The organism is Streptomyces sp. NPDC006458 (assembly GCF_040612135.1).
In the GTDB taxonomy this organism is placed as follows: domain Bacteria; phylum Actinomycetota; class Actinomycetes; order Streptomycetales; family Streptomycetaceae; genus Streptomyces.
In genome coordinates this window covers 26939-84609 of the sequence record NZ_JBEXPR010000021.1, presented here as the reverse complement: position 1 = coordinate 84609, position 57671 = coordinate 26939, and the positions used below count along the sequence as shown (strand labels likewise).

The following is a 57671-nucleotide window of genomic DNA, read 5'->3' as shown; positions in this document are numbered from 1 at the left end:
CCGAGACTGGGCGGCCTGGCCTTCTCCTTCCAGCGCGGCGACCTCACCGTCGACAACGGCCAGCACGTCTATCTGCGGTGCTGCACCGCCTACCGGTGGTTCCTCGACCGGATCGAGGGCACCGCCCTCGCCCCGCTCCAGAACCGGCTCGACGTGCCCGTCCTCGACGTGGCCCGGCCCGAGGGCCGACGGCTCGGCAGGCTGCGGCGCGACGCGCTGCCCGTCCCCCTCCACCTGGGGCGCAGCCTCGCCACGTATCCGCATCTCTCGCTCACCGAACGCGCCCGGGTCGGCCGTGCCGCGCTCGCGCTCCAGGGCCTGGACCTCACCGATCCGAGCCTGGACGCACAGGACTTCGGCAGCTGGCTGACCTCGCACGGTCAGTCGGCGCGTGCCGTCGAGGCCCTGTGGGACCTGGTCGGGGTCGCCACCCTCAACGCGGTCGCGGGCGACGCCTCCCTGGGGCTCGCCGCGATGGTGTTCAAGACCGGTCTGCTGTCCGACCCCGGCGCAGCCGACATCGGCTGGGCGCATGTCCCGCTGGGCGAACTGCACGACCGGCTCGCCCGCAAGGCGCTCGACTCCGCGGGCGTGCGTACCGAGGTCCGTACACGCGTCACCTCCGTCTCCCGTCACGAGAACGGACGTTGGAGCGTTCAGGTTCCCGGCGAGACCATCGGCGCGGACGCCGTCGTCCTCGCCGTACCGCAGCGCGAGACGCACGACCTGCTGCCCGCCGGCGCCCTCGACGCCCCCGAGCGGCTGCTGGAGATCGGCACCGCGCCGATCCTCAACGTCCATGTCGTCTACGACCGCACGGTGCTCGACGCGCCGTTCGTCGCCGCCCTCGGCACCCCCGTGCAGTGGGTGTTCGACCGCACCGACGCCTCCGGTCTGCGCCGGGGCCAGTACCTCGCGCTGTCCCAGTCGGCCGCGCGGCGCGACATCGACGAGCCGGTGGCGGTGCTGCGCGAGCGCTACCTGCCCGAGCTGGAGCGGCTGCTGCCGCTCGCCCGCGGTGCCGAGGTGCTGGACTTCTTCGTGACCCGCGAGCGCACCGCCACGTTCGCCCCCACCCCCGGCGTCGGACGGCTCAGGCCCGGCGCCCGCACCAAGGCTCCCGGCCTGTACCTGGCCGGATCGTGGACCGCCACTGGGTGGCCCGCGACGATGGAGAGTGCGGTCCGCAGCGGTGTCAGTGCGGCGGACGCCGCCCTGCGCGCCCTGGGCCGGCCCCGCCCCCGCCACCTCTTCGAGTTCGAGGAGGCGGCATGAGACTCGATGAGCGCGCGGCAGGTCCCCGCACCTCCGGCACCGCAACAAGAGGAGAACCTGTGCCCACTGTGCCCCCGGCCTCCACGGCCGAACGCAAGACCGCGGTGGACGTGACCACCCTCCTGGAGCGCGGCCGGACCCTGACCACCCCCGTACTGCGGGCGGCCATCGACCGCCTGGCGTCTCCCATGGACACCGTCGCCGCCTACCACTTCGGCTGGATCGACGCCGAGGGCAGGCCGAGTGCCGGCGACGGCGGCAAGGCCGTGCGACCCGCCCTGGCCGTGCTGTCCGCCGAGGTCACCGGCGCCCGCCCCGAGGTGGGCGTCCCCGGTGCCGTCGCCGTCGAACTGGTCCACAACTTCTCGCTGCTGCACGACGACCTGATGGACGGCGACGAGCGGCGCCGCCACCGCGAGACCGTCTGGAAGGTGCACGGCCCCGCCCAGGCCATCCTGGTCGGCGACGCCCTGTTCGCCCTCGCCAACGAGGTCCTGCTGGAGCTCGGCACCGCCGAGGCCGCCCGCGCCACCCGCCGCCTGACCTCCGCGACCCGGGCCCTGATCGACGGCCAGGCCCAGGACATCTCCTACGAGCACCGCGACCGCGTCAGCGTCGCGGAGTGCCTGGAGATGGAGGGCAACAAGACCGGTGCCCTGCTGGCCTGCGCCTGTTCCGTCGGCGCCGTGCTCGGCGGTGCCGACGACCGCACCGCCGACCACCTGGAGAGGTACGGCCACCACCTCGGCCTCGCCTTCCAGGCCGTCGACGACCTCCTCGGCATCTGGGGCGACCCCGAGGCCACCGGTAAGCAGACCTGGAGCGACCTGCGCCAGCGCAAGAAGTCCCTGCCCGTCGTCGCCGCGCTCGCGGCCGGCGGGTCCGCTTCGGAGCACCTCGGCGAGCTGCTCGCCGCCGACGCCAAGAGCAGCGACTTCGCGAGCTTCTCCGAGGCGGAGTTCGCCGCCCGCGCCGCGCTCATCGAGGAGGCGGGCGGCCGTGACTGGACCGCCTCCGAGGCCCGTCACCAGCACGCCCTCGCCCTCCAGGCGCTGGACGCCGTCGGCATGCCCGAGCGGGTCCGGGAGCAGTTCTCGGCGCTCGCGGACTTCGTCGTCGTACGGAAGAGATGATCACTATCGGCTGAACAGACCTCGCTTGGTCGCCGGCGGCGGGCGCACCCGATGCGCCCGCCGGCCGACGGCGGACCCACGGCAGACGCACCATCAGCACGACTGCAGTGAAGGGGAAGCCATGACAGCGACGACCGACGGAAGCACCGGGGCCCTGCAGCCCCACGCTGCCGCGGCCACACGGACACACAGCACCACCCCCGGGGCGGCCGGGGTGCTCGACGCCGCCGAACGCGCGATGCGGCGCGCGACCGACCACCTGCTGGCCCGGCAGGACGAAGAGGGCTGGTGGAAGGGCGACCTGGAGACCAACGTCACCATGGACGCCGAGGACCTGCTGCTGCGCCAGTTCCTGGGGATCCTCGACGAGCCCACCACCCGAGCGGCCGCCCTGTTCATCCGCGGTGAGCAGCGCGAGGACGGCACCTGGGCCACGTTCTACGGCGGACCGGGCGAGCTGTCCGCCACCATCGAGGCGTACGTCGCCCTGCGGCTGGCCGGAGACGCCCCCGACGCACCCCACATGGCGAAGGCCTCCGCCTGGGTCCGCGAGCGCGGCGGGATCGCCGCGGCCCGCGTCTTCACCCGGATCTGGCTGGCCCTGTTCGGCTGGTGGAAGTGGGAGGACCTGCCCGAACTCCCGCCGGAGATCATCTACCTGCCCTCGTGGGTGCCGCTGAACATCTACGACTTCGGCTGCTGGGCCCGGCAGACCATCGTCCCGCTGACCGTCGTCTCGGCCAAGCGCCCGGTGCGCCCCGCGCCCTTCCCGCTCGACGAGCTGCACACCGATCCCGCGCGGCCCAGCCCGCCCAAGCCCCTGGCCCCGCCGGTCAGTTGGGACGGCGCCTTCCAGCGCCTGGACCGTACGCTGCACGCGCTGCGCAAGGTCGCCCCGCGCCGGCTGCGCACGGCGGCGATGAACACCGCCGCCCGCTGGATCATCGAGCGGCAGGAGAACGACGGCTGCTGGGGCGGTATCCAGCCCCCGGCCGTGTACTCGCTGATCGCGCTGCACCTGCTCGGCTACGACCTGAAGCACCCGGTGATGCGCGAGGGCCTGGCCTCGCTGGACCGGTTCGCCGTGTGGCGCGCGGACGGCGCCCGCATGATCGAGGCCTGTCAGTCGCCGGTGTGGGACACCTGTCTGGCGACCATCGCGCTGGCCGACGCCGGGGTGCCCGCCGACCATCCCCAACTGGTCAAGGCCGCCGACTGGATGCTCGGCGAGGAGATCGTCCGGCCCGGCGACTGGGCCGTGAAGCGGCCCGGACTGCCGCCCGGCGGCTGGGCGTTCGAGTTCCACAACGACAACTACCCCGACATCGACGACACCGCCGAGGTCGTCCTCGCCCTGCGCAGGGTCCGCCACCACGACCCCGAACGCCTGGACCGGGCCGTCGGCCGGGCCGTGCGCTGGAACCTCGGCATGCAGTCCCGCAACGGCGCGTGGGGCGCCTTCGACGTCGACAACACCAGCCGGCTCCCCAACCGGCTGCCGTTCTGCGACTTCGGGGAGGTCATCGACCCGCCCTCGGCGGACGTCACCGCGCACGTCGTCGAGATGCTCGCCGTCGAGGGCCTCGCCCACGACCCCCGCACCCTGCGCGGCATCCGGTGGCTGCTGGCCGAACAGGAGCCGGACGGCGCGTGGTTCGGGCGCTGGGGCGTCAACTACATCTACGGCACCGGATCGGTGGTGCCCGCCCTGACCGCGGCCGGACTGCCCGGCTCCCACCCGGCGATCCGGCGGGCCGTGACCTGGCTGGAGTCCGTACAGAACGACGACGGCGGCTGGGGCGAGGACCTGCGCTCCTACCGGGACATCCGCGGCTGGGGCGGGCGCGGCGAGTCCACCCCCTCGCAGACCGCCTGGGCGCTGCTCGCCCTGCTGGCCGCGGGGGAGCAGGACGCCAAGGCCGTGAGGCGCGGTATCGAGTGGCTCACGGTCTCCCAGCGCGAGGACGGCTCCTGGGACGAGCCCCACTTCACCGGCACCGGCTTCCCCTGGGACTTCTCCATCAACTACCACCTGTACCGGCTGGTCTTCCCGCTGACCGCGCTCGGCCGGTACGTCAACGGCGACCCCTTCGCCGAACCCCGCACCGAGGCCGAGGGGGGCTGATGACGGCCAAGCCCGCTCCGGCTCCGCTGCTGATCGCCTGCGCCCTCGGCATCGAGCACCTGGCCCTGCGCATGGGCGACCGCGGCGGTGCCGGCGGGCCGGTCACCGTCCTGCGCACCGGGATGGGGCCGAGGGCCGCCGAGCGCTCGGTCACCCGGGTCCTGTCCGGCCCGGTGCTCGCCGACGCCGCGGTGCTCGCCACCGGCTTCTGCGCGGGCCTGGCACCCGGTATGCACCCCGGCGACCTCGTCGTCGCCGAGGAGACCCGGGACCCGCACGGCAGCACGCCGTGCGTGGGCACCGAACTGCTGGTCAAGGAGCTGGTGCGGGCCGTTCCCGGCCGCACCGTGCACACCGGGCCGCTCACCGGCTCCGACCACGTCGTGCGCGGCGCCGAGCGCGCCTCGCTGCGCGCGACCGGCGCCATCGCGGTCGACATGGAGTCGGCCGCGACGCTCCTGAGTGCCGTACGGGCGGGCGAGCGCCCGGTTGCGGCCGTACGGGTGGTCGTGGACGCCCCAGAACACGAACTCGTCCGGATCGGTACGTTGCGCGGTGGAATATCAGCTTTCCGCGTTCTTCGCTCAGTGCTTCCCGCTTTCTTCGAATGGCACCGTTCTTTGCTGCTCCCCCGGAGGTGAGCCAGATGGCCATGCCGCTTCGCCAGTCCATCAAGGTTGCTACATACCTGGCCGAACAGAAGATCCGCAGGCGTGACAAGTTCCCGCTGATCGTCGAGCTGGAGCCGCTGTTCGCCTGCAATCTCAAGTGCGAGGGCTGCGGCAAGATCCAGCATCCGGCAGGGGTGCTCAAGCAGCGCATGCCGGTCGCCCAGGCGGTGGGCGCGGTGCTGGAGTCCGGCGCGCCGATGGTGTCGATCGCCGGCGGCGAGCCCCTGATGCACCCTCAGATCGATGAGATCGTCCGGCAGTTGGTGGCCAAGCGGAAGTACGTCTTCCTCTGCACCAACGCCATGCTGCTGCGCAAGAAGATCGACAAGTTCACCCCCTCGCCCTACTTCGCTTTCGCCGTGCACATCGACGGACTGCGCGAGCGGCACGACGAGTCGGTGGCCAAGGAAGGCGTCTTCGACGAGGCGGTGGAAGCGATCAAGGAGGCCCAGCGGCGCGGCTTCCGGGTCACCACCAACTCCACCTTCTTCAACACCGACACCCCGCAGACCGTCGTCGAGGTGCTCAACTTCCTCAACGACGAGCTCAAGGTCGACGAGATGATGATCTCGCCCGCCTACGCCTACGAGAAGGCCCCCGACCAGGAGCACTTCCTCGGCGTGGAGCAGACCCGCGAACTGTTCAAGAAGGCCTTCTCCGGCGGCAACCGGCGCCGCTGGCGGCTCAACCACTCGCCGCTCTTCCTGGACTTCCTGGAGGGCAAGGTCGACTTCCCCTGCACCGCCTGGGCGATCCCCAACTACTCCCTCTTCGGCTGGCAGCGCCCCTGCTATCTGATGAGCGACGGCTACGTCCCGACGTACCGCGAACTGATCGAGGAGACCGACTGGGACAAGTACGGCCGCGGCAAGGACCCGCGCTGCGCCAACTGCATGGCGCACTGCGGCTACGAGCCCACCGCCGTGCTGGCCACCATGGGGTCCCTGAAGGAGTCCCTGCGGGCCATGCGCGAGACGGTCAACGGAAACCGGGAGTGAGACCATGACCGCCATTTCCTTGGGCGTCCCCGAGGTACCGGCCCGGCCGATCGCCGAGCGGCGCGCGTCGCGGCAGATCCAGGTCGGGCCGGTGGCGGTCGGCGGCGGTGCTCCCGTCTCGGTGCAGTCCATGACGACGACCCGCACCTCGGACATCGGCGCCACGCTCCAGCAGATCGCCGAGCTGACCGCGTCCGGCTGCCAGATCGTCCGGGTCGCCTGTCCCACCCAGGACGACGCCGACGCGCTCGCGACCATCGCCCGCAAGTCGCAGATCCCGGTCATCGCCGACATCCACTTCCAGCCCAAGTACGTGTTCGCCGCGATCGAGGCGGGCTGCGCCGCGGTCCGCGTCAACCCGGGCAACATCAAGAAGTTCGACGACCAGGTCAAGGAGATCGCGCGGGCCGCGAAGGACCACGGCACCCCGATCCGGATCGGGGTCAACGCGGGCTCGCTGGACCAGCGTCTGCTCCAGAAGTACGGCAAGGCCACCCCGGAGGCCCTGGTCGAGTCCGCCCTGTGGGAGGCGTCCCTCTTCGAGGAGCACGACTTCCGCGACATCAAGATCTCGGTCAAGCACAACGACCCGGTCGTGATGGTCGAGGCCTACCGGCAGCTCGCCGACGCCTGCGACTACCCGCTGCACCTGGGCGTCACCGAGGCGGGCCCCGCCTTCCAGGGCACGATCAAGTCGGCCGTCGCCTTCGGGGCGCTGCTCTCGCGCGGCATCGGCGACACCATCCGGGTCTCGCTGAGCGCGCCGCCCGCCGAGGAGGTCAAGGTCGGCATCCAGATCCTCCAGTCGCTGGGCCTGAGGCAACGCCGGCTGGAGATCGTCTCCTGTCCGTCCTGCGGGCGCGCACAGGTCGACGTCTACAAGCTCGCCGACGAGGTCACCGCGGGTCTTGAGGGCATGGAGGTGCCGCTGCGTGTCGCGGTGATGGGCTGTGTGGTCAACGGGCCCGGCGAGGCACGGGAGGCCGACCTCGGTGTCGCCTCCGGCAACGGCAAGGGGCAGATCTTCGTCAAGGGCGAGGTCGTCAAGACCGTCCCCGAGTCGAAGATCGTGGAGACCCTCATCGAAGAGGCGATGAAGATCGCCGAGCAGATGGAACAGGACGGCGCCGCCCCGGGGGAGCCGGCCGTCACCGTGAGTTGAACAGCACGGACCGAAGGGGGCCCGAGCGTGACGATTCTGGAGAACATCCGGCAACCACGCGATCTGAAGACGCTGTCCGAGGCGCAGCTTCGCGAACTGTCCGAGGAGATCAGGGAGTTCCTGGTGCACGCGGTCGCCAGGACCGGCGGCCACCTCGGCCCCAACCTGGGCGTGGTGGAACTGACCATCGCCCTGCACCGGGTCTTCGAGTCACCGGTCGACCGCATCCTGTGGGACACGGGACACCAGGGCTATGTGCACAAACTGCTGACGGGACGTCAGGACTTTTCCAAGCTGCGCGGCAAAGGCGGCCTGTCCGGCTATCCCTCCCGCGAGGAGTCCGAGCACGACGTCATCGAGAACAGCCACGCCTCCACGGTGCTCGGCTGGGCCGACGGCCTTGCCAAGGCCCGCCAGGTGCGGGGGGAGAGGGGACACGTCGTCGCGGTCACCGGCGACGGCGCCCTGACCGGCGGCATGGCCTGGGAGGCACTGAACAACATCGCGGCCGCCAAGGACCGGCCGCTGATCATCGTCGTCAACGACAACGAACGCTCCTACGCCCCCACCATCGGCGGCCTGGCCAACCATCTGGCCACCCTGCGCACCACCGACGGCTACGAGAAGTTCCTCGCCTGGGGCAAGGACTTCCTGCTGCGCACACCGGTCATCGGCCACCCCCTCTACGAGGCCCTGCACGGCGCCAAGAAGGGCTTCAAGGACGCCTTCGCGCCCCAGGGCATGTTCGAGGACCTGGGCCTGAAGTACGTCGGCCCCATCGACGGGCACGACATCGACGCGGTCGAGTCCGCGCTGCGCCGCGCCAAGCGGTTCCACGGGCCGGTCCTCGTGCACTGCCTCACGGTCAAGGGCCGCGGCTACGAACCCGCCCTCGCCCACGAGGAGGACCACTTCCACACCGTCGGCGTGATGGACCCCCACACCTGCGAACCGCTCACGCCGTCGGGCGGGCCGTCCTGGACCTCGGTGTTCGGCGACGAGATCGTGAAGATCGGCGAGGAGCGCGAGGACGTCGTCGCCATCACCGCCGCCATGCTGCACCCGGTCGGGCTCAGCCGGTTCGCCGAGCGCTTCCCGGACCGGGTCTGGGACGTGGGCATCGCCGAGCAGCACGCCGCCGTCTCCGCGGCCGGCCTCGCCACCGGCGGACTGCACCCGGTCGTCGCCGTCTACGCCACCTTCCTCAACCGCGCCTTCGACCAGCTCCTGATGGACGTCGCCCTGCACCGCTGCGGAGTGACCTTCGTGCTGGACCGGGCCGGCGTGACGGGCGTCGACGGGGCCTCGCACAACGGCATGTGGGACATGTCGGTGCTCCAGGTGGTGCCGGGGCTGCGGATCGCCGCGCCGCGCGACGCCGCCCAGCTGCGGGCCCAGCTGCGGGAGGCCGTCGCCGTGGACGACGCGCCGACCCTGGTCCGCTTCCCCAAGGAGTGCGTCGGGGCGGATGTCCCGGCGGTGGGCCGGGTCGGTGGCATGGACGTGCTGCTGCGGACCGGACACCCCGAGGTGCTGCTGGTGGCCGTCGGTGTGATGGCGCCCGTGTGCCTTCAGACGGCCGAGCTGCTCCAGGCCCGCGGCATCGACTGCACGGTGGTGGACCCCCGCTGGGTCAAGCCCGTCGACCCCGCCCTGCCGGGCCTCGCGGCCGAGCACCGGCTGGTCGCGGTCGTGGAGGACAACAGCCGTGCCGCCGGGGTCGGTTCGGCCGTCGCCCTGGCCCTCGGTGACGCCGACGTCGACGTGCCGGTACGGCGGTTCGGCATCCCCGGGCAGTTCCTCGCCCACGCCAAGCGCGCCGAGGTGCTGGCCGACATCGGGCTCACCCCCGTCGAGATCGCCGGGGCGATCAGTGGCAGTCTGGCCGTACGGAAGGCCGACGCGGACGGCCCGGCCGGTCTCGGCCGCGCAGTCGAGGAGACGGAATGACGACCGCCGAACCCGGCGCGGGCGCAGGGCAGTTCGACCTCGGCCGACTGCTCGCCGAGCGCGGCGCCGAACGCTACGAGCTGCACAGCAAGTACCTCAACCACCAGCTCCCGCGCATGCTGCACACCATCGGCTTCGACAAGGTCTACGAGCGGGCCGAGGGCGCCTACTTCTGGGACGCCGACGGCGACGACTACCTGGACATGCTCGCCGGGTTCGGGGTGATGGGCCTCGGCCGCCACCACCCCGTCGTGCGCAAGGCACTGCACGACGTCCTCGACGCGGACCTCGCCGACCTCACCCGCTTCGACTGCCAGCCGCTGCCCGGACTGCTCGCCGAGCAGTTGCTCACCCACAGTCCGCACCTGGACCGGGTGTTCTTCGGCAACAGCGGCACCGAGGCCGTGGAGACCGCGCTGAAGTTCGCCCGCCGCGCCACCGGCAAGCCCCGCGTCCTGTACTGCGACCACGCCTTCCACGGCCTGACCACCGGCTCCCTGTCCGTCAACGGCGAGGACGGCTTCCGCGACGGCTTCACCCCGCTGCTGCCCGACACCGCCGTACCGCTCGGTGATCTGGACGCGCTGGCACGGGAGTTGCGGAAGGGGGACGTCGCGGCCCTCATCGTCGAGCCGATCCAGGGCAAGGGCGTGCACGAGAGCCCGCCCGGCTATCTGCGCGCCGCACAGGAGCTGTTGCACCGGCACAAGGCGCTGCTCATCGCCGACGAGGTGCAGACCGGCCTCGGCCGGACCGGCGACTTCTACGCCTACCAGCACGAGGACGGCGTGGAGCCGGACCTGGTGTGCGTGGCCAAGGCGCTGTCCGGCGGCTATGTGCCCGTCGGCGCGACCCTCGGTAAGGACTGGATCTTCAAGAAGGTCTACTCGTCCATGGACCGCGTCCTCGTCCACTCGGCGAGCTTCGGCTCCAACGCCCAGGCCATGGCGGCCGGCCTGGCCGTGCTGTCCGTCATGGAGAACGAGCAGATCGTCGTGGGCGCGCGGGCCACCGGAGAGCTGCTGAAGTCCCGGCTCGGCGCGCTGGTGGACAAGTACGAGCTGCTCGCCGACGTCCGCGGCCGGGGGCTGATGATCGGCATCGAGTTCGGACGGCCGAAGTCGCTGAAGCTGCGCAGCCGTTGGACCATGCTCCAGGCCGCCCGCAAGGGCCTGTTCGCGCAGATGGTGGTCGTACCGCTGCTCCAGCGGCACCGCATCCTCACCCAGGTCTCCGGTGACCATCTGGAGGTGATCAAGCTGATCCCGCCGCTGGTCGTCGGGGAGCGGGAGGTGGACCGGTTCGTCGACGCGTTCACCGAGGTGATGGACGACGCGCACAGCGGGGGCGGGCTGATGTGGGACTTCGGGAAGACCCTGGTGAAGCAGGCGGTGGCCAACCGCTGAGGGGCCGCCTGCGCGAGAGCGCGACCGCCTCTGAAGGCGTGGGCCGCCCGCCAGTGCGAGGGCGGGGCTGCCTCTGAAGGCGTTGCCCCGAGCATTTGCCTCTGAGGCAAGAGATTTGCCGTAGAGGCAAGAATGCGGCTCAATGGAGGCCATGAGCTCTCCTGAGACCGGGCCCGTCCCGGAGGGGACCGCGGCCGACCTGCCCGCAGTCGCGCCCCAGCTGCGCGCCCTGCGCCGCCGCGCCTCCCTCACCCTGGAGACCGCGGCGCGTTCCGCCGGACTCTCGCCCGCGCATCTGTCCCGGCTGGAGACCGGGCAGCGCCAGCCGTCGCTGCCGATGCTGCTCGCGCTCGCCCGTGTCTACGGTACGACCGTCTCCGAGCTGCTCGGCGAGACGGTCGCCGACCGGGACGCCGTTGTGCGCGCCGCCGGCATGGAGCCGACCCGCGCGGGCGGCTGGACCTACTGGCAGGCCGGGGCGCCCGGACGTGGCATGCAGGCCCTGCGGGTGCATGTGCCGCACGGCTCCCAGGGCGACATCGTGCGCGTGCATCCCGGCGAGGAGTGGCTGCACGTCCTCCAGGGGCGGCTGCGGCTGCGTCTCGGTGACACCACCCATCTGCTCGGCCCCGGGGACAGCGCGCACTTCGACTCGCTGACCCCGCACCGCATCGCCGCCGAGGACGCGGGCGGCGTCGACCTCCTCTTCCTCCACACCCTGCTGCAGAGCCCCACGGCCGCGTTGTGCCTGGGACCCATGACGGGAGACATGCCATGAGCGACATCGAACAGAAGTTTCCCCGCACCCTCTGGGTGCGGCTGCTCATCTACATCGCGGCCGGGCACGTCTTCGCCGGGTTCCTGTATCTGCTGTTCGCGGTGGGCGCGAAGTAGGGGGCGCCTTCGGGCCCGTTCCCCAGGGGGCGTGGGCCCTGTTCGCGGGGCGGGCCCGGTGGCCGTGACGCGGCCGGGTCAGTCCAGCAGCCGGTCCCGCAGCCGCTCGCGGGTCTCGGGCGCGATGCCGAGGCCTCGCTCCAGGTAGCCGTCGACCCCGCCCCAGGTCTCCTCGATGGTCTCCATCGCCGCCGTGAGGTACTCGGCGCGGGCGTCGAACAGCGGGCTGAGCAGCTCCATGATCTCGGGCGAGTACGCGGAGACGGAGTCGCCGTTGCGGCGCACCTTGTAGCGGCGGTGCTTGGCGTTCGACTCCAGGTAGTCGGCGAGGATCGCGTCGCGCTCGACACCGATGGCCAGCAGGGTGACGGCCACGGAAAGGCCCGCGCGGTCCTTGCCCGCCGCGCAGTGCATCAGCGCGGGGACGCTGTCCTCGGCGAGGGCGTGCAGTACGCGTGAGTGCTCGCCGGTGCGCTCGCGGATGATCGTGCGGTACGAGGTGATCATCCGGTCGGCCGCCTTGCCGTCCGCCAGGATCGAGCGCAGCTGGTCCAGGTTCCCGTCGCGGACCATCTTCCAGAACTCGGCGCCGTCGGCCGGGTCGCTCAGCGGCAGATTGACGTTGCGCACACCGGGCAGGTCGACGTCCGGGCCCTCCAGCTTATGGTCGGCCCCGTTGCGGAAGTCGAAGATCGTGTGCAGACCGAGGGAGGAGAGGAAGGCGGTGTCCTCCGCGGTCGCGTGCGCGAGGTGGCCGCTGCGGTAGAGCGCGCCGTGGCGCACCCGGCGCCCGTCGACCGTCGGCAGTCCGCCCACGTCACGGAAATTGCGCACGCCTGCCAGCTCGGGCTCGGTGGACGGGACCTGCTGCGTCACGGGGGCTCCCTCCCGGTCGGACCCTTCGGCGCGGCTCGTCGACGGGCGTGCTCACGACGATACGACATGGCTTCCTGAGGCAACGAGTTGACGCCCGGGGGATCTCGGCAGCCTGTCGTGAGGTGCGGGCCCGTGCGGTTGTCAGGCCTGCTCGGGTACGGGGAGGAAGCAGCACCTCAGTGGGCTCACTTCGCGGCGTCGGGGGACAGCACCCTGGGTCAAATCGGGTCACAAGGTACGAAAGGTCTGAAACGGGCGAAGTTCTCCAAGGCGCCTCATCGCCGGCAATGCCGCCGGCGGTCTTGATGTGGCAGTTATCTGGCCGCGTCGCATCTGGGCCTTCTGTCCGAATTGGTGCCTTCATTCCAACTCGCGCTGGAATAAAGACACCTGGAGAGATGTCACGTGAGGAGCGTCATATCGGTGACCGTGAGTCGTTCGTCATGCTCACGTAATCGAAGTGCTTTTCAAGGGCATTTGAGAAACCCGACAAGGTCATATTGCACGGAGTGTGACCGGGAAACTCCCGAAGGGATCAAGAACTCACGCTTCGGGCGGAAACTCTTGCTTGTCCCTTTGCGTCTTGCTCGCTTACGTTCGCCACCGATCCGGACGGATGCCTAATCCTGCCGCCGACCGGAGCCCGCACCAACCCATCCGTGCACGGCAGGAGCGGGGGACCCACAGGTACATCCGCCTGTTTCCGGTCTCCGGATCTCAGGCTTGGGGTAAAGCCGCGCCTCGGCGCGACCGGACATCTCCAGTCCGCACCCGACAGCTCACCTCGCAGGCGCCGGAGAGGAATTCGACATGCCCGTGAAGGGTAAGCACCGTCGTCCCAAGGCCCTGCGCCTGACCCGTTCTCTCGCCGTCGCCGGAACCGGTGGCGCCGCTCTCGCCCTCCCGCTGCTCGCGGCCGGCGGCGCCAACGCCGCGACCGGGCAGACCGTTTCCCATCAGGCCGTCCAGTCGGCCGTCACGGTCGAGAAGTCCGCCGTGCAGTTCAAGGCCGCCGTGAAGGCCGCCGCGGCGAAGTCGGCCCCGCGCATCTACTCCGTGAAGGCCGGCGACTATCTCTCGAAGATCGCCACGGAGCAGAAGGTCAGCGGTGGCTGGCAGAAGCTCTACGAGGACAACCGCGCGGCCGTCGGCGGCGACCCGTCGCTGATCCACCCCGGCCTGAAGCTCACGCTCGGCAAGAAGGCGGCCGAGGCCCGGTCCGCGAAGCCGGCCGTGCCGCAGCAGTCCTCGCCGAAGCCCGCCGAGTCGCCGAAGCCCGCCGAGCCGTCGAAGCCCGCCGAGGCGTCGAAGCCCGCCGAGCCGTCGAAGCCCGCCGAGTCGCCGAAGCCCGCCGAGTCGCCGAAGCCCGCCGAGGCTTCCGCGGAGCAGTCCTCCTCCGGCGAGTCCACCGACGCCCAGACGACCACCACCACGGCGAGCGGCTTCAGCGCCCCCGTCTCCGGTGCGGGCGTCGGCACGGCCTACCGCGTGGCGGGCAGCATGTGGTCCAGCGGGTACCACACGGGCGCCGACTTCGTCGTCCCGACCGGCACCTCGCTGAAGTCCGTGGGCGCGGGCACCGTCGTCTCCGCGGGCTGGGGCGGCGCGTACGGCAACCAGGTCGTCGTCCGGCTGGCCGACGGCTACTACGCCCAGTACGCCCACCTGTCCTCGTTCTCCGTCTCGGCCGGTCAGTCCGTGACCGCCGGGCAGCAGGTCGGCCTCTCCGGTGCGACCGGCAACGTGACCGGCCCGCACCTGCACTTCGAGATCCGCACCACCCCGAACTACGGCTCGGACGTGGACCCGATCTCCTACCTCCGCTCGCACGGTGTCGCCATCGGCTGACACCCCTGCCGTTCAACCGCCGAAGGCCGGACCCCGATCCCCGGGTCCGGCCTTCGCCGTGTCCGGAGTTATTCCGCGGATGCCAAGACTTGACCAGTGGCTTATCTCACCGTCCGTCAACCCCTGCCTACGGTCGCGTAGGTCACATTCGAAGGGGAATCATGGTCCGACGTGGCAGACGATTCGAAGAACGACAGCAGATCAGTGATCGGGTCGTACGTGGCGGTGGGGGACAGCTTCACCGAGGGCGTCGGCGACCCCGGCCCCGACGGGGCGTTCGTGGGGTGGGCCGACCGGTTCGCGGTACTGCTCGCCGACCGGCGGCCCGAGGGCGATTTCGACTACACCAACCTCGCCGTGCGCGGGAAGCTGCTCGACCAGATCATGGCGGACCAGTTGCCGCGGGCCGTGGAACTCGCCCCCGACCTGGTCTCCTTCTGCGCGGGCGGCAATGACATCCTCCGGCCCGGTACCGACCCCGACGACGTCGCCGAGCGCTTCGAGCGGGCGATCGCCGCGCTGACCGAGGCGGCCGGCACGGTGCTGGTGACGACCGGCTTCGACACCCGCGGCGTCCCGCTGCTCAAGCACCTGCGCGGAAAGATCGCCACGTACAACGGGCATGTCCGGGCCGTCGCCGACCGGTACGGCTGCCCGGTCCTCGACCTGTGGTCCCTGAAGTCCGTCCAGGACCGCCGGGCCTGGGACGACGACCGGCTCCACCTCTCACCCGAGGGCCACACCCGTGTGGCCCTGCGCGCCGGGCAGACCCTCGGCGTCGACGTCCCCGCCGACCCCGAGCAGCCCTGGCCGACCCTGCCGCCCCGCGGCACGCTCGAGGTCCGCCGCGACGACGTCCACTGGGCCCGCGAGTACCTCGTCCCCTGGATCGGCCGCCGCCTGCGCGGGGAGTCCTCCGGCGACCACGTCACGGCCAAGGGCGCCCTGAGCCCGGACGACATCAGGCTCCGGATCGGCAAGGTGGCCTGACGGCCGACCCCTGCCGGGGGCGCGGAGCTCGCGCCCCCGGAGCCCCGGCGAACCACGCGCTGGACCATGGGCGACCCGGGGCCCGCGTTCCGCCGCCCCGGACCCGGGGGACGCCTCCGGGTCCGGGGCGGTGGCTTCGGACCCGGCTGGGTACCTGTCCACGTTCCGCCGTGCTTCCGTCGGCGGCCCGTGGCGTGGCCCGGGTCTGTCTGGGCGAGGGTCGTGGCGGGGGTCGGCCCGCGTACCGCTGTGCCTCTTGCGGTGTCCGGAGGGATGTCTCTGGATCCGGTCGGGGGAGGGTCGGTGTTCCGTCGTGGCGGTGGCGGTGGCGGTGGCGGTGGCGGTGGCTGTGGCGGTGGCGGTGGTCTGGGGGTGGCTTCGGGGTCGGCCGGGTAGCTGTCCGCCGCTTGCTTCCGTTGCGGTCCGGGGTCCGGGGTCCGGGGGCCGGGGTCCGTCGGCCGGAGGCCTGCCCGCGTTCCTCCTCCGCGCCTCCGACTGCAGCCGGAGCGATGGCCCTGGATCCGGTCGGGCACCGCCGGGGTCTGTCGGAGGACGACTGAATGAGGATGACTGCCCGCGCCCGCGGGCCGGTCGGCCGCCTGTCCGCGTCCCTCCGGGCTCCCTGGCAGCGCCCAGCGCCACGTCCCCGACCTGGCCGGATGGTCTCCCCGGAGGCGGCCAGAGAGGTGACCGCACGGGAGTGGTGCGCGCGGGTGGGGCGGGGGTGGTGCTGGGATGACCGCGACATCCCAGCGCACCCGAAAGGACCGGCCCATATGCCCCCCACAGCACCGCCCCGCACGACCGCCGCCCTCGCGGTCGTCCTGCTCGCCCTCGGCCTGCCGACCGCCGCCGCCCCCGCCGCCACCGCGCTCCCGGATCCGACGCCCGCCCCGGCGGTTTCCGCCCCGCACGCCTCGACCGTCACCGTGACCGGTGAGGGCAGCGCCACGACCGCACCCGACCTCGCGGTCGTCGGCGCCGGTGTGGAGTCCGTCGCCACGACGCCCCGCAAGGCGCTGGACGCCCAGAGCAAGGCGGCCACCGCGCTGCTGCGGGCCGCCCGGGAACAGGGCATCACGGAGGGGGACATCCGAACCGAGAACGTGTCGCTCACGCCCGTCTACGAGTACCAGGACGGCACCTCGCAGCTGAAGGGCTACCAGGCCGCGCAGTCCTTCACCCTGAAGGTGCGCGAGGTGGACCGCACGGGCGTGATCCTCCAGGCCGTCACCGACGCCACCGGCACCGCGGGCCGTATCCACTCCGTCGCCTTCGACGTGACCGACCCCGGCCCCCTGCACGCCCGCGCCAGGCAGGAGGCGTACGAGGACGCGCACGCCAAGGCCGAGCAGTACGCCCGCCTCGGCGGCCGGAGCCTGGGCCGGCTGATCTCCCTGACCGAGGACACCGCAGGCACCCCCCGCCCCTTCCCGCCGGCGGCCGACGCCCCCGACGGCACCGCGTTGGGCGTTCCGATGGCGCCGGGCGAGATCCGCGCGACCTCCACGGTCACGGCGGTGTACGAACTGGAGTGACCCCCGGGCGACGCCCCGCGCGGACCTCCGGCCGGCACAGCCCTGAGAGCCCCGACCGCCCTACGCCGTCAACGCCGCTCGCTCCAGGCCGAGTTCGCGCGCGAGGGCCTCCTCCGCCCAGTCCGTGGCCCGGGCCCGCGACACCGCGCCCGGGTAGGAGGTCAACTGGACCGCGAGACCGTCGAGGAGGGCGGTGAGCCGCAGTGCGCTGGCGGTCGGGTCGGGGCAGTGGAACTCGCCCGCGGTGACGCCCTCGGCGATGACCTCGGTGAGCGCGGCCTTCCACTGCCGGTCGAGATCACGGGTGACGTCCCGCAGCCCCGGCTCGCGCAGGGCGGCCGACCAGCCCTCGATCCACAGCCGCCAGCCCTTGGCCTGCCCGGTCGGGGCGTACCAGCGCACGGCGGCGCGCAGCCGGCGCACCGCGGTGGTGCGACGGCCGAGCAGCTTGCGCAGCCGGACCAGGTCGCCCTCGGCGGCGTGGGCGAAAGCCGCGGCGACCAGCTTCTCCTTCGTCGAGAAGTGGTAGAGCACCAGCGCGTTGCTCACACCCAGCGCCGAGGCCACGTCGGCGATCCGCACGGCCGCCACACCCCGCGCCTCGATCTGCCCGATGGCGGCCCGCAGCAGCTCCCCGCGCCGCTCTTCCACGCTCAACCGCACTCTCGCCACGCGGATCACCCTACACAGCGGCCCCGGCCCGGGCCGCCGCGCCGGGCAGCGGCTGGTGGCCCGCCGCGTGACACCCCGCCGCGGCCGGGGCTCTCCTGACCGCTCATTCAGTCGCCCGGTACCAGCCGAACCGCTCCGCGATCACCGGCAGCCGCTCCGCCACGATGGCGTGCGCGGCGGCCCGCGGGGTCGTGCCGTCGGCGTCGGCGCGGGCGAGCATCTGCTCGACCAGGGCGCGCATAGAGCGGCGCGTGTACGCGAACGCCTGGTCCGCGTCGGCGCCGATGTCACCGAACAGCGTCCACCACCACCAGGCGTTCGTCCCGGAGTTGACCACCACGTCCGGCAGCACGCTCACCCCGCGCGCCGCCAGCAGCTCCTCCGCCTCCGCCAGGACCGGCATGTTGGCCGCCTCCACGATCCAGCGCGCCCGGACCAGCTCCTGGTTCGCCGCGTCGATCGCGTACGACACCGCCGCCGGGACCAGGATCTCCGCGTCGGCCGACAGCCAGGCGTCGCCCGGCAGTTCGCGGTCGCCGGGACGCAGCACGGCCCGGTCCACGGTGCCGTAGGCGTCACGCGCCGCGAGCAGCGCCTCCACGTCGAGCCCCGCCGGATTGGCGACGGTGCCCTTGACGTCGGCGACCGCCACCACGGTCAGGCCCGCGCGCGCGAGGAAGCGGGCCGTGGCCCCGCCCATCGTGCCGAGCCCCTGCACGGCGACCCGGGTGCCCGTGTACGGCGCACCGGCCCGGTCCAGGGCCGCGAGCACGGCCTCGGCCACCCCGCAGCCGCCGACCAGCTCGTCGAGCCCGATGCCGTCCACCTCGACCTCGAAGGCGTCGGCGAGCCGGGCGCGGGCGGCCGCCTCGTCGTCCAGCAGCGGGTACACGGCCTGGATCGAGGAGACCAGCCCTGCCTCGGCGGCGGCCCGGTCGACCAGGTCCTGGGTGAGCCCGAGGTCCTCACCGGTGGTCCAGCAGTGCTCGACGTACGGCCGTACGGCCCGCAGGTACCGCACCAGCAGGCCGTACGCCTCCGGGTCCCGGGGGTCGCAGTCGATGCCGCCCTTGGCGCCGCCGAGCGGGACGTAGCGGCCCAGCGGGTTGTAGTGCAGGGCCTCCTTCATGGTCATGCCCCGGGCGAGCCCGGCGACCTCGTCGAGGGTGCAGCCCGGCCGCATCCGCAGTCCGCCGCTGGAGACGCCGCGCACCAGCCGGTCCACGACCAGGAAGCCCTGCCGTCCGGTGACGTGGTCGGTCCAGGTGAGCGACAGCAGGGGGCTGGTCATGGAGTCTCCTCGGGGTCGGTGATGGGGGTGGGTCGACCGCGGCGAGGTCCACCGTGACCCAGCCGCGCGCCGGGCCGCCCCGCTCGGAGGCGAAGGGGGAGGCCGGAGCGCGCTTACTGAATCCGTGGTCAGTATCGAAACGCCGCCCGGGGCCTGTCAACGTGCTGACCGGGTCATCGGCGGGACCCCGCTGTCACCGGCCCGTCACCGGACGGACCCGGCGTTGTCGGAGGGGCGGACCATAATGGAAAGCCTCACCGACTCCACCAGGAGGTACCGTGGCCGGTTTCCGTCCCCTGAGCGCCGGGCTCAGCGCGCTTCAGCCCGAGGCCTTCGGCGTGGACCCCAGCGGTGAGCGCATGGCCCGGATCCGTAGATCACCGCACTTCAAGGACGGTGTGTTCCAGAACCCCGGCGGCCCCGCCCGTACCCGGCCATCCGGCTCCGCCCTGGACTTCGCCAAGATCTACTTCGACAAGGACGCCCGTACCCGCCGGGCCCCGCACGGCACCATCCCCGTGCACGCGACGACCCTCGCCGACATCGCCCGGCCGCCCGCCACCGGGCTGCGCCTGACCTGGATGGGGCACTCCAGCGTCCTCGCCGAGATCGACGGCGCCCGCGTGCTCTTCGACCCGGTCTGGGGCACGCGCTGTTCCCCGTTCGCCTTCGCCGGGCCCAAGCGACTGCACCCCGCGCCGCTGCCCCTGGCGGTGCTGGGCCCGGTCGACGTCGTCGTGATCTCCCACGACCACTACGACCATCTGGATCTGCCCACGATCAAGGCCCTGGCGAGCACGGACACGGTCTTCGCCGTGCCGCTCGGCGTCGGCGCGCACCTGGAGCACTGGGGCGTCTCGCCCGACCGGCTGCGCGAGCTGGACTGGCACGAGGCCACCCGGATAGGCGGACTCACCCTGACCGCGACCCCCGCCCGTCACTTCTGCGGCCGGGGCCTGCGCAACACCCAGCACACCCTGTGGGCCTCCTGGGTCGTGGCCGGCGAGGAGCACCGCGTCTACCACAGCGGCGACACCGGCTACTTCGAGGGCTTCCGGGAGATCGGCGCCGAGCACGGCCCGTTCGACGCGACGATGATCCAGCTCGGCGCGTACAGCGAGTTCTGGCCCGACATCCACATGACCCCGGCCGAGGCGCTGCGCGCCCATCTCGACCTCCAGGGCGGCACCCCCGCGGGCGTGCTGCTGCCGATCCACTGGGCCACCTTCAACCTCGCCCCGCACGCCTGGGCCGAGCCGGGGGAGTGGACCAAGGACGTCGCCGCGGAGGCCGGCCAGGCCGTTGCCTTCCCCCGGCCCGGCCAGCCCTTCGAGCCCGGTGGCAGGGTGCCCGGGGAGCCGTGGTGGCGGGCCGTGTCGGCGCCGGTCCCGGCCTCGTGGCGCCGGTCCGGGGAGTCCTCTCCCGTGGCTCAGGCCCCGTCGGGCTCCGGCCCGGCCGCGGACACCCGGCCGGACATGGATCTCGCGGGTGACCGGTGACGTCGGTCGGGGCCGAGCTTGGCGAGATGGTCCGGATGCTGGAGCGTCTTCCGGCCGGTGAGCTGGATCGTTTGCTGCTCGATTTGGGCGGGGCGCCCCGGGTAGAGCGTGAAGTCGCTGCGCAGCGATTCAGGCCCTTGCCGTCCCCGAAGGGCCCTTCGCGGGTTGTCGTCCGCACACGCATTGTGCAGCGCTGAGCTTGCAGGAGAGGGTCGGCCGGGCAGGGCTCGGCTGCACTGCTCGGCCAGTGTCGGTGGCACCGTCTAGGGTGCGGCGCATGTCTGTCTCATCAGCTGGGCTTAACGCCGAGACACCTCTGTCACCGGAGTACCCCTTTAACGCGTCAGGGGAGCCGATCACCCTCTATGACGGGCCGGTTGCCGGGCCAGCCGGGACTGAGGTGCCCGGGGCTGTCCGGTACGACTGCCCTCCGAAGCCCGGGATCTCATGGAGGCTGCATACCGAGGATTGTGGCCTTGTCTCTACGGACAGGGCCGAACTGAGTCTGCTTGACCTCGGCTTCGAACTGCCCGTATTCACCACAGGTGCTGTGAGCTGCTGGTCCAATGGCCACTTCCTACGGAGACCCTGACGCTGCGCTCGACCGGGTCTTCGCACTGGTTCAACCAGCCCCGCTGGCAGGAAAGTGCCCACCTGGCAGCCCGTGCCGTCGACGGAACGCCGCTACCGGTGCCTGCCGGGCGCAGTGTGTACGAGGCGGACGGATGGAAGATCACGCTGGACGCCCGCCCCCGACCACAAGGCCGTTGTCTCTGGCGTGCGTCAGGCCGACGTCTACGTCTTGACGCACGTGATGGGGATCCGCCGGCTGGACGGAACCACATTCACGGCCGCCGAGGTCACCCCTGTTCTCAGTGCCCTGCGTCAGGCTGTCCTTCGCACTTGGCCGGTGGGTCGCCCCCACCCTGCCCGTCGGCCAGAACGACCAGGAAGAGACGGTGTGGGGCCAGTGGGGCCCGATGCTCTGCGACCCGGCACGCTGCATCAGCCCTGGCTGGGTACCCCGAGGACCAGGCATCTTTGGTAGATCTGCTGACCTGCCTCCTGCCCTCCTTCCGCGATCCCAGCAAGAGGCAGGCGCTTCGCCTGCAGATGCAGTATGCGATCACGGCCATAGCCGACCGAGGATTCGTCGAACAGAAGATCATGAGTGGAGCTGCTGGACTGGAACATGTGATGTGGCAGGAGTTCGTGCTCACCGGTCGACTCACGGAAGCCGAGTTCACATCCCGCGCTTGGCCGGCGCATAGAAAGCCGCGTACGGTCCTGACTAACGCACGGGTAGATCTGGGGGTGCACGAAGATCGACTGCCGGCGGCCGCCGCCTTCGCGGTCCGGCAGCACGTGGACGGAGACCGGTCGGCAGACGGCGCCGACATTGTCACGCGCGTCCGTAACCGTCTTGTGCATCCCAAAGAGACACAAGAGCCCGACTACGCGGTCAAAGAGCTGGTTACCGGGACCTGGCTCCTGACCCGTCATTACCTGGCGCTGTTAGTGCTCCGCTCGATCGGCTACCGAGGGTCCTACTAGGGCCTGTGTGGAGTTGTGATCTCGCGGGGCCCCGGCTCGGGAGGGTCGGGGCCTTTGGGGTAGAACGGTGGGGTGTCGCGACCTCAACTTTCGGATGCCGAGTGGGAGTTCGTCTCCCCGTTCCTGCCGGTCGGTGAGTACGGGCCGTACCCGGAGAACCTGCGGGCGCACTTCGAGGGCGTCGTGTGGCGGTTCAGGAACGGGGCGAAATGGCGGGAGCTGCCCGAACGATTCGGGCACTGGTCCACCGTTTACGGCCGGTTTCGGCAGTGGCGGGATGCCGGGGTGTTCACCGCGGTGTTCCAGGGTGCGATCGCCGAGGCGGCGAAGCGGGGCCTGGTGGACTTGTCACTGGTCAGCGTGGACTCGACCACGGTCCGGGCCCATCATGATGCTGCCGGGATGATCGTGGAGCCCGAGATCCTGGACGCTCTGGAGAAGGCCGCTGCGGAAAAAGGGGCGCCGGCCAGGAACAAGACGGACAACCGGACCCGGAGCGGGAAGAACGACGACGCGTGAGGCGTCGCCGCAAGGCCCGACTCGCCGCCGCCGACCTGGGACGTTCCCGCGGCGGACTGACCACGAAGACGCACCTGTCCTGTGTGCCGCAATGCCTGCCCCTCTCGCTCAAGATCACTGCGGGGCAGGCCGGGGACAGTCCGCAGTTCATCCCCGTCCTGGACAAGATCCGTGTCCCCGGCCCGGCGGGACGGCCCCGCACCCGGCCGGACGCAGTCGCGGGCGATAAGGCCTACTCGTCTCGGCAGAACCGTTCTCACCTGCGCAAACGTGGGATCAAAGCGGTCATCCCCGAGAAGAAGGATCAGGCCGCCCACCGCAAGAACCGCGGCTCACGCGGCGGACGGCCCGTCACCTGGGACAAGCAGCTGTACAAGCTCCGAAACAGCGTCGAACGCACCATCAACAAGATCAAGGACTGGCGCGGCCTCGCCGTCCGCTACGACAAAAAGCCTGAAAGCTACCAGGCTGGACTCGAATTATGCGCCGGCCTCCTCTGGATCCGACACCTCGGATCACAGCCTTGATCACAACTCCACACAGGCCCTAGGACCTCTCCAGGACGAACGGATGGGGCGGCGAGACCGATCCCGTTCCATGGACCTGAGACTTGGTGGAACTTCATCGGGCAGTCGTCAGAACAGATCGTACGGGCCCGCCAGGATTGGATGGAAGGCCGACGGTTCGGGGTGGTGGAGGGGTGCGACGGCGATCCGTTGCCTGCCCCGGAACTGCCGACGGTCTCCTTGAAGCCTCGCAAGAACCAGCGTTGACCAGCGGTGATGCGGGATCTTCAGAGGTTCGTGGAAACACATCCATGAGGGGTGCCTGTCGCTTCCGTGGACACCTGAAGATCGCCGACCAGCCCGCTGCCGAGGACTGACCCCTATCGTGACCTGACGTCAGAAGACCTCACGTGCAAGGTCTTTATGCAGCTAACATGCTGGGATCCCACTGCTCACGAGAGGCGGCGCCGGTTGACCAGGCATCATCTGCGCTTCGCGCCCAAGATCCTCACGCGTCTCGGTGAAGAGCTCGTTCCGCATCCGGACATGGGGATCATGGAGTTGGTACGCAACGCGTACGACGCCGACGCCACCGAGTGCAGCATCGAGTTGGTCGGTTCCGCGCGTCCTGGCGGCTCGATCATCGTTTCGGACAACGGGCACGGTATGACCGATGCCGAGCTCACCTCCGACTTCCTGCTCATCGGCAGTTCCAGGAAACCGTCGTCGCCGTTCACCCGCAGCGGTCGAAGGCGGGTCGGCGAGAAGGGACTCGGGCGTCTGGCGGCGCTTCGCCTGGGCCGGCGTGTGAAGGTCACGACTCGATCCGCGGCGACCCTAGGGGTGCAGTACACCCTGGGTATCGACTGGGACGAACTCGACTCCGCTCACGCGGTGGAGGACGTAGCACTCGAACTCCGCGACGCCCCGCCTCACGCCCGCGTGGGAACTCGTATCGAGATACACGATCTCCGGCAGGGGCTGAGTGTCGCCGATGTCGAGCGGCTGACGCGCTCGCTCACGCTGCTCACGGGCCCCTTTCAGGCCGAGTCGACCTTTAAAATTCTTTGGAACCAAACGGCGTTCGGGTATGAGGACCTCACCTCGGCCGTGACGGATGAACACCTGCAGTGGGCCGAGTTCCATTTGTCGGGACGGCTCGGTGCGGATGGCAGCCAGTCGGCAGAACTCAGGGACCATCAAGGAAATCTGATCGGCACCGCAACCGCGAGCGACCTTCGGTCCGCGGCCGCCGGAGGTCGACGCCAAACGACCGCCACCGGCGGCCAGCACCTCTTCACCAGTGCCCCTGCGGCCAAGTTCGACTTATGGATGTTCAACCTCAACCCGAGACATTCGGTCGCCCTGCGTAATTCAATCCAGCCAACACCGGAGATTAAAAATTGGCTTGCCGACGTCGGCGGTGTGCACCTGTATCACCATGGGCTGAGAGTCCAGCCCTATGGTGACCCTGATGACGACTGGCTGAGCATCAACGTCCGTCGTGCTGTGCTCTCCGAATTCCGGCCCTACACAAACAACTCTGTAGGGGCGCTGGTCATCAATGACCCGGAAGATCGCCTCCAGCCGAAGACGGACCGTAGCGGTTTCGTCCAGAACGCCGCATTCGGTGAGCTACGTGAGTTCGCCCGGTCCGCGATCGAATGGGCATCACAGCGCCGTCGTCAGATTCGCGAAGCCGAACGGCAAGAACAACGCAAGCGCGCGAAGGCGCAGACGGCCGACGCCGAGGCCGACTTCACCGAAGCCAGGAAAGCCCTTGAAGAGCAACTCGCGGACAATCAGGGCCGCCTGGATGGCAACTTTGACCGTGCGTCGGTTCAACGTATCTTGACCACCTCGCAGCTCCTTGCGGACCAGCGTCTGCGAGAGATCAAGGATCTCCAATCCGAGTTGCTCCTCTACCGGGCCCTCGCCACTGTGGGAACGAGTACCTCCGTGTTCGCCCACGAGGCGCAGCAGCCCGCTGATCGCATCCTCCAGGAAGCGCGCACGGTCGACCGGAGGGTGCGTCGGGACATCGATTCGGCAACCGTCGACGACCGCTACAAACCGTCTCTGAGCGCCATCATGGACGGGGCCCGCACCTTGCAAATCTTCGCGAAACTCCCCTTGGAACTCCTTGTCCGCAAGAAGCGCGATCTGAAATACGTGGACATCGACGAAGTGTGCCTGGCCACATTGCGCCTGTTCCACAACTTCCTCAGTGACCGCTGCATTCACGTCACCCATGATCTCAATGGCCAGAACCTTCGCGTACGAACCTACGAGGCTGCGGTCGAATCCATCGTCTCCAATCTGCTCGTCAACTCCATCCACGCGCTGACGCGTACGGACGGCGGCCTGGAGCGCAGGATCCACCTCGCGACTCGCTCCTTCGTCGATAAGGACGCTCCGTGGATTCGCCTAACCGTGGATGACTCGGGCCCAGGGATCCAGGACGCCTCGACCGAAGAGATTTGGGTTCCCGGGTTCACCACCCGAGACGGTGGGACAGGCTTGGGTCTGACCATCGTCCGTGACACGGTTGGCGACATGTCGGGACGCCAGAAAGCGTTGAGAAACGGCCCTCTAGGAGGAGCCCGGCTACTGGTCGAGCTGCCTGCCTCGACGACGTCGGCTCCCCCTGCCGGGACCACGAACGACGAACGGGAGGAGTGACGATGGCTCTGTACCTTAAGGATGTCCACAGGGTCGGCATCGTGGACGATGTGAAGGCCGACGCAGAAGCCCTTGGCCGACTCTTCGAAGACTTCGACATGCAGGCTCTGATTATGCCCCGGCCGCGTCCCCGCGCCACGGCGGAGGAGTATCTGTCGACACTCCCCCCTCTGGACGTACTCGTCTGCGACCACCAGCTGCGTAACAGTTGGACGGTCGCATTCACGGGAGCGGAGCTCGCCGCCCGGGCCAACAGCCGCCCTCACAAGCTCCCGGCCATCGTCATGAGTTCGCATGTAGGCACCCACGAGGCATCATCCATCCACCGATGGCGGGCCGACATCCCCGCAGTCGTCCCCAAGCAGGCCGACGACGAAGAAGTCCTCGGTGCCGTCCGATACGCTCTCGAAGAGGCGGCCGGCAAGTGGTCACGGGAGCGGAGCCGGTTCCGCACCCCGATCGAGGTCCTCGCCGTGCACCCGGCAGGCGAAGCACCGTACGCCGAAGTGCTGGTCAGTGGCTGGAGCCTGACGCACGTGGCGCAACTGCCGCTACTGCGCTTCGAGGAGGACACCGGGATTCCGGCCGACGCCCTGCTGCCCGGCACCTGGTTGCGGGCCGAGGTCAACTGCTACGCCCCTCGGGCTGAGGACCTCTGCTTCGCACACATCTCCCTGGCCCCTCAACTGTCCGAGGAAGTCCGCGCCCTGTGACCGTTCCTTTTCTCCCCCGTCAGAGTGCATCTTCCGAGGACGACCTCGCGGTCACGATCCTGGATGTCGGTCATGGCAACTCCGCCATCGTCCGCGACGGGCAACGGTGCGCGGTTGTCGACGCCGCGGACGACACCACACACGCCGAACTTGAAAGACTCGGCTGCACGAACCTCGAGGAAGTCATCGTCTCGCACGTTGACAACGATCACATCGCGGGAATGAACAGGCTCCTCCTGGACCCGCGGTGGTCGCTCGGCCGCGTCCGGGTCAATACCGACGCGTCCAAGGACACGCTGGCGTGGCGGCACCTGCAGGAAACCCTGCAGCTCGTGGCGGACGACAAACGCACCGCGGGCATCCTTCCAGTAACCACGGATACGGGCCTTCCCATCCGGGTGGGCCGGGCGGAGCTCGAAGTGTGTCATCCTCGATCGCTGATGGCACTCTCGGGTCCGCGCACGCGCGATGCCCGGTTCGGCACGGTGACGAGCAACACCATGTCCGCCGTCATCCGGATCCATCTCGACGGCGCGGCTGCCGTGCTCCTCGCCAGTGACATCGACGGCGTCGGCTTACGGGACATCCTGGATCGCCGGAGTCAGCAACTCTGCGCGGATGTTCTCGTTTTCCCCCATCACGGCGGCCTCCCCGGGGCTGTGAATCCGGTGGAGTTCGCCCGCTCGCTGACGTCCGCGGTAGACCCACGCATGGTGATCTTCTCGATGGGGACGAGCGGCCGAACGGCCAATCCGCGACCGGAAATCATCGAAGGCGTACGGGCGGCGGCACCCGACGCGCACATCGCCTGCACGCAGCTGTCGGTCCACTGCCACGAGGCGGGCTCTCCGCCGCCATCCGAGGGGCACCTCTCCAAGGCCATGGCCCGTGGCCGCTCCACGAGTCGCTGTTGCGCGGGCAGCATCGTGATCACCCGCACCGAGAACGGCTTCCAGTATGCGCCGCCGCTGTCTCGTCATGGCGAGTTCGTGCTCGCGCTGGCGGCAGGATCGTTGCCGTTATGCCGCGCGGGGGCGTCGCCGATCCCGAACCCTGCGGCTGGTAATAGCGTCAGATAACAGCAGGTGGACGAAGTCAGCTGTAACTTGGCCCAGACCGTCTTGGTGTAACGGATCGGAGTCCAACCGCACCCAGTGCGCGGCTCCGAGCCGCTGCCGTCCGCATACCGCCAGATCCTCGCCCTGTTCGAGGATGGCGAGCACGGCATACGAGCCCAGGACTTCTGCGAAGCCCTGGGCATCGGTACCGAGGACCGGCACGTCGAAGGCGCCCGAGCCAAGCTCAAACGCCTCGTGAGCCGCGGCATTCTCACCGAACCCGAACCCGAACCCGAGCCCGGCCCGTTCACCATGCCCCGACCGACAAAGTGAATCCGCGTGAAGGCTCACAGAACACCCACTGAGAACCATCACGTCGAAAACACTGGCACCAAGCTCAAGCGCGTTGTCGGCCGCGGCACCCCTTATCGAACCTGAGCCCGGCCTGTTCATCCTGCCTTGACCCGATCCGTCACCGTCAACATAGGACCGGCCGATGGCTCGCGCAAAGCCCTTTGGAGGCTGAGAGAATCAAGAACGACTTGTGGCCCGACATCCACATGACCCCGGCCGAGGCGCTGCGCGCCCATCTCGACCTCCAGGGCGGCACCGCGGGCGTGCTGCTGCCGATCCACTGGGCCACCTTCAACCTCGCCCCGCACGCCTGGGCCGAGCCGGGGGAGTGGACCAAGGACGTCGCCGCGGAGGCCGGCCAGGCCGTTGCCTTCCCCCGGCCCGGCCAGCCCTTCGAGCCCGGTGGCAGGGTGCCCGGGGAGCCGTGGTGGCGGGCCGTGTCGGCGCCGGTCCCGGCCTCGTGGCGCCGGTCCGGGGAGTCCTCTCCCGTGGCTCAGGCCCCGTCGGGCTCCGGCCCGGCCGCGGACACCCGGCCGGACATGGATCTCGCGGGTGACCGGTGACGTCGTAGCGCGAACCGCGGGCGGCCGGTGGTGTCGTGCCGCGAACGGGGGCGGCCGATGGCGTCGTGAACCGCAGGGCGGCCGGTGTCGTCGTGCCGTGAACTGTGGGTGGCCGGTGGTGTCGTGAACCGTGGGCGGCCCGTGATGTCGTGCTGTCGTGGTCCCGCGGATGACCGGTGGCGTCCCACCTATTGATGGGCCGTCAGATCTGCTGATGGGATCTCCGGCACCGGTCGACCCGACCGCGCCGGAGGTTCGTGCCGACCGGACTCGGCCGCGTGGACGATCCCAGGGCCGTGTGCGCCCCGCACTTCTACGACACGGCGATGGAGGCGGGTTCCGACCACGCCCCGGCCGTGGCTGGATCGAGTCGTACGAGGCGGCCGTCACCGAGTATCCGCGGCGCCAGCGCGTGCCGGTGGTCGTGGGCGAGTGGGGGCCGCTGAACAACACGCTCCCGAACACGGGCCGCTTCTACCGCGACGCGTTCGCCTCGCCGGACCGCTACAGCTCCGGCTGGGCGGGCTACGTCTGGTGCCACGGCGGCGGCTGCTGCGCGCTGGACGAGCAGGGGGCGCTGCGGCCCGACAAGGACCGGACTGCCCCACCGTACGCCCCGGCCGTGGCGGGCACGCCGGTCGCCGAGACCCGCACCCCCGACTCCGGCGCCTACCGCCTCGTCCACCGCTCCGCTCCCTGCGTCACCGGGATCCGTGTGCCGTCCCGGCCGGGCGGCTGGCGCGTCATGGTGACCGGTGCCGGCCGGACCCCGACGCCGGTCCTCCCCGCGAACCTGTCGGCCACCGCCCTCGTGCACGCCCGGCCGGGCGGTCGGGTGACGGTGGCGGTCACGCCGAGGTGACCCGCCCGGGCGGGAGCGGGCGTCACTGACTGTGATCGCTTTCGATCGGCCCGGACCGGTTCGACGTGCTTCGCGATCGGCGTGTCCGGGTGGTTATCGGCCTGACGTGCGAAAGCTCATACCAGAGCAGGACGGTTCATGGAGGAGTTTGTCAACTGCCCACCGCACCTGATGCGTTAGCGACTACCGTGAGTGTCCGTCGAGCGACGCAGGGCCGAGCCGGCCGATGACGGGCGGCCCTCCGACGGACCAGTAGACGGACCAGTACGAGGACGCCGATGTCTCACCTCCGCGCACCGGCCGCACGCGCAGACCGCCGCGAGGGCGGGCGGCACGGACGGCCGGTCGCCCGTACCGCCCCCGCACTGCCCGAGGCCCACATACGACCGCAACTGCTGAGACTGGCCGTGCTGCCTCCCACCGCGGTCGCCCTCAGCGCCAGCGCGGCCGTGCTGTTCACCGTCCGCTCCACGGGCGTGCGCGGCAGCGTCACGCTCTGGGCCGTACTCGCCGGAGCCGTGGGCGTGACGCTCGTCGGCATCGCGATCGCCGCCGTGGCCGCCGACCGGGCCGCGCGGTCCGTGCACGAGCGGGTCGTCGCGCTGCGCCGCGGCAGCGCACGCCGCGAGGCCGATCTGCGCACCCTCGTGGACGCTCTGCGCCGGGGCGAGACCCCGCCCCGGCGCAAGCCGCGCTCCGGACCGCCCGAGGACGCCGACGACTTCGAACTGCTCGCCGCCGACCTGGCCCGCGCGCACGACGGCGCCGTCACCGCCGTCGTGCGGGCCGCGCAGCTGTCCAGCCAGACCGGCAGCGAGCAGAAACTGGAGGTCTTCGTCAATCTCGCCCGGCGCCTGCAGTCCCTGGTGCACCGCGAGATCGCGATCCTCGACGAGCTGGAGAACGAGATCGAGGACCCCGACCTGCTCAAGGGCCTCTTCCACGTCGACCACCTCGCCACCCGCATCCGTCGCCACGCCGAGAACCTCGCCGTCCTCGGCGGCGCCGTCTCCCGGCGGCAGTGGAGCAACCCGGTGTCCATGACCGAGGTGCTGCGCTCGGCCATCGCCGAGGTCGAGCAGTACTCGCGGGTCAAACTGGTGCCGCCGGTCGACGGCGAGCTGCGCGGACACGCCGTCGCCGACGTCATCCATCTGCTCGCCGAGCTCGTCGAGAACGCCACGGTGTTCTCCTCCCCGCACACCCAGGTCCTGCTGCGTGCCAACCTCGTCACCTCGGGGCTGGCAGTCGAGGTCGAGGACCGCGGGCTCGGCATGCCCGTCGGCGAACAGAGCCGGATGAACGACCTGCTCGCCGACCCCGACCAGGTCAACGTGGCCAGCCTGCTGGCCGACGGACGCATCGGCCTGTTCGTCGTCTCCCAGCTCGCCAAGCGGCACGGCATCACCGTCCGGCTCCAGAGCAACATCTACGGCGGTGTCCAGGCGGTCCTGGTCGTGCCGCAGGCCCTGCTGGGCGGCGCGCCGGGACCCGCCGGGGCAGCGGGCCGGTCCCAGGGGCCGGGGGAGCCGGCCGGCCCGGGTGCGACGGTCGTACCGGTCGTACCGGCCCTCACCGGACAGCGGCGCGGCGCGGACACCGGCCGCCACGCGAGCGCGCCCCGGACTGCGGCGCACCTCAACGGGTCCGGAGCCGGGCACCACCTCGGCGCCTCGTCGGCCCACCACGGCCTCGGCGCCTCGTCGACGCACCACGACCTCACCGGCTCCCCGGCCCACCAGGGTCTCCACGGCTTCCCGACCCCGCACGACCTCAACGGCTCCCCGCCCCCGGGCGGCCTCACCCCGCACGCCGCCCGGCCGGAAGCCCCGGCGCCCGCCCCCTTCGTCCCGCAGGCACGGCCGGAGCCCCCGACCCTGAGGCCCCTGCCCACCCATGCCCCGCCCCCTTCCCGGTCCGCCGGTCCGCCCGTCCCCCTCCCCGTGCGCGGTGCGCGCGAGGAGCGGCGCAACCCCGCCGACGCCGCCCCCGGCATCCGGCCCGGCGACCGGCCGTTCGTGGAGGAGCACGCCGCCGCCCCACCGGTCCCGCGGAACGGGGCGGTACGCGGCACCATGGGCAAGCCCCAACTGCCCAGACGCCGCGCGCAGGAGCACATCGCACCCCAGCTCCGTGAACGCCCCGCGCCCCGGCCGGACACCGAGGAGCACATCGGCCACGACCCGGGACTGATGGCCGCCTTCCAGCGCGGCATCGGGCTCGCGGAGGCTCAGCAGAGCCTGGAGGCGGCGCACGACGAGCGGGGCCCGGCCACCGCTCACCCGCCCCTGCCGTACCCCGACCCGGCCTACGACGTCGTACCGGCCGCCCCTGAACCCCGTACGACGGCGCACCCCGCGGACGTGCTCGACCGGCACTCCGCGCCCTCGGTCGCGCCCCTGCCCGCGGCCGGTTCCGACCACATCGCCCGGCACGACGGGAGCGCACCAGCCGGATGACCGTCCACGCACCCACCCCCACCGCAGCCGCAGACCCCTCCGGCGCTGCCGCCGCCCCCCGTATCCCAAGGAGTCGAACCACCATGGCGACCGACGCGCCGACCGCCCATGCTTCCGACCTCGACTGGCTGATGAACGGCCTCGTGCAGCGGGTGCCGCACACGTCCAGCGCGGTTCTGCTCTCCTGCGACGGCCTCGTGAAGTCCGTGCACGGCCTCGACGCCGACAGCGCCGACCACATGGCCGCGCTCGCCTCCGGCCTCTACTCCCTCGGCCGCAGCGCGGGCGCGCGGTTCGGCGACGGCGGGGACGTACGCCAGGTCGTCGTCGAACTCGACTCGACCCTGCTGTTCGTGACCACCGCCGGGTCCGGGACCTGTCTCGCCGTGATGGCCGGCCGGGAGGCGGACGCCGCCGTCCTCGGCTACGAGATGGCCATGCTGGTCAAGAGCGTCCGCCCCTACCTGGTCACCGCGCCCCGCCAGCACGCCGGCGAACCCACGGTGATGAGGCCTTGAGCGTGGCGGCGGCCGGTGACGGGCCCTGGCTCGACGACGCGGCGGGACGGCTGGTGCGCCCGTTCACGATCAGCAACGGCCGCACCCTCCCCTCCGTCGCGCTCGACCTCATGTCGCAGGTCATGGCCACCGGGGTCACCCCCCTCGGCCATCCGGGCCCGGAACACTCCGTGGCCCTCGACCTTTGCCGGGCACCGATATCGGTCGCCGAGGTGGCCGCCCATCTGAAGCTGCCGGCGGCGGTCACCAAGGTGCTGCTGTCCGACCTCGTCGACTGCGGGGCGCTCACCACCAAGCCCCCCGAGTTCCACCACAACCCGACGGACCGGGCCCTTCTGGAGGCAGTGCTCGATGGACTACGACGACAGCTCTGACTACGACGGCGCCACGGACCCCTTCCCCACCGCGCTCAAGATCCTGGTGGCGGGAGGCTTCGGAGTCGGCAAGACCACGTTCGTCGGCGCGGTGAGCGAGATCCAGCCACTCTCCACGGAGGAACTCCTCACCACGGTCAGCGCCGCCACCGACAACCTCGACGGCATCGAGAACAAGGTCGAGACGACCGTCGCGATGGACTTCGGCCGGATAACGCTCGATCCGCAGCATGTGCTGTACCTGTTCGGCACGCCGGGCCAGGAGCGGTTCTGGTTCATGTGGGACGAACTGTCCGAGGGCGCGCTCGGCGCGGTCGTCCTGGCCGACACCCGCCGGCTGGAGGAGTGCTTCGCGGCCGTCGACTTCTTCGAGGAGCGCGGCCTCGGCTTCATCATCGCCGTCAACGAGTTCGACGGGGGCTACCGCTATCACCCCGAAGAGGTGCGCGCCGCCCTCGACCTGGACCCGGAGGTCCCCGTCGTGTGCTGCGACGCCCGGATCTCCAGTTCCGGCGTGCAGACCCTGCTCACGCTCGTCAAGCACCTCATCGCCCACGCGCCCGCCGCCCCCGCGCCGAGCCACGGCGCCCACAGATGACCCCCGACCCCTACCGACGGAGCCGCACATGCCGTACGACCACAGCGACGGAGCCCGGTGATGAGCTACGACCCGCCCCGCCCGGCCGGTCGGCTGCTGCTCACCCCGCAGGACAGCGAGGCCCCCGCCCGTGCCCGCCGCCTGCACGGGCTGGGCCTCGGGGAACGCCCCGAGCCCGCGCTCGACTCCTTCGCGGCCCGGCTGGCAGGTCTGACCGGGACGACGTACGCCATGGTCAACTTCATCGGTGAGCAGGCGCAGTTCTTCGCCGGTCTGCACGCGCCCGAGACCGCGCCGGTGGTCCGGGAGGACGGCACGCGCGCCGAGATCGGCCGCCTCCTGCCGCGCGACCACGGCTTCTGCCCTCATGTGGTGGTCCGGCGGCGGGCGCTGGCCCTGGGGGACGTGCGCGACTATCCGCGCTTCGCGGGCAACGCGGTCGTCGACGACCTCGGCATCCGCGCCTACCTCGGCGCCCCGCTGCTGGACAGCACCGGCATGGCCCTCGGCACGGTCTGCGTCGCCGATGTGATGCCCCGGTCCTGGGGGCGGGAGGGGCTGGAGACCATCAAGTCGGCAGCCGCCGAACTCGTCGTACGGCTGGAGCGGCAGGCGGGGGACGGGCTGCCGATCTGAGGCGGGAGCGGGCTCTGGGGCGCAGGGTGTGAAGGAAAGCTGTGGCGGCGCTTAAGAAAACCTCGATGGACCCGGGGCCGCGCCATACGGCAGATTTCTCAGCGCATCCCCATCCGCCCCCGTCCACGGGCTCAATAGGCGTGCCCGCGGCCGGGATCACACCCCACAGGAGCCGTCGCGTGAAGGCGCTGGTCAAGGAGAAGGCGGAACCCGGACTCTGGCTCACGGACGTCCCGGAGCCGCAGATCGGTCCGGGCGACGTGCTGATCAAGGTGCTGCGCACCGGCATCTGCGGCACCGACCTGCACATCCGGTCCTGGGACGGCTGGGCGCAGCAGGCGATCCGCACCCCGCTCGTGGTCGGACACGAGTTCGTCGGCGAGGTCGTCGAGACCGGCCGGGACGTCACCGACATCGCGCCCGGCGACCGGGTCAGCGGCGAGGGCCACCTGGTGTGCGGAAAGTGCCGCAACTGTCTGGCCGGCCGCCGCCACCTGTGCCGGGCCACCGTCGGACTGGGCGTGGGCCGCGACGGGGCCTTCGCCGAGTACGTCGCCCTGCCCGCCTCCAACGTCTGGGTGCACCGCGTCCCCGTCGACCTCGACATCGCCGCGATCTTCGACCCGTTCGGCAACGCCGTGCACACCGCGCTGTCCTTCCCGCTGGTCGGCGAGGACGTCCTGATCACCGGCGCCGGTCCGATCGGCCTGATGGCCGCGGCGGTGGCCAGGCACGCGGGCGCCCGCAACGTCGTGATCACGGATGTCAGCGAGGAGCGCCTGGAGCTGGCCCGCAAGGTCGGCGTCAGCCTCGCGCTCGACGTCTCGCGCTGCACGATCGCCGACGGCCAGCGCGAGCTCGGCCTGCGCGAGGGCTTCGACGTCGGCCTGGAGATGTCCGGCAACCCCGTCGCGATGCGCGACATGATCGCCAACATGACGCACGGCGGCAAGATCGCCATGCTCGGTCTGCCCGCACAGGAGTTCCCGGTCGACTGGGCCCGGATCGTCACCTCGATGATCACGGTCAAGGGCATCTACGGCCGGGAGATGTTCGAGACCTGGTACGCGATGTCCGTCCTGCTGGAGGGCGGCCTCGACCTCGCCCCCGTGGTCACCGGCCGGTACGGCTACCGCGACTTCGAGTCGGCCTTCGCCGACGCCGCGAGCGGCCGGGGCGGCAAGGTCATCCTCGACTGGACCGCGTAATCCACCTCTCTGGGTACTTCTAGGAGCTTTTGATGTTCGACTCCGTGCGCGACGACCTGCGTGCCACCCTCGACGAGATCCGCGCCGCCGGGCTGCACAAGCCCGAGCGTGTGATCGGCACCCCGCAGTCCGCGACCGTGAACGTCACCGCCGGGGGACGACCCTGGGGGTCCCCCCGGCCGGAGGCCGGGGGAGAGGTCCTCAACTTCTGCGCCAACAACTACCTCGGCCTCGCCGACCACCCCGAGGTGGTCGCCGCCGCCCACGAGGCCCTGGACCGCTGGGGCTACGGCATGGCCTCCGTGCGCTTCATCTGCGGCACACAGGAGGTGCACAAGGAGCTGGAGGCGCGGCTGTCGGCGTTCCTCGGCCAGGAGGACACGATCCTGTACTCCTCCTGCTTCGACGCCAACGGCGGTGTCTTCGAGACGCTGCTCGGTCCCGAGGACGCGGTGATCTCCGACGCCCTCAACCACGCCTCGATCATCGACGGCATCCGCCTGTCCAAGGCCCGCCGCCTCCGGTACGCCAACCGCGACATGGCTGACCTGGAGGCCCGGCTGAAGGACGCCACCTCCGGCGGCGCCCGGCGCAAGCTGATCGTCACCGACGGCGTCTTCTCCATGGACGGCTATGTGGCCCCGCTGCGCGAGATCTGCGACCTGGCCGACCGCTACGACGCCATGGTCATGGTCGACGACTCGCACGCCGTCGGCTTCGTCGGCCCCGGTGGCCGCGGCACCCCCGAGCTGCACGGCGTGATGGACCGCGTCGACGTGATCACCGGCACCCTCGGCAAGGCCCTCGGCGGCGCCTCCGGCGGCTATGTCGCGGCCCGCGCCGAGATCGTCGCCCTGCTGCGCCAGCGCTCGCGCCCGTACCTGTTCTCCAACACCCTCGCCCCGGTGATCGCCGCGGCGTCCCTGAAGGTCCTGGACCTGCTGGAATCGGCCGACGACCTGCGTGTGCGGCTCGCGGAGAACACCGCGCTGTTCCGCGGCAGGATGACCGAGGCGGGCTTCGACGTCCTGCCCGGCGACCACGCCATCGCCCCGGTCATGATCGGCGACGCGGCCGAGGCGGGCCGGATGGCCGAGCTGCTGCTGGAGCGCGGGGTGTACGTGATCGGCTTCTCCTACCCGGTGGTGCCGCAGGGCCAGGCCCGCATCCGGGTCCAGCTGTCGGCCGCGCACTCCACCGAGGACGTGAACCGCGCGGTGGACGCCTTCATCGCCGCCCGTGCGGAGCTGGCCGGCTGACTCAGGGTCCTCTCGTCGAACTCCCGTCGTCGCCCCGAGAGCGGCCCCGCGTCGTGGGGCGGGCGGGAGCCCGACGACATGGCATGGGGCATCCGCACCCTGTCCGACCTGAGAGAATCGACTCCGTGATCGAGGCACGGCGGCTCCACATCCTCCGTGCGGTGGCCGACCATCGCACGGTGACCGCGGCTGCCGCCGCGCTGTATCTGACGCCCTCGGCGGTCTCCCAGCAGCTCACCGCACTGGAACAGGAGACCGGGCACCGGCTGGTCGAGCGCGGCGCCAAGGGCGTACGGCTCACCCCGGCCGGCGAGATCCTGCTCAGCCACACCAACGCCGTGCTGGCCCAGCTGGAGCGGGCCGAGGCGGAGCTGGCGGCCTACGGCTCGGGCGCGGCCGGCACGGTCACCGTGGCCTCCTTCGCGACCGGCATCGCGCTGGTCGTGGCCCCGGCGGTGGCCCGGCTCGCCGGATCGGCGCCCGGCATCCGCATCCGGGTGCAGGATGCCGAGGGCGACGCCAGTCTGCCGATGGTGCTGGACCGGCAGGTCGACGTGGCGGTCGCCGTGGAGTACCGGGGGGCGCCGTGCGCCGACGACCCGCGGCTGACCCATGTGCCGCTGTACGCCGAGCCCTTCGACGCCGTCGTCCCGGTCAGTCACCGGCTGGCCGACGCGGAGGAGGTGCCGCTGGCGGAGCTGGCCAAGGACCCGTGGATCGGGCCGTACCCCGGCAACCCGTGCCACGAGGTGGTCGTCCTGGCCTGCGAGGGCGCCGGGTTCCAGCCCCGCCTGGAGCACTCCTCCGACGACTTCCGCGCCGTCGTGGCCCTGGCCTCGGCCGACGCGGGCGTGGCCCTGGTGCCGCGCTCGGCGCTGCGCGGCATGGACCTGGCGGGCGTGGTCGTCCGCCCGGTGGACGGGGTGGCGCCGACCCGGCGCGTCTTCGCGGCCGTACGCCGGGGCGCGGAGCAGCATCCGCTGATCCGGCCGGTGCTGGACGCGCTGGGGGAGACGGCCCGGGGGTAGGCGGGGGCCGAGCCGACGCCTGGCCGCCGCCTCCCGGCGTCGTGCGGCCTCCTGTGGGGCTGGGCATCGAGACGGCCACCTTCCACATCGTGACGCCGTACCCGTCGACATCATGACGCCGTACCCGTCGCGCGGGCTGTGGAAGCAACTGGAGGCCGAGGGCCGGATCCTGCACCGGAACCGGGACCTCTACGACACCCGCCATGTCGTCCACGAACCGGGTCCGCGGGCCGGCGGGCAGCCGAGCGGCGGTCCGCGGGGCATGTCGGCCCGGCAGCTGGAGGACGGTTACTGGCGGGCCTACCGGGAGTTCGAACCGGCGTGTGACCTGCTGATCCGCTCACGGCCGGTGGTGCGGGCGCTGCCCGCGCCCGAGCGGACGCCGGTGGCGTTCGGGGGACGGGAATGAGGCGGGAGCGAGGCGGGGGTGAGGGGCGCGGCGAGGCGGACGTGAGGCAGGTGTGGGGGCGGGCGTGAGGGTGCCGTAACCGCGCTGTTTCAGATGTGGGATAGCGTCCCGGATATGAGAAGAGACGAGGTCGAGCCCGGCGGCGTCGACGCGCTCCTCGGTGCCCGGCTGGCCGAGCTGCGGGCCGAACGCGGCTGGTCCCTGGGCGAGTTGGCGGAACGCAGCGGCATCAGCCGCTCGACGCTGTCGCGGGCCGAGCGCGCCGAGACCAGCCCCACCGCCGCCCTGCTCAACCGCCTGTGCGCGGTCTACGGGCGCACCATGTCCCAGTTGCTCAGCGAGATCGAGGCGGAACCCGCCCCGGTGGTCCGCTCGGCCGACCAGCCGGTCTGGGAGGACCCGTCCTCCGGTTTCGTTCGGCGTTCGGTGTCGCCGCCGCACACGGGGCTGCGCGGCGAACTGGTCGAGGGCAGGCTCGCGCCCGGCGCCGACATCGCCTACGACCGGCCGCCCGTGCCGGGGCTGGAGCAGCACGTCTGGCTGCTGGAAGGGGAGTTGGAGGTGACCGTGCAGGACGTCGCGCACTCCCTCGGCGCGGGTGACTGTCTGCGGCTGCGGGTCTGGGGCCCGACGCGGTTCCGGTGCCCGGGTCCGCGGCCCGCGCGCTATGCCCTGGCGGTGGTGCTGCCATGACCGTGTCCCGACTGGATGCCCGCCAACTGATCGCCTGCGCGGAGGAGTTGGCGCTGCTGCTAACCGACACCGTCGAGGGCGGCGCCTCGATCGGCTTCCTCGCGCCGATGGACCCGGCCACGGCGCTCGCCTGGTGGCGGGAGCGCGCCGCCGACGTGGCGGACGGGCGGCTCGGGGTGTGGGTCGCGCGGGACGGGGACCGGGTCGTCGGGACGGTCGGCCTGGCCTTCCCCGGCAAGCCCAACAGCCGCCACCGCGCCGAGGTCGTCAAGCTGATGGTCCACCGCGACGCCCGGGGCCGTGGCCTCGGCCGCACGCTCCTCGCCACCGCCGAGGAGGCCGCGGCGGCGGCGGGCATCACCCTGCTGCACCTGGACACCGAGACGGACAGCCCCGCCGAGCACCTCTACCGGTCGGCCGGCTGGACCAGGGTCGGCGTGATCCCCGACTACGCGGCGAGCCCGGCGGGCGTCCTGTGCGGGACCACCCTCTACTACCGGCATACAGGGCTTCCGGCCGGGCGTTGATTGTCAGTGGCGGGCGCTACGGTGCGTGGCATGCAGGAAGCCGAAGACGTACGCCGTGTCGCCCTGTCCCTGCCGGACACGACCGAGAAGGTCGCCTGGAACATGCCCACCTTCCGGGTCGCGGGGAAGATGTTCGCGACCCTGCCGGAGGACGAGTCGTCCATGGCGGTGCGCTGCCCCAAGGAGGAGCGCGACGAACTGGTGCTGGCCGAGCCGGACAAGTTCTGGATCGCCGGCCACGAGGCCCAGTTCGCCTGGGTGCGCGTGCGGCTGGCCGCACTGGAGGACGAGGGCGAACTGCGCGACATGCTGGCGGACTCCTGGTGCCAGGCGGCCCCGCCCCGTCTGCTCGACGCCCACCCCGAGCTGGGTCTGCCCACCGGCGACTGACGCCGACCGGCCCCGGAAAACCCCTCGGGTGCCGCCGGTGGCCCATGGCATGATCCGACTCGTACAGGTCTGGACCGGGTCCGGGGTGTACGGGCCGACGGCGCTCGGGGAGGGATGCGCAGGTGTCGGGGAGGACGTCGCGGAGAGAAGGGGAACGGGAGGCCGGGCCGGACCCGTCAGGGGTGCGCAACCCGCTCCAGCCGCCGGCCGCGAAGCAGCCCGGGGGACCACGGCCCGTCTGGTCACGTGACTTCGGGCTCTTCTTCGCCGCCCGCGCCGTCGCCCGGCTCGGGGACACCATGCTGCCCGTGGCACTCGCGGCCGGGCTCCTCCAGCACGGCTACGGGGCGGGCGCGGTCGGTCTGGCGATGGCGGCGACGGTCGCGGCCTTCGCCGCACTCGTCGTCTTCGGCGGCGTCATCGCCGACCGCTTCAGCACCCGCAAGCTCATGATCGGCGCCGACCTCGTCCGGCTCGGCACCCAGGCCCTGACCGCTGCCCTCTTCTACGCCGGTCATGTCGTGCTCTGGGAGATCTGCGTCATCGGCCTGCTCAACGGCGTGGCCGGTGCGGTGTTCCAGCCCGGCGTGGCCAGCACCGTGCCCCGGCTCGCCTCCGACGTCCAGGGCGCGAACGGCGCGATCCGCATCGCCGAGTCCGCCGCCCAGCTCGCCGGACCCGCCACGGCCGGTGTGCTGGTAGGTCTCGCGGAGCCCGGCGGCGTCTTCGCCACGCACGCCGCCACCTACGCGATCAGCGCCCTGTGCCTGCTGCTGCTCCGCCTGCCCCCGCCGGCCCGCTCCGGGCCCCCGCCGGGGCGCGGGGCGAAGGCCTTCAGGGCCGACCTGGCCGAGGGCTGGCGCGAGTTCCGCTCCCGCACCTGGATGTGGAGTGTCATAGCCATCTGGTGCCTCTACATGATCGCCGTCTGGGGCCCCACGGTGCCGCTCGTCGCGACCGAGGTGGTCCAGCGGCACGGTCCAGGCGTGTACGGCCTGATCAACTCCGCCCTCGGCGCGGGCACGGTCGTCGGCGGCCTGGTCGCCCTGCGGCTGCGCCCCCGCCGTATGCTGCGGGCCGGCGCCGTGGCCCTGATCGGCTTCCCCGCCTTCCCGACGACCGTCGGCCTCGGCCTGGACGTACCCGCGATGGCCGCCGGAGCCGCGGTGGCCGGGGCGGGCATGTCGTTCTGGGCGGTGATGTGGGCGACCAGCGTCCAGACCCAGGTCCAGCCGGACGTCCTCAACCGCATCCACGCCTACGACGTGGCCGGATCCCTCGCCATGATGCCCGTCGGCCAGGCCCTCGCCGGTCCGGCCGCGTCCGCCCTCGGCACCCCTGAGGTCCTGCTCGTCAGCGGGGTGATCAGCGTCGTCGTCGTGGTGGCGCTGCTCTCCGTCGCGGCGATCCGAGACCTGGTCCGAGTCGACCCCGCCCCGGCCCCCGTGCCGCGGCCGTCCTGACAACCCCGCCGTCCTGACATCCCGGCCGTCCTGACACCCCGGCCGTCGGAAAAGGAGTGCGCGACCACCGACCCGAGTGGGGTATGGTTGCTCTGCGCGTTCGGCCAGGGGAAAGCCCAGGTCAGACGGCACCGGGACGTGGCGCAGCTTGGTAGCGCACTTGACTGGGGGTCAAGGGGTCGCAGGTTCAAATCCTGTCGTCCCGACCAGCTTCTACGCAGGTCGGAGGCCGTTTCTCAGCTATGGGAAGCGGCCTTTTCGCATGCCCGCGATGCCCGCGATGTCTGTCGCCTTCGGCCGGAACCGCGCTGGGCGCGCCCGACCGCCCGGACCGTCCTCCCGCGCGGCCCCATTCCCCGGCTCGGACCGCCCCCGCCCGGGTCGTCCCGGCTCGGCCCTGCCCGGGTCGTCCCGGCTCGGGCCGCCCCTGCCCGGGCCGATGCCCCGACCCGCCGGCGCACCACCGCGGCCCCACCGTACGAACGCCCCTTCCCGGGAAACCGGCGACGGTGGCGACTCTCGGCCATGCCTCGGTGAATCCGCAGGTCAGCGCCGATCCGACAGGTACTCAGGTGGCGCAATGGTGCGGCAACACCACTCGCCCGGGACCGTCGCTATGGTCACCGCATGCCAGTCGAACGCACCCGTGAGCACACCGCACCCCTCGCCGCCGCCCGGCGCCGGAGGCTGCGCGCGGACCGGGCGCGCCAGCTGGCGGACCTGCTGCGGCATCTGGTGCTGACCGGGGCCTTCCCGGGCGGTGTACTGCCGCACGAGGACGTCCTCGCCGCCGACTACCGGGCCACCCGCAACACGGTCCGGCACGCCCTCGACCTGCTGCGCACCGAGCAGCTCGTCGAGCGGCTGCCCGGCGTCGGCACCGTCGTCGTCGCCGAGAAGTACCGGCACGGCCTGGACCGGCTGATGGGACTCGCGGAGACCCTGCGCGAACACGGCCCGGTCACCAACGAGGTCCGCACCATGGGACCCGTCGCAGCCCCCGCCCCCGTGGCGGCCCGGCTCCGGCTTCCCGTGGGCACCGACGTCCTCTACGTGGAGCGGCTGCGCAGCCTCGGCGGGCTGCCGCTCTCCCTGGACCTCACCTATCTGCCCCTGGACATCGGGCGGGAGCTGATCGGCGCCGACCTGGAGAACACCGACGTCTTCCGGCTGCTGGAGCAGATCACCGGCCGGCCCCTCGGCCACGCCGAGATCACCCTGGAGGCCGTCAACGCCGACGCGCACTCCGCCGCCGTGCTCCAGGCCCCGCACGGCGCCGCCCTGCTGATGCTGGAGCGGCTCACCCACCTGTCCGACGGGCGGCCCGTGGACCTGGAGTTCATCCGCTTCCGCGGCGACCGGATCACCATGAGCGGCCTGCTGCGCCGCCACATCTGACCGCCCCCGCACCCCCTTCCGCCCTCCCGCGGTACCTCACTGGAGACACCCATGCCCTTGGTGCCCCAGCGGGCCGACGTGCCCGTGACCGTAGACGAGTCGAAGTGCATCGACGGCTGCACGCTCTGCGTCGACATGTGCCCCCTGGACTCCCTGGCCATCCACCCCGACAGCGGCAAGGCGTACATGCACGTCGACGAGTGCTGGTACTGCGGCCCCTGCGCCGCCCGCTGCCCCACCGGGGCGGTCACGGTCAACATGCCCTACCTCCTGCGGTGAAAGGCCACCCTGCCATGAAGCGAACGACAACGGCCCTGACCGCGGCCGCCCTGCTGGTCACCCTCACCTCCGGCTGCGGCGGCGACGCGACCGCCGGCGACGACGCCCGGCATGTCACCGTCACCGTCGGCTACCAGTCCAAGACCATCAACACCGTCACCGCCGGCACCCTGCTGCGCTCCCTCGGCTACTTCGAGCGCGAACTCGCGGCCCAGGGCCGCAAGGACGGCATCACCTACAAGGTCGAGTGGCAGGACTACGCCACCGGCGCGCCCATCACCGCGCAGATGACCGCGGGGAAGATCGACATCGGTTCCATGGGCGACTTCCCGCTGCTCATCAACGCCGCCCGCGGCAAGCAGCTGAACAACCCCACCCACCTGGTCTCCGTCACCGGCCACAATCCGCGCGGCGCGCTCAACACCGTGGTCACGGCCACCGATTCGTCCCTCCGCTCCCTCAAGGACCTGCGCGGCAAGAAGGTGTCCACCAGCGTCGGATCGGCCGCCGACGGCACCCTCGTACGCGCCCTGCAACGCGCCGGTCTCGACCCGCAGAAGGACATCCGCAAGCTCAACCAGCAGCCCGCGGTGGGTGCTTCGGCGCTCCAGGCGGGCGGCGCGGACGCCCTGTCGCAGTTCGTCGCATGGCCCGGACTGCTGGTCTTCCAGGGCAAGGCCAAGGCCCTCTACGACGGCGCCGAGCTGAACCTGCCCACCTTCCACGGCGTCACCGTCCGCGAGGACTTCGCCGAGCGGCGCCCCAAGGTGCTCGACGCCTTCCTCAAGGCCCAGCTGAAGGCCACCGGCTATCTCAACGACCACCCCGTGCAGGCGGCCGAGAAGGTCGCCGGCGTCACCGGGCTGCCGGCCGAGGTCGTCTACCTCTACAACGGCAGCGGCGGCATCGCCACGTTCGACCCCGTCCTGCGCCCCGAACTCGTCGCCGCGCTCAAGGAGGACGTCCCCGTGCTGCGCTCCGCCGGCCTGGTGGACGACGTGGACGTGGACTCCTTCGTCGACGACGGCCCGCTGAAGCGGGTGTACGGCGCCGGGTACGCCGAGCGGCTCGACGCGGCCGTACCGCCGTCGCGCAGCGAGGTGTGGCTCGACGGCGAGGACCGCACCCGGGCCTTCGACTCGCCCGCCGCCCTGCTGGAGTTCGTCGCCGGGCACCGGGGACAGGTCCGCGCCGCCTATGTGCCCGACGCCGCCACCGGCACCCGCTGGTACGCCGACAAGGCGGTCTGGGTCCAGGACGGCAAGGAACTGCTGCCCTTCGTCACCGCCGCCGCGGCCCGCGCCCACACCGAGAGCCACCCCGGCGCCCGTACCGTCCCCTACGCCACCGCCCTGGAACGGGCGTCATGACCGCGCTGACCGCGTCGGCGGGAACCCGGGGCACCCGGGGCGCCCGGCGCGTCCTGCCGTACCGGCCGCTCGTCCGCGTCCTGTCCCTGCTCGCCGCGCTCGGCGCGTGGCAGCTGGTCACCTCGCTGGACGTGCAACTGTGGCTGCGCTTCGAGCAGTTCCCCTCCGTCGTGGACGTCGCCCGCGAGTTCGGCGAGCGGCTCGGCGCCGGGGCCTACTGGCAGGACGTCGCCGACAGCCTGCGCCGCATCGTCACGGGCTTCCTGCTCGCGGCGGTGCTCGGCGTCGCGGTGGGGGTGGCCGTCGGCCGCTCCCGCTGGGCGGCGGACCTGCTCGGGCCGGTGCTGGAGGTGGTGCGGCCGGTGCCCGCCATCGCCCTGGTCCCGGTGGCGATCCTGCTGTTCCCGGACAACGAGCAGGGCATCGTCTTCATCACCTTCACCGCCGCCTTCTTCCCGGTCCTGGTCGCCACCCGGCACGCGGTACGGGCGCTGGCCCCGGCGTGGGAGGAGGCCGTACTGACCATGGGCGGGAGCCGATGGCGCGTGCTGGCCTCGGTGGTGCTGCCGGGCGCCCTGCCCGGGATCTTCTCGGGCCTGTCCGTCGGGATCGGCGTCTCGTGGATCTGCGTCATCTCCGCCGAGATGATCTCCGGCGAGTACGGGATCGGCTACCGGACCTGGCAGGACTACACCGTTATCGACTACCCGGGCGTCTTCACCGGCATCGTGACCATCGGCCTGCTCGGCAGGCTGACCTCCACCGTCGTGGAGGCGGTGGGGCGGCGGCTCACGCACTGGCTGCCCCGGCGCGAGGGGAGGGCCGCCGTATGACGACCGAGACCGAGACCGCGACCACCCGCGACGAGGCCCGGACCGGGCCCGCCACCTCCGGCGCGCGACTCACCCTCGCCGCAGCCCTGCTCGGCAGGCCCGGCGCGCCCGTGCTGGACGGGGTGGACCTGGAGGCCGCGCCCGGGGAGATCCTCACCGTCGTCGGCCCGTCCGGCTGCGGCAAGTCGACCCTGCTGCGCACCCTCGCCGGCCTGCTGCCCCCGCTCGGCGGTGCGGTCGCCCAGGACGGGCGGCCCGTCACCGGGCCCGGGGCCGATCGCGCCCTGGTCTTCCAGGAGGACGCCCTGCTGCCGTGGCGCACCGCCCGCGCCAACGTCGAACTGCCCCTGGCCATCGCGGGACTGAGCCGCGGGGAGCGCCGGGCACGCGCCCAGGAGTGGCTGGAGCGGGTCGAACTGGCCGGACTGGAGAAGCAGTTGCCGCACCGGCTGTCCGGCGGCCAGCGCCAGCGCGTCCAGCTCGCCCGCGCCCTCGCCGCCCGCCCACGGGCCGTCCTGATGGACGAACCCTTCGGCGCCCTCGACGTCCGCACCCGCACCGGCATGCAGCGGCTGCTCGTCGAGGTGCTGCACGGCACCGGAGCCACCGTCGTCTTCGTCACCCACGACGTCGACGAGGCCCTGTTCCTCGGCGACCGGGTGGCCCTCCTCGGCGACGGCGCCGTCACCGCCGTACGCCCCGTGCCCCGGCCGCGTGACCCCGCCGCCCACGACGACCCCGCCACCCTCGCCCTGCGCCAGGAGATCCTGCGCTCCCTGAGCGGCCCCGGCACCTCTCGAAAGGCACCACAGGCATGACCCTCACGGAGATCCCCGCCCTCGACTCCGCCGAGGAGCTCACCTGTGACGTGCTGGTGATCGGCGGCGGCACCGCGGGCACCATGGCCGCGCTGACCGCCGCCGAGCAGGGCGCGTCCGTGCTGCTCCTGGAGAAGGCCCACGTCCGGCACTCCGGCGCCCTCGCCATGGGCATGGACGGCGTCAACAACGCCGTGATCCCCGGCCGGGCCGAACCCGACGACTACGTCGCGGAGATCACCCGCGCCAACGACGGCATCGTCGACCAGGCGACGGTCCGTCAGACTGCCCTGCGCGGCTACGACATGGTCCGCCGCCTGGAGTCGTACGGCGTGAAGTTCGAGAAGGACGAGCACGGCGAGTACGCCGTCCGCCAGGTCCACCGCTCCGGCTCCTACGTGCTGCCCATGCCCGAGGGCAAGGACGTCAAGAAGGTCCTCTACCGGCAGCTGCGCCGCCGCGAGATGCGCGAGCGCATCCGCATCGAGAACCGGGTGATGCCGGTCCGGGTCCTCACCGTGGACGGCCGGGCGGTCGGCGCCGCCGCGTTCCACACCCGCACCGGGGCCTTCGTCACCGTACGGGCCGGTGCCGTGATCCTCGCGACCGGCGCCTGCGGCCGCCTCGGGCTGCCCGCGAGCGGCTATCTCTACGGCACGTACGAGAACCCGACGAACGCGGGCGACGGCTATGCCATGGCGTACCACGCGGGCGCCGAGCTGACCGGCATCGAGTGCTTCCAGATCAACCCGCTGATCAAGGACTACAACGGCCCCGCCTGCGCCTATGTCGCCAACCCCTTCGGCGGCTACCAGGTCAACCGGCACGGGCAGCGGTTCGTCGACTCCGACTACTGGTCGGGGCAGATGATGGCCGAGTTCGCCGCCGAGACCGCCTCCGACCGCGGCCCGGTCTACCTCAAGCTCAGCCATCTGCCCGAGGAGTCGGTCGCGGCCCTGGAGTCCATCCTGCACTCCACCGAACGCCCCACCCGAGGCACCTTCCACGCCGGACGCGGCCACGACTACCGCACGCACGACGTGGAGATGCACATCTCCGAGATCGGCCTGTGCGGCGGCCACTCCGCCTCCGGCGTACGCGTCGACGACCACGCCCGCACCACCGTCCCCGGCCTGTACGCGGCCGGAGACCTGGCGTGCGTGCCGCACAACTACATGATCGGCGCGTTCGTCTACGGCGACCTGGCCGGCGCCGACGCCGCCCGGCAGCCCCGCTACGAGGGCGCGCTGCCGCACCACCAGCTCGCCGAGGCCCACGAGTTGGTCTACCGCCCGCTGCGCCACCCCGGCGGCGCGCCCCAGGCGCAGGTCGAGTACAAGCTGCGCCGGTTCGTCAACGACTACGTGGCCCCGCCCAAGACCGGCGCGCGGCTCTCCCTCGCGCTGGAGCACTTCGAGCGGATGCGGGACGAGATCGAGGAGATGGGTGCCCGCACCCCGCACGAGCTGATGCGCTGCGCCGAGGTCTCCTTCATCCGTGACTGCGCGGAGATGGCGGCCCGTGCCTCGCTCGCCCGCACCGAGTCCCGCTGGGGCCTCTACCACGAACGCCTCGACCACCCCGAACGCGACGACACCGGCTGGCTGCACCACCTTGACCTGCGCAAGGGCCCCTCGGGCGAAATGGAGTTCACGGCCCGGCCCGTCGCCCCCTACCTCGTGCCCGTCCCCGAGTTCACCCCCACCGGCGGCGACGCACGCCACCTGGGCGAGGTGCGTCCGCTGCCCACGGCCACGGCGGGCGGCCGCGAGGCCCCCGCGGCGACACACCTGCCGGCAGCCCCCGCCCGGCCCGACGGCGGTGCCGTCTCCAGCCGGGACCGGCTCCTCGAACTGCTCGCCCTCACCGACGAGGCACCCGAACTGCGCGACCTGGAACCCTATTTGAAGGAGACGGACCCCGCGGTGCGGCTCGCGGCCGTCAGCGCGCTGACCGAGACCGTCCCCGCCGGAACCGGCCCCGCGCTGGCCGCCGCGCTGGCCGACGACGACGCCCGGGTGCGGGCGGCGGCCGCCGCCTCACTGCGGGAACTGGCCGAAGTCCTCACGCCCTCACCGGAGTTGCAGGGCCCGCTCGTCGCCGCCCTGGCGTCCGCCGATCCACAGGCACGCAGGGCCGCCCTGGACGTGCTGCGCGCCCTGCGCCTCGGAGACACCGGCCGCTACGCCCCCTCGCTCACCGACCCGGACGACGGGGTCCGGCTCGCCGCGGTCCGGGCGCTGGTCTCCGTGGACGCGGCCGACGCCGTGTCCGAGGCGGCCGAAGACCCGGCCCGCGAGGTGCGGATCGCGGCGGCCAGGGGGTTCGCCGCGATGCTCCCGGAGGCCGGCCGCCCGGACGTGCCCCCCGCGCTCACCCGGCTCACCGGCGACCCCGACGCCTTCGTGCGCGCCGCCGCACTGGAGTCCCTGGGCGTCCTCGGCGTCCCGGAAGCCCTCCTCGCCCCCGTCACCGGGGCGCTGACCGACCCGGCCTGGCAGGTCCGCGCGGGCGCGGCGACCGCACTCGGCGGGGCCGAACCCGGCCGCGCCGTGCCCGCGCTCGCCGCTCTCCTCGGCGACCGGGAGGCCGATGTGCGCAAGGCCGCCGTGCTCGCCCTGCTCCGCCACCGGGCCCAGGCCGACGCGCGGGCCGCGCTCGCCGGCGCGGTGGACGATCCCGACGCCGACGTGAGGGCCTTCGCGGCACGCGGAGAGGCGGGCTGATCCCAAGGCCCTCGCCCCGGAGGCCCGCCGTCCCCTACAGTGCGTGATGACCGCACCCCGTCCCGGTGACGACGCGCCGCCGCCGAACAGGAGAAGCCCTGTGGCCACCGAAGCCCATGCCGGCTCCGACCCGGGCCGGCCGCCGGTCGGTCGACCGCTTCCCGAGCTTCACCCGGAAGCCGTCGCCGGGTGGCGGGCCCAGGGAGGGGAACTGATCGACCTGTTCGCCCTGGCGCGTCGACAGGCCGGCGGCATCGCCGCGTTACGGCTGGGACCCCGGCGGACCGTCCTGGTCACCGCCCCGCAGGCGGTGCAGCACGTCCTCGCGCTCCACCCCGACCGGCACGTCAAGCGCTCGCACCGTGCCCGGCTGCTGATCGGCGACGGTGTGCTGGCCGCGACGGGCGAGGCCTGGCGGCGGCAACGACGGTTGCTCCAGGCCCAGTTCACCGGCCGCGGCCTGCGCCGCTACGAGCAGCGGATCGCCGCCGCCGCCGAGACCGCGGCCGCGCGCTGGGCCGGGTACGCCCGCAGCGGCGAGGTCTTCGACGTCGGCGAGGAGATGCGGCGCTTCGCCCTGGACACCATCTGGCGGTCCCTGACCGGGCATGCCCTGGACGCCGCGACGGAGGCCGAACTCGCCGCCGTGGCCGCGGTGGTGGCCGTGCGGCCCCGCCTGCCCGAGGACGGTGCCGCCGCCGAGGGAGCCGTCGCCGAGGATCTGGCCCGGATCGACGCCGTGGCGGGCCGTGCCATCGCCGCCGCCCGCGAGGGAGCGGCCGGACCCGACGGCCCCGGTCTGCTGCACGTGCTGACCGAGGCCGCCACGACCCGCCCCGAGTACACCGAACGCCTGGTCCGTGACGAACTGGTCACCCTCATGGTCGCCGGGCACGAGACCACCGCCACCACCCTGACCTGGCTCCACCTGCTCCTCGACCGCCGCCCCGGGGAACGGGAGCGGGCCCTGGCCGCGGGCCCCGAGGGCTCACCGGAGCGGCGCCAGGCCGTCCAGGCCCTCGTCCACGAGACACTGCGGCTCTACCCGTCCGCATGGATCATGCCGCGGCACGCGGCGCGGGACGACGTGCTCGCCGGGTACGCGATCGAAGCGGGCACCGACATCGTCGTCTGCCCCTACCTCACCCACCGCGACCCCGAACTCTGGCCGGAGCCCGAACGGTTCGACCCGGCACGCTTTCGCACCCCGGGCGGCCGTCCCACCGACGCCGGGAGCTACTACCCGTTCGGTGTCGGCCCCCGGGCCTGTCTGGGACTGCAGTTCGCGCTCCGGGAATCGGTCGCCCTCTTGGAGCACCTGCTGCCCGCCCCGGCCCCGCGGTACCGCTCGGTACCGACGAGGGCCGCGTACTCCATCACCGTCCGCCCGGACGGCCCGACGCCCGCGACGCTGCACGCCTGAACGCGGTCAGCGACGGGTTCGTGCCCCGGCCGCCCGTGGCGCGGGCACGAACTGCAGCTCCAGGGCGGCGGGCGGCTCGACGAGCCCCGGCCCGCCCGCCGAGGCCCAGCGCACCAGCTCCCAGGTGCTGTCGTCGTCCGTCGCGAAGCCCACCCACACCGGCCTGCCGCCCGCCGCGCGGCCCGTGCTGGAGGGCTGGACCACGACCACGTTGGCCTGGCCGCACGGCCCGAGGCAGTCCGTCGTGCGCACCGCGAACCGGCCGCCGGAGTCCGCGGCCGCGGCACGCAGCGTCCGCAGCTGCCCGTCGTGGTCGAAACCGGGGTTCTTGCGCCGGTCGCCGCAGCAGCACCCCCGGCACACCACCAGGGTGCAGGGGCGCCGCGCGGCCCGGACGGCCGTTGTCAAAACGCCAGACCGACGTGCGCCAGCGCCTGCTTCAGCAGGACGCCGTGGCCGCCCGGCATCTCGCTCAGTACATCCATCGACGCCGCCTCGTGCGGGCTGAACCACACCAGGTCCAGGGCGTCCTGCCGGGGTCGGCAGTCACCGGTGACCGGGACGACATAGGCGAGGGACACCGCGTGCTGACGCGGGTCGTGGTACGGCGTGATGCCCTGGGTGGGGAAGTACTCCGCCACCGTGAAGGGCTGCGGGGAGGCCGGGACCCGGGGCAGCGCCACCGGGCCGAGGTCCTTCTCCAGATGGCGCAGCAGCGCGTCACGCACCCGCTCGTGGTGCATCACCCGGCCCGAGACCAGGGTGCGGCTCACCGTGCCGTCCGGTCCGATGCGCAGGAGGAGTCCGATGCTGGTGACCTCGCCGCTGTCGTCGACGCGCACCGGCACCGCCTCGACGTACAGGATCGGCATGCGGGCGCGTGCCAGTTCGAGCTCGTCGGGAGTCAGCCAGCCGGGCGTGGTCTCGGTCAAGTCAGACATTGCTTGATCATACTTTCAGGAGTCGTAGGAAAGGGGATAGACCCGGCGGGCGTTGTCGGCTCCCGCCCACCGCGCGTGGCGCACGGCGTCTGTCAGGCTCATCTCGTCGGTGTCCACCCGGTCCTGGAGCAACTCGCCGAGTCCACGGCGGAAGGCGAGCGCCCCCAGCCAGTGGAACTCGGCCAGTCCGCAGGCGTCCGAGCTGTACAGGAGTTTGCGGTACGGGGTGATCTCCAGCGCCTCCTCCAGCACCGCCCGTGCCCGGACCGGGCCCACATGGTGCAGGGTCAGTCCCACGTCCAGGTACACGTGCTCGAACACGGCTGAAAGATAGGCGGCTTGGCGCTGGTAGGGCCAGCAGTGCAGGAGAAGGACCGGTACCGCGCCGGCGACCAGCCGCAGCCAGTCGGTCAGCCGGGCCGGGTCCGAGCGGTGCAGACGCAGGTCGCTGTCGCCGAACCCGGTGTGAAGCTGGAGCGGCAGCCCCAGATCGACCGCCGTCCACAGCAGATGGCGCGTCAGGACCGGGTCGTCGAGCCGCCCGCCGCGCGCCAGCCAGCGCCGGGCCGCGGCCGTGACCTCCTGATCGGTCGGCCGGGCGGGGTCCAGGTCGAAGCCGGTGCGATACGCGGCGACCGACTTCACCGCCACCACGCCGGGCCCGCGCACGGCGTCCAGCGCGGCCGCGCGGAACCGGTCGGCGTACTCGCCCGCCTCGACGCCCCGCGCCGCCACGTCCTCCGCCACGCTCTCCAGCCGGACCACCTCGTGCGCCACCGCGCCCGCGGTCGCCGCGAGTCGCGCGGGCGTGCACAGCGGCTGAGGGGCGTAACCCGTGTCGACGCAGAACACCGCGGTCCCGGCGCCGGTCAGGAACCGCCGGTCGACCTCGGCCGCTCCCAACTCGGCCCGGCGGGCCAGGTAGTCGGCGGCGGGGGCGTGCCGCGGCAGGTCCAACAAGGGCGCGCAGTGGCGGCGCACGGCCGTACCGACAGGCGTGTCGAACGCCGAGACGCCCGGCCAGGACTCGCCCTCGGTGAGCAGGGACTCGAACTCCGCGGGACTCGGTGCGGCGCTGGTCACACCGTGGCAGTGGTGGTCGATCAGGGGCAGCTCGGCGAGCGCCTCGTGCACGGCTCCGGCGGGCGGCACGTCAGTACACCCAGCGGTAGGCGGCGGCGACCTGGTCGTCCTCCAGGCCGTCGACGGCCGCGATCTCGCCCTCCCGCACCGCGATCACCGCGTCCGTGAGCAGCGCCCCGAGCGCGTCGCGCAGCACGTCGTCCGCGCGGAACGCCTCCACGGCCTCCGCCAGAGAGGTCGGCAGCCGCCGCACCTCGCGGGCCGCGGCCTCCTCGGGGGTGAGCCGGGCCGGATCGCCGGTGGTCTCGCCGGGCAGGACCGCCTCCCGGCGTACGCCGTCGAGGCCCGCGGCGATCACGGCGCCCAGCGCGAGGTAGGGGTTCGCGGCCAGGTCCACCGGCTTGACCTCCAGGTTCGCGGCCCGGTCGCGCGGTCCGGCCGTGCCGGTGATCAGCCGCAGCGCGCACTCACGGGTCTCCGGGCCCCAGGCGGTGAAGACGCCCGCCCACTGGGAGGGCCGCAGCCGCAGATAGCTGGCCGGGCTGGGCGCGGTCACGGCCGTCAGGCCGGGCAGGCGGGCCAGGACCCCGGCCGCGAACGCCTCTGCCTCGGCCGTCATGCCGTGGCGGCGGGCACCGCCGGTGTGGAGGTTGCGGCCGTCGCGCCACAGGGACAGATGGAGGTGGCCGCCGTTGCCGACACCGACGGCGTTCACGGCGGGGGAGAAGGAGACCCGCAGGCCGTGCCGGCGGGCCACGGCGCGGATCGTGTGCCGCACCAGCACGCTGCGGTCGGCCGCGGCCACCGGGTCGAGCGCGCCGGCCGAGATCTCGAACTGCCCGGCCGCGTACTCCGGATGGAACTGGTCGACGTCCACGCCCTGCGCCGCGCACGCGGCCAGCAGATCCGCGCCGAAGTCGCTGAGCTCCACCTGCCGCGTCGCGCCGTAGGCCGGGCCCGTGGCGGCCGGCGCGAACTCCCCGGCGGGCGCGGAGCCCAGGCCCACCGCCCACTCGATCTCCACGGCCGCCCGGAAGCCGAGGCCGAGCCCGGAGGCCGCGTCGGTGAGGAGGTGCCGCAGGAAGGTGCGCGAGCAGCCCGGGTGCGGGTGCCCGTCCTGGGTGATCCGGTCGACCGGTGCCCACGCCCAGCCCGGCTGCCCGGCCAGCACGGTCAGCCCGTCCAGGTCGGGGTACAGACGCAGATCGCCGTCCGGGGAGCCGAGTTCGCCGCTGGTGACGATCGTGTCGTCGGCGAGGAAGGTGTCGAAGACCGGCGACATGCCGACGCCCCAGGCCGCGGCGTCCGCCAGTCTGCCGGTGGGGACCGTCTTGACCCGGCCGACGCCCGCGGTGTCGACGTAGGACAGCACGATCCCGTGCACGCCCCGCCCGGCCAGTTCCCCGGCCAGCCCGGCGGCCCGCTCGACGTCGCCGGGGCGCCCGCCGGGTACGGGGTCGGCCAGGGTGGTCATACGTCCTCCTCGACGGCCGGGACGGGGCCTGGGTCAGGGTGGCACGGCGACCGCGCCGCAACCGGGTCACGCGCCGTCAGGGTTTCACGGCGACCGCGCCGAACTGCGGCACCACGACCGGCGCGTGCGACTCCGCGCGCCACTGGGAACAGGGCACCAGGCCGGGCTCCAGCAGGTCGAGCCCGTCGAGGAAGGCGGCGATCTCCTCCCGGGAGCGGGCGGTGATCGGCGGGGTGGCGTGGGCGTTCCAGAACTCCATCGCCGCCACGTTGCCCTCGCCGCCGACGTCCGCGTCGAAGGTCGGGTGGGTCAGCACCAGGAAACTGCCCGGGGGCACGGCTTCCATGACCCGGCGCACGATCCGACGGGCCTCGTCGGTGTCCAGCACGAAGTTCAGGATGCCCAGCATCATCACCGCGATCGGCCGGTCCAGGTCCAGGACCTCCCGCGCCCGCGCCATGATCGCCCCGGGGTCGTGCACATCGGCGTCGAGGTAGTCGGTGACGCCCTCGGCGGTGCTGGTCAGCAGGGTGCGCGCGTGGATCAGGACGATCGGGTCGTTGTCGACGTACACGATCTTCGACTCGGGCGCGCTCCGCTGGGCGATCTCATGGGTGTTGTCGAAGGACGGCAGGCCGGTGCCGATGTCCAGGAACTGCCGGATGCCGCGCTCCTCGGTCAGCAGGCGCACCGCGCGGCCCAGGAAGTCCCGGTCGGCCCGCGCCACGTCCCTGATCACCGGGAACATCCCGGCGACCTGCGCGCCCACCTGCTGGTCGACCTCGTAGTTGTCCTTGCCGCCGATCCAGTAGTTCCATACCCGGGCGTTGTGCGCCACGCTGGTGTTCAGCCGGGCCGCCCCCTCCGGACTCTGGCTGTCGCTCACGTCGCTCGCCCTTCTCTGTGCGCGGGGCCTTCGCCGCCATTGTGCCCCGCCCATGATCAGGTGTCCCGGGATTCGGCCGCCCGGGGCTTCACGGATCGTCCCCGGTATGGTGGACGGTCATTCACGGAACGACGAGGTGCCGTGGAGGTCCGTACCCGCCGAACCAGGAAGCAGACATGCCGTACTCGCCGTCGCCCGCGCCCCCGCACGCCCCGGTCGCCGCCCGCGCCGCCGATCCCGCGGCCGTCCCCGCCTCCGGCTTCGCCGACATCCGGCTGATCGTCACCGACATGGACGGCACACTCCTCGACGACGACAAGAGGGTCCCGCCCGGGCTGTGGCCGATGCTGGATCTGCTGCGCGAGCGGGGGGTGCTGTTCAGCCCGGCGAGCGGCCGCCAGTACGCGACCCTCGCACATGAGTTCTCCCGGGCGTCCGAGGGCATGGTGTTCATCGCGGAGAACGGCACGTACGTCGTCCGCGACGGCGTCGAGCTCAGCTCCGACCCGCTGGAAGGGGGTGTCGTCGCGGACATCCTGGCGACCGTGCGACGCCTGAACGCGGGCGGCGTGGACGTGGGGGCCGTGGTCTGCGGCAAGCGGTCCGCGTACGTGGAGCGCGCGGACGAGCCCTTCCTGGCGGAGGTCCGGCAGTACTACATGGAGAACCGGGTGGTCGCCGACGCCACCGCCGTCGAGGACGACATCCTCAAGGTCGCCGTGTTCGACTTCGGGCCCGTCGAGCGGGCCACGGCCCCGGCCCCTCGCCCACCTCGCCGGCACCCACCAGGTCGTGGTCTCCGGTGAGCACTGGGTCGACGTCATGAACACCACCGCGAACAAGGGCGCCGCGATCCGCAGCCTCCAGCGGGAGCTGGGCATCACACCCGCGCAGACCATGGCGTTCGGCGACTATCTCAACGACCTGGAGATGCTCGACACCGCCGAGTGGTCCTTCGCCATGGCCAACGCCCACCCCGACGTCGTCCGGCGGGCCCGGCACCTGGCCCCGGCCAACACCGACAACGGCGTTCTGCGCACCGTCGCGCGCGTGCTGGGGCTGCCGGAGCCGGCCGGGCCGTAGCCATCGGCGACGCGCACGGTTCCGTGCCATGGTGAGCGGGTGTCCCGCGAGGGCCGGGGCTGCGGTGATCCCCGTCTTCGAGGCCGGGCCCTCCCCGTTGCAGTGCCCGCGCCCGACCCCTCGGTGCTCGTGCCCGGGGTGCGGACCCTGGTGTCGGCCGCGCTGAGCCTCCTCGCCGGGTGACGCGGACCGCCCCCGCGCGCGACGCCGACCGTCCCCGCGCATGACGCGGGTGGCCGCTCCGCGCGGCGACGCCGACCGCCTCAGGGTTTGACGCCGATCGCCCCGTACAGCGACACGGGCCCCGGGCCGATGTCGGACTCGTCCTCGGCGAGGTCGGTCCGCCAGTCGGCGACCGACACGATCCCGGGGTCCATGAGGTCGAGCCCGGCGAAGAACGTGCCCAGCTCGGCCTGCGAGCGGGCGACCAGGGTCACGCCCTGGGCGGTGTAGAGGTCGATGCCCCGGCGCACGTTCTCCGGCTCGAAGTCGGCGGTCATCGCCGACAGCACCAGACAGCTGCCCGGCGCCAGCGCGTCGACGAGCGTGCTCACCAGGTCGTGGGCGCCGTCCTCGTCCGCGATGAAGTGCAGCAGCGCGATGAGCGACACGGCCACCGGGCGGTCGAAGTCCAGTACCCGGCCCGCCCGTTCGAGGATGCTCCGCGGGTCGCGCGCGTCGGCCTGGACGTACTCCGTGGCCCCTTCCGGGGTGCTGCGCAGCAGGGCGCTCGCGTGGGCGAGGACGATCGGGTCGTTGTCGACGTAGACCACGCGTGTGCCGGGGGCGATGCGCTGGGCGATCTGGTGCAGGTTGGGCTCGGTGGGTATGCCGGTGCCGATGTCCAGGAACTGGCGGATTCCGGTCTCCCGGGCGAGGTGCCGGGTGGTCCGCTGCATGAACCAGCGGTTGGCGCGCGCGGCCCGCGGGGCGCCGTCGTCGATCGCCGCGATCTGCCGGCCCAGCTCCTCGTCGACCGGGTAGTTGTCCTTGCCCCCGAGGTACCAGTCGTAGACCCGGGCCGGGTGCGGCCTGGTGGTGTCGATCTGCGGGAGGGCCGGCGGGGTCCCGGTCACACGGAGCTCCTCGATAGCGGGGCGGGGCGGCGTCGTGCGAGCAGTGTGACACGATCTTGCTGCCGCACGGAGGCGCCATTCGGCCACCGCCGGACGGTACAAGTCCCGCCCGTGGAAGCCGAGTTCGAGCGCAGCGGCCCGGTTCGTCTCCGGTCGCGAAGGGGAACGGGTGCCGGGGGAGCTTCCCAGGGGGCGGTCCGCGGTCTATAGTCCGAAACTAGCAGCGCTAATTAAGATTCTGGGTCCACAGCGTCGTCGGTCAGGAGTCCTTCTCGTGCGTCCCGTCCACTTCGCGGCCGCCCGCCGCACGCCCATCGGCAAGCTGCGCGGTGCCCTGTCCGCCGTACGGCCCGACGATCTCGCCGCCGCGGTGGTCCGGGGTCTGATCGCCGATGTGCCCGCCCTCGACCCGGCCCGGATCGACGACGTGTACTGGGGCGCGGCCAACCAGGCCGGCGAGGACAACCGCAACGTCGCCCGCATGGCCGCCCTCCTCGCGGGCCTGCCCGAGTCCGTGCCCGGCGCCACGGTCAACCGGCTGTGCGCGTCCGGCCTGGAGGCGGTCACCACGGCCGCGCGTACGATCGCCGCCGGTGAGGCCGACATCGTGGTCGCGGGCGGCTCGGAGTCCATGAGCCGTGCCCCCTTCGTGCTGCCCCGCCCCGACGAGGCGCTGCCGCACAAGATGGAGACCTACGACACCCGCCTCGGCTGGCGGCTGGTCAACCCGGCGATGAAGGACCTGCACGGCCTGCTCGCCATGGGCGAGACCGCCGAGGAGGTCGCGGCCCGGTACGGCGTGTCGCGCGAGCGGCAGGACACGTTCGCGCTGCGCAGCCACCAGCGGGCCGCCCTGGCCCGCAAGAACGGCCACTTCGACGACGAACTCCTGCCCTTCGAGCGCCCGGACGGCGTGGTCGTGGACGCCGACGAATGCGTGCGTGAGGACACCTCGCTGGAGAAGCTCGCCCGGCTCAAGCCCGTCTTTCGCAAGGGCGGCAGCGTCACCGCGGGCAACGCCTCGCCGATGAACGACGGCGCGGCCGGCCTGCTCCTGGTCAGCGAAGAAGCCCTCAACGATCTCGGCCTCGAATCTCTGGGCCGCTATGTCGCGGGCGCGTCGGCCGGAGTCCACCCCGACGTGATGGGCATCGGCCCCGTCCCGGCCACGCGCAAGGCGCTCGCCCGCGTCGGCTGGGAGATCGGGGACGTCCAGGAGGCCGAGTTCAACGAGGCCTTCGCCGCCCAGGCCCTGGCCTGCGTCGACCAGCTCGGCATCGACCCGGAGCTGGTCAATCCCAGCGGCGGCGCCATCGCCCTCGGCCACCCCCTCGGCTGCTCCGGCGCCCGCATCCTCACCACTCTGCTGCACCGCATGCGGCGCACGGGATCGGCCCGCGGTCTCGCCACGATGTGCGTCGGCGTGGGCCAGGGCAGCGCGGTGCTGGTCGAGCGTCACTAGGGCGGTCGGGCACGTTCCGCCGTCCGCCGTCCGCCGTCCGCCGTCCGCCGTCCGCCGTCCGCCGTCCGCCGTCCGCCGTCCGCCGTCCGCCGTCCGCCGTCCGCCGTCCGCCGTCCGC

At 72.0% G+C, this 57671-nt stretch carries 49 protein-coding genes, 1 tRNA gene, 5 pseudogenes and 1 riboswitch (1 of these 56 cut by a window edge); of the genes and pseudogenes, 46 read left to right on the top strand and 9 right to left on the bottom strand.

The features are described from left to right. From hpnE to ABZZ79_RS26745, 10 genes are all read left to right on the top strand, one after another. Window positions 1-1275, top strand: partial view of a hydroxysqualene dehydroxylase HpnE gene (hpnE, locus tag ABZZ79_RS26790; protein WP_356692818.1) — the 3' portion only. Its footprint begins 153 nt before the window's first position; the window shows 1275 of its 1428 coding nt (coding positions 154-1428); the start codon falls outside the window, past its left edge; the stop codon is at window positions 1273-1275. Continuing rightward, window positions 1272-2408: a polyprenyl synthetase family protein gene (locus ABZZ79_RS26785; protein WP_356692816.1), complete on the top strand. Its 1137-nt coding sequence runs from the start codon at window positions 1272-1274 to the stop codon at window positions 2406-2408. The genes hpnE and ABZZ79_RS26785 overlap by 4 nt, the downstream gene beginning before the upstream one ends. Before the next feature lie 121 nt (window positions 2409-2529). Then, the gene (gene shc, locus ABZZ79_RS26780) at window positions 2530-4533 is read left to right on the top strand and encodes a squalene--hopene cyclase (protein WP_356692814.1); all 2004 of its coding nucleotides are present in this window, start codon (window positions 2530-2532) and stop codon (window positions 4531-4533) included. Beyond that, window positions 4533-5174 carry a 1-hydroxy-2-methyl-2-butenyl 4-diphosphate reductase gene (locus ABZZ79_RS26775; protein WP_356692812.1) on the top strand — a complete coding sequence of 214 codons (642 nt, stop codon included), beginning with the start codon at window positions 4533-4535 and terminating at the stop codon, window positions 5172-5174. Before shc ends, ABZZ79_RS26775 begins: the two co-directional genes overlap by 1 nt. 5 nt (window positions 5175-5179) lie before the next feature. Then, the gene (hpnH, locus tag ABZZ79_RS26770) at window positions 5180-6202 is read left to right on the top strand and encodes an adenosyl-hopene transferase HpnH (RefSeq protein WP_356692810.1); all 1023 of its coding nucleotides are present in this window, start codon (window positions 5180-5182) and stop codon (window positions 6200-6202) included. Between the two features lie 4 nt (window positions 6203-6206). Further along, complete coding sequence (ispG, locus tag ABZZ79_RS26765; protein ID WP_356692808.1) at window positions 6207-7364, top strand: flavodoxin-dependent (E)-4-hydroxy-3-methylbut-2-enyl-diphosphate synthase; 1158 nt, start codon at window positions 6207-6209, stop codon at window positions 7362-7364. A 27-nt stretch (window positions 7365-7391) separates the two neighbouring features. Beyond that, window positions 7392-9314 (top strand): 1-deoxy-D-xylulose-5-phosphate synthase, encoded by a 1923-nt coding sequence (gene dxs / locus ABZZ79_RS26760; protein WP_356692806.1) that lies wholly within the window; start codon window positions 7392-7394, stop codon window positions 9312-9314. Then, entirely contained in the window at window positions 9311-10720 is a 1410-nt protein-coding gene (locus ABZZ79_RS26755) for an aspartate aminotransferase family protein (protein WP_356692804.1), read from the top strand. The genes dxs and ABZZ79_RS26755 overlap by 4 nt, the downstream gene beginning before the upstream one ends. A gap of 151 nt (window positions 10721-10871) precedes the next feature. Further along, a complete protein-coding gene (locus ABZZ79_RS26750; protein ID WP_356692802.1) occupies window positions 10872-11498 on the top strand; it encodes an XRE family transcriptional regulator in 627 nt (208 codons plus the stop codon). Then, window positions 11495-11614, top strand: coding sequence for a DUF6126 family protein (locus ABZZ79_RS26745; RefSeq protein WP_356692800.1), 120 nt, complete (start codon window positions 11495-11497; stop codon window positions 11612-11614). Before ABZZ79_RS26750 ends, ABZZ79_RS26745 begins: the two co-directional genes overlap by 4 nt. Before the next feature lie 78 nt (window positions 11615-11692). Here the strand turns inward: ABZZ79_RS26745 and ABZZ79_RS26740 are convergent, their stop codons facing one another. Continuing rightward, a complete protein-coding gene (locus ABZZ79_RS26740; protein WP_356692798.1) occupies window positions 11693-12490 on the bottom strand; it encodes a tyrosine-protein phosphatase in 798 nt (265 codons plus the stop codon). A gap of 640 nt (window positions 12491-13130) precedes the next feature. Beyond that, window positions 13131-13296, top strand: a riboswitch (cyclic di-AMP (ydaO/yuaA leader). Between the two features lie 4 nt (window positions 13297-13300). Here ABZZ79_RS26740 and ABZZ79_RS26735 point away from each other — a divergent pair. The 3 genes from ABZZ79_RS26735 to ABZZ79_RS26725 all read left to right on the top strand — a co-directional run bounded on the left by ABZZ79_RS26735 (window position 13301) and on the right by ABZZ79_RS26725 (window position 16866). Then, entirely contained in the window at window positions 13301-14338 is a 1038-nt protein-coding gene (locus ABZZ79_RS26735; RefSeq protein WP_356692796.1) for a peptidoglycan DD-metalloendopeptidase family protein, read from the top strand. A gap of 204 nt (window positions 14339-14542) precedes the next feature. Beyond that, complete coding sequence (locus ABZZ79_RS26730) at window positions 14543-15328, top strand: SGNH/GDSL hydrolase family protein (RefSeq protein WP_356692951.1); 786 nt, start codon at window positions 14543-14545, stop codon at window positions 15326-15328. Between the two features lie 776 nt (window positions 15329-16104). Continuing rightward, the gene (locus tag ABZZ79_RS26725) at window positions 16105-16866 is read left to right on the top strand and encodes an SIMPL domain-containing protein (RefSeq protein ID WP_356692794.1); all 762 of its coding nucleotides are present in this window, start codon (window positions 16105-16107) and stop codon (window positions 16864-16866) included. Window positions 16867-16926: 60 nt separating this feature from the next. Here ABZZ79_RS26725 and ABZZ79_RS26720 read toward each other — a convergent pair whose 3' ends face one another. Together ABZZ79_RS26720 and ABZZ79_RS26715 are read right to left on the bottom strand one after the other, a co-directional pair. Beyond that, window positions 16927-17538 carry a TetR/AcrR family transcriptional regulator gene (locus ABZZ79_RS26720; protein WP_356692792.1) on the bottom strand — a complete coding sequence of 204 codons (612 nt, stop codon included), beginning with the start codon at window positions 17536-17538 and terminating at the stop codon, window positions 16927-16929. A 103-nt stretch (window positions 17539-17641) separates the two neighbouring features. Next, on the bottom strand, window positions 17642-18829 hold the full coding sequence (locus ABZZ79_RS26715; protein WP_356692790.1) for a Glu/Leu/Phe/Val dehydrogenase dimerization domain-containing protein: 1188 nt from the start codon (window positions 18827-18829) through the stop codon (window positions 17642-17644). Between the two features lie 278 nt (window positions 18830-19107). Here ABZZ79_RS26715 and ABZZ79_RS26710 point away from each other — a divergent pair, with 278 nt between their 5' ends. The 31 genes and pseudogenes from ABZZ79_RS26710 (at window position 19108) to ABZZ79_RS26560 (ending at window position 49548) form a co-directional block, all read left to right on the top strand. After that, window positions 19108-20328, top strand: coding sequence for an MBL fold metallo-hydrolase (locus ABZZ79_RS26710; protein WP_356692788.1), 1221 nt, complete (start codon window positions 19108-19110; stop codon window positions 20326-20328). A 1041-nt stretch (window positions 20329-21369) separates the two neighbouring features. Beyond that, complete coding sequence (locus ABZZ79_RS26705) at window positions 21370-21882, top strand: hypothetical protein (protein ID WP_356692786.1); 513 nt, start codon at window positions 21370-21372, stop codon at window positions 21880-21882. 72 nt (window positions 21883-21954) lie between these two features. Then, window positions 21955-22928: pseudogene (locus ABZZ79_RS26700) on the top strand (IS5 family transposase). A gap of 84 nt (window positions 22929-23012) precedes the next feature. Further along, window positions 23013-23174: pseudogene (locus ABZZ79_RS26695) on the top strand (pirin family protein); the annotation flags it as partial. 204 nt (window positions 23175-23378) lie between these two features. Then, entirely contained in the window at window positions 23379-25589 is a 2211-nt protein-coding gene (locus tag ABZZ79_RS26690; protein WP_356692784.1) for an ATP-binding protein, read from the top strand. Between the two features lie 2 nt (window positions 25590-25591). Then, window positions 25592-26302, top strand: coding sequence for a response regulator (locus tag ABZZ79_RS26685; RefSeq protein ID WP_356692782.1), 711 nt, complete (start codon window positions 25592-25594; stop codon window positions 26300-26302). Next, on the top strand, window positions 26299-27381 hold the full coding sequence (locus ABZZ79_RS26680; protein ID WP_356692780.1) for an MBL fold metallo-hydrolase: 1083 nt from the start codon (window positions 26299-26301) through the stop codon (window positions 27379-27381). The genes ABZZ79_RS26685 and ABZZ79_RS26680 overlap by 4 nt, the downstream gene beginning before the upstream one ends. A gap of 75 nt (window positions 27382-27456) precedes the next feature. Beyond that, a complete protein-coding gene (locus ABZZ79_RS26675; RefSeq protein ID WP_356692778.1) occupies window positions 27457-27693 on the top strand; it encodes a hypothetical protein in 237 nt (78 codons plus the stop codon). Window positions 27694-27896: 203 nt separating this feature from the next. Further along, window positions 27897-28277, top strand: a pseudogene (locus tag ABZZ79_RS26670) (MBL fold metallo-hydrolase); the annotation flags it as partial. Window positions 28278-28534: 257 nt separating this feature from the next. After that, window positions 28535-29139, top strand: a pseudogene (locus ABZZ79_RS26665) (endoglycoceramidase); the annotation flags it as partial. Between the two features lie 278 nt (window positions 29140-29417). Continuing rightward, the gene (locus ABZZ79_RS26660; RefSeq protein WP_356692776.1) at window positions 29418-31598 is read left to right on the top strand and encodes an ATP-binding protein; all 2181 of its coding nucleotides are present in this window, start codon (window positions 29418-29420) and stop codon (window positions 31596-31598) included. An 83-nt stretch (window positions 31599-31681) separates the two neighbouring features. Beyond that, window positions 31682-32116 (top strand): roadblock/LC7 domain-containing protein, encoded by a 435-nt coding sequence (locus tag ABZZ79_RS26655; RefSeq protein ID WP_356692774.1) that lies wholly within the window; start codon window positions 31682-31684, stop codon window positions 32114-32116. Between the two features lie 2 nt (window positions 32117-32118). Continuing rightward, window positions 32119-32490: a DUF742 domain-containing protein gene (locus tag ABZZ79_RS26650; RefSeq protein WP_356692949.1), complete on the top strand. Its 372-nt coding sequence runs from the start codon at window positions 32119-32121 to the stop codon at window positions 32488-32490. Next, complete coding sequence (locus tag ABZZ79_RS26645; RefSeq protein WP_356692772.1) at window positions 32468-33088, top strand: ATP/GTP-binding protein; 621 nt, start codon at window positions 32468-32470, stop codon at window positions 33086-33088. The genes ABZZ79_RS26650 and ABZZ79_RS26645 overlap by 23 nt, the downstream gene beginning before the upstream one ends. 60 nt (window positions 33089-33148) lie before the next feature. Then, the gene (locus ABZZ79_RS26640) at window positions 33149-33724 is read left to right on the top strand and encodes a GAF domain-containing protein (protein WP_356692770.1); all 576 of its coding nucleotides are present in this window, start codon (window positions 33149-33151) and stop codon (window positions 33722-33724) included. 179 nt (window positions 33725-33903) lie between these two features. After that, window positions 33904-34932: an L-threonine 3-dehydrogenase gene (gene tdh / locus ABZZ79_RS26635; protein WP_356692768.1), complete on the top strand. Its 1029-nt coding sequence runs from the start codon at window positions 33904-33906 to the stop codon at window positions 34930-34932. 32 nt (window positions 34933-34964) lie between these two features. After that, window positions 34965-36191, top strand: coding sequence for a glycine C-acetyltransferase (locus ABZZ79_RS26630; RefSeq protein ID WP_356692766.1), 1227 nt, complete (start codon window positions 34965-34967; stop codon window positions 36189-36191). Between the two features lie 125 nt (window positions 36192-36316). Next, window positions 36317-37219 carry a LysR family transcriptional regulator gene (locus ABZZ79_RS26625; protein ID WP_356692764.1) on the top strand — a complete coding sequence of 301 codons (903 nt, stop codon included), beginning with the start codon at window positions 36317-36319 and terminating at the stop codon, window positions 37217-37219. Between the two features lie 112 nt (window positions 37220-37331). Further along, window positions 37332-37628 carry a hypothetical protein gene (locus ABZZ79_RS26620; protein WP_356692762.1) on the top strand — a complete coding sequence of 99 codons (297 nt, stop codon included), beginning with the start codon at window positions 37332-37334 and terminating at the stop codon, window positions 37626-37628. 114 nt (window positions 37629-37742) lie between these two features. Then, window positions 37743-38321, top strand: coding sequence for an XRE family transcriptional regulator (locus ABZZ79_RS26615; protein WP_356692760.1), 579 nt, complete (start codon window positions 37743-37745; stop codon window positions 38319-38321). After that, the gene (locus tag ABZZ79_RS26610) at window positions 38318-38848 is read left to right on the top strand and encodes a GNAT family N-acetyltransferase (protein ID WP_356692758.1); all 531 of its coding nucleotides are present in this window, start codon (window positions 38318-38320) and stop codon (window positions 38846-38848) included. Before ABZZ79_RS26615 ends, ABZZ79_RS26610 begins: the two co-directional genes overlap by 4 nt. Before the next feature lie 30 nt (window positions 38849-38878). Beyond that, a complete protein-coding gene (locus tag ABZZ79_RS26605; protein WP_356692756.1) occupies window positions 38879-39238 on the top strand; it encodes an MmcQ/YjbR family DNA-binding protein in 360 nt (119 codons plus the stop codon). Window positions 39239-39420: 182 nt separating this feature from the next. After that, on the top strand, window positions 39421-40701 hold the full coding sequence (locus ABZZ79_RS26600; protein WP_356692754.1) for an MFS transporter: 1281 nt from the start codon (window positions 39421-39423) through the stop codon (window positions 40699-40701). 132 nt (window positions 40702-40833) lie between these two features. Then, window positions 40834-40910, top strand: a tRNA-Pro gene (locus ABZZ79_RS26595). Window positions 40911-41328: 418 nt separating this feature from the next. Further along, window positions 41329-42099, top strand: coding sequence for a GntR family transcriptional regulator (locus ABZZ79_RS26590; RefSeq protein WP_356692752.1), 771 nt, complete (start codon window positions 41329-41331; stop codon window positions 42097-42099). A 51-nt stretch (window positions 42100-42150) separates the two neighbouring features. After that, window positions 42151-42378 carry a ferredoxin family protein gene (locus tag ABZZ79_RS26585; protein WP_356692750.1) on the top strand — a complete coding sequence of 76 codons (228 nt, stop codon included), beginning with the start codon at window positions 42151-42153 and terminating at the stop codon, window positions 42376-42378. A 14-nt stretch (window positions 42379-42392) separates the two neighbouring features. Then, window positions 42393-43748, top strand: a complete 1356-nt coding sequence (locus ABZZ79_RS26580) for an ABC transporter substrate-binding protein (protein WP_356692748.1) — start codon at window positions 42393-42395, stop codon at window positions 43746-43748. Continuing rightward, the gene (locus ABZZ79_RS26575; protein WP_356692746.1) at window positions 43745-44581 is read left to right on the top strand and encodes an ABC transporter permease; all 837 of its coding nucleotides are present in this window, start codon (window positions 43745-43747) and stop codon (window positions 44579-44581) included. The genes ABZZ79_RS26580 and ABZZ79_RS26575 overlap by 4 nt, the downstream gene beginning before the upstream one ends. Continuing rightward, a complete protein-coding gene (locus tag ABZZ79_RS26570; RefSeq protein WP_356692744.1) occupies window positions 44578-45399 on the top strand; it encodes an ATP-binding cassette domain-containing protein in 822 nt (273 codons plus the stop codon). Before ABZZ79_RS26575 ends, ABZZ79_RS26570 begins: the two co-directional genes overlap by 4 nt. Then, window positions 45396-48125 carry a fumarate reductase/succinate dehydrogenase flavoprotein subunit gene (locus tag ABZZ79_RS26565; RefSeq protein WP_356692742.1) on the top strand — a complete coding sequence of 910 codons (2730 nt, stop codon included), beginning with the start codon at window positions 45396-45398 and terminating at the stop codon, window positions 48123-48125. Before ABZZ79_RS26570 ends, ABZZ79_RS26565 begins: the two co-directional genes overlap by 4 nt. Window positions 48126-48225: 100 nt before the next feature. Continuing rightward, window positions 48226-49548: a cytochrome P450 gene (locus tag ABZZ79_RS26560; RefSeq protein WP_356692740.1), complete on the top strand. Its 1323-nt coding sequence runs from the start codon at window positions 48226-48228 to the stop codon at window positions 49546-49548. 6 nt (window positions 49549-49554) lie between these two features. On the opposite strand, the gene ABZZ79_RS26555 is transcribed toward ABZZ79_RS26560, so the two are convergent. The 5 genes from ABZZ79_RS26555 to ABZZ79_RS26535 form a co-directional block, all read right to left on the bottom strand. Then, the gene (locus ABZZ79_RS26555; protein WP_356692738.1) at window positions 49555-49956 is read right to left on the bottom strand and encodes a (2Fe-2S) ferredoxin domain-containing protein; all 402 of its coding nucleotides are present in this window, start codon (window positions 49954-49956) and stop codon (window positions 49555-49557) included. Next, window positions 49953-50489 (bottom strand): NUDIX hydrolase family protein, encoded by a 537-nt coding sequence (locus tag ABZZ79_RS26550; RefSeq protein WP_356692736.1) that lies wholly within the window; start codon window positions 50487-50489, stop codon window positions 49953-49955. Before ABZZ79_RS26550 ends, ABZZ79_RS26555 begins: the two co-directional genes overlap by 4 nt. A gap of 15 nt (window positions 50490-50504) precedes the next feature. Next, entirely contained in the window at window positions 50505-51641 is a 1137-nt protein-coding gene (locus ABZZ79_RS26545) for an amidohydrolase family protein (RefSeq protein WP_356692734.1), read from the bottom strand. A 1-nt stretch (window position 51642) separates the two neighbouring features. Further along, the gene (locus tag ABZZ79_RS26540; RefSeq protein ID WP_356692732.1) at window positions 51643-53046 is read right to left on the bottom strand and encodes a glutamine synthetase family protein; all 1404 of its coding nucleotides are present in this window, start codon (window positions 53044-53046) and stop codon (window positions 51643-51645) included. Between the two features lie 76 nt (window positions 53047-53122). Then, entirely contained in the window at window positions 53123-53932 is an 810-nt protein-coding gene (locus ABZZ79_RS26535; RefSeq protein ID WP_356692730.1) for an SAM-dependent methyltransferase, read from the bottom strand. A gap of 176 nt (window positions 53933-54108) precedes the next feature. Between ABZZ79_RS26535 and ABZZ79_RS26530 the strand changes: the two are divergent. After that, window positions 54109-55015 (top strand): annotated as a pseudogene (locus ABZZ79_RS26530) (Cof-type HAD-IIB family hydrolase). Between the two features lie 263 nt (window positions 55016-55278). On the opposite strand, the gene ABZZ79_RS26525 reads toward ABZZ79_RS26530, so the two are convergent. Then, window positions 55279-56091, bottom strand: coding sequence for an SAM-dependent methyltransferase (locus ABZZ79_RS26525; RefSeq protein ID WP_356692728.1), 813 nt, complete (start codon window positions 56089-56091; stop codon window positions 55279-55281). A gap of 274 nt (window positions 56092-56365) precedes the next feature. On the opposite strand from ABZZ79_RS26525, the gene ABZZ79_RS26520 reads away from it, so the two are divergent. Continuing rightward, a complete protein-coding gene (locus ABZZ79_RS26520; RefSeq protein ID WP_356692726.1) occupies window positions 56366-57553 on the top strand; it encodes a thiolase family protein in 1188 nt (395 codons plus the stop codon). Window positions 57554-57671 lie beyond the last annotated feature (118 nt).

Excerpts from the sequence above, each read along its gene's own strand:
- ABZZ79_RS26785 (WP_356692816.1), top strand. The coding sequence starts at position 1,272 with ATGAGACTCGATGAGCGCGCGGCAGGTCCCCGCACCTCCGGCACCGCA.
- shc (WP_356692814.1), top strand. The coding sequence starts at position 2,530 with ATGACAGCGACGACCGACGGAAGCACCGGGGCCCTGCAGCCCCACGCT.
- ABZZ79_RS26775 (WP_356692812.1), top strand. The coding sequence starts at position 4,533 with ATGACGGCCAAGCCCGCTCCGGCTCCGCTGCTGATCGCCTGCGCCCTC.
- hpnH (WP_356692810.1), top strand. The coding sequence starts at position 5,180 with ATGGCCATGCCGCTTCGCCAGTCCATCAAGGTTGCTACATACCTGGCC.
- ispG (WP_356692808.1), top strand. The coding sequence starts at position 6,207 with ATGACCGCCATTTCCTTGGGCGTCCCCGAGGTACCGGCCCGGCCGATC.
- ABZZ79_RS26755 (WP_356692804.1), top strand. The coding sequence starts at position 9,311 with ATGACGACCGCCGAACCCGGCGCGGGCGCAGGGCAGTTCGACCTCGGC.
- ABZZ79_RS26750 (WP_356692802.1), top strand. The coding sequence starts at position 10,872 with ATGAGCTCTCCTGAGACCGGGCCCGTCCCGGAGGGGACCGCGGCCGAC.
- ABZZ79_RS26745 (WP_356692800.1), top strand. The coding sequence starts at position 11,495 with ATGAGCGACATCGAACAGAAGTTTCCCCGCACCCTCTGGGTGCGGCTG.
- ABZZ79_RS26735 (WP_356692796.1), top strand. The coding sequence starts at position 13,301 with ATGCCCGTGAAGGGTAAGCACCGTCGTCCCAAGGCCCTGCGCCTGACC.
- ABZZ79_RS26725 (WP_356692794.1), top strand. The coding sequence starts at position 16,105 with ATGCCCCCCACAGCACCGCCCCGCACGACCGCCGCCCTCGCGGTCGTC.
- ABZZ79_RS26715 (WP_356692790.1), bottom strand. The coding sequence starts at position 18,829 with ATGACCAGCCCCCTGCTGTCGCTCACCTGGACCGACCACGTCACCGGA.
- ABZZ79_RS26685 (WP_356692782.1), top strand. The coding sequence starts at position 25,592 with ATGGCTCTGTACCTTAAGGATGTCCACAGGGTCGGCATCGTGGACGAT.
- ABZZ79_RS26660 (WP_356692776.1), top strand. The coding sequence starts at position 29,418 with ATGTCTCACCTCCGCGCACCGGCCGCACGCGCAGACCGCCGCGAGGGC.
- ABZZ79_RS26655 (WP_356692774.1), top strand. The coding sequence starts at position 31,682 with ATGGCGACCGACGCGCCGACCGCCCATGCTTCCGACCTCGACTGGCTG.
- ABZZ79_RS26645 (WP_356692772.1), top strand. The coding sequence starts at position 32,468 with ATGGACTACGACGACAGCTCTGACTACGACGGCGCCACGGACCCCTTC.
- ABZZ79_RS26640 (WP_356692770.1), top strand. The coding sequence starts at position 33,149 with ATGAGCTACGACCCGCCCCGCCCGGCCGGTCGGCTGCTGCTCACCCCG.
- ABZZ79_RS26630 (WP_356692766.1), top strand. The coding sequence starts at position 34,965 with ATGTTCGACTCCGTGCGCGACGACCTGCGTGCCACCCTCGACGAGATC.
- ABZZ79_RS26620 (WP_356692762.1), top strand. The coding sequence starts at position 37,332 with ATGACGCCGTACCCGTCGCGCGGGCTGTGGAAGCAACTGGAGGCCGAG.
- ABZZ79_RS26615 (WP_356692760.1), top strand. The coding sequence starts at position 37,743 with ATGAGAAGAGACGAGGTCGAGCCCGGCGGCGTCGACGCGCTCCTCGGT.
- ABZZ79_RS26610 (WP_356692758.1), top strand. The coding sequence starts at position 38,318 with ATGACCGTGTCCCGACTGGATGCCCGCCAACTGATCGCCTGCGCGGAG.
- ABZZ79_RS26605 (WP_356692756.1), top strand. The coding sequence starts at position 38,879 with ATGCAGGAAGCCGAAGACGTACGCCGTGTCGCCCTGTCCCTGCCGGAC.
- ABZZ79_RS26590 (WP_356692752.1), top strand. The coding sequence starts at position 41,329 with ATGCCAGTCGAACGCACCCGTGAGCACACCGCACCCCTCGCCGCCGCC.
- ABZZ79_RS26585 (WP_356692750.1), top strand. The coding sequence starts at position 42,151 with ATGCCCTTGGTGCCCCAGCGGGCCGACGTGCCCGTGACCGTAGACGAG.
- ABZZ79_RS26580 (WP_356692748.1), top strand. The coding sequence starts at position 42,393 with ATGAAGCGAACGACAACGGCCCTGACCGCGGCCGCCCTGCTGGTCACC.
- ABZZ79_RS26575 (WP_356692746.1), top strand. The coding sequence starts at position 43,745 with ATGACCGCGCTGACCGCGTCGGCGGGAACCCGGGGCACCCGGGGCGCC.
- ABZZ79_RS26570 (WP_356692744.1), top strand. The coding sequence starts at position 44,578 with ATGACGACCGAGACCGAGACCGCGACCACCCGCGACGAGGCCCGGACC.
- ABZZ79_RS26565 (WP_356692742.1), top strand. The coding sequence starts at position 45,396 with ATGACCCTCACGGAGATCCCCGCCCTCGACTCCGCCGAGGAGCTCACC.
- ABZZ79_RS26550 (WP_356692736.1), bottom strand. The coding sequence starts at position 50,489 with ATGTCTGACTTGACCGAGACCACGCCCGGCTGGCTGACTCCCGACGAG.
- ABZZ79_RS26540 (WP_356692732.1), bottom strand. The coding sequence starts at position 53,046 with ATGACCACCCTGGCCGACCCCGTACCCGGCGGGCGCCCCGGCGACGTC.